This is a genomic window from Candidatus Accumulibacter aalborgensis (genome assembly GCF_900089955.1).
GTDB lineage: Bacteria > Pseudomonadota > Gammaproteobacteria > Burkholderiales > Rhodocyclaceae > Accumulibacter > Accumulibacter aalborgensis.
The window spans coordinates 1-46,759 of the sequence record NZ_FLQX01000152.1; the positions used below are offsets into that span (position 1 = coordinate 1).

Here is a 46,759-nt window from a genome sequence, read left to right on the forward strand (position 1 = left end):
CGTGACCACGTCGCTCCAACACCCGTCCCTCCGCATACACGCCCGCACTTTTTGAGAAGTTACTTTTCGGGGGCCAATGCTCATCGACACAGCAAGCCAAGTGTAAAAAATCCCGATACCTGATAGCGGTTTTCGGCCATCAACGGCGGCATCGACAGCGCCGGAAGACCCGCCACAGGCGGCAATTGCGGCTCAGCCGCGCCCCTTGTTGCCGGTCAGCTTCTCGTACTTGACCCACAGCAGCTCTTCGCTCTCCTGATGTGCGGGGTCCTTGGGAATGCAGTCGACCGGACACACCTCGACACACTGTGGGGTATCGTAATGCCCGACGCATTCGGTGCACTTCTTCGGGTCAATCTCGTAGATCTCGGTGCCCTGCGAAATGGCTTCGTTCGGGCATTCTGGCTCGCACACGTCGCAGTTGATGCACTCGTCGGTAATAATCAGAGACATGCTTGCTGTTCCTTCTGTTGGTTCTGTTGGTTCAATTCGTTGAAATTTCTCGTACACGTTTGGCCAGCCGCTCACCGATCGCCGGCTGGACGAACTTGCTGACATCGCCGCCAAGAAGAGCGATTTCGCGAACCATTGTCGACGAGATAAAGAGATACTGCTCAGCCGGAGTCAGGAAGAGCGTTTCCACTTCAGGGTAGAGGTTCCTGTTCATCCCCGCCATCTGGAATTCATAGTCGAAATCAGACAGCGCGCGCAGGCCCCGAATGATCACCTTGGCTCCTTTGGCATGCAGGAAATCCATCAGCAAGCCGTTGAAACCGCAGATTTCAGCATTCGGGTAGGGAGCCAGAATCTCCTGCGCCATTTCAACTCGCTCAGCGAGCGAGAAGAACGGTCTCTTCGGCTGACTCTCGGCGATGGCCACGATTAGCCGGTCGAAGAGACAGGCCGCGCGCCGAACGAGATCCTCATGACCCTTGGTCATCGGGTCGAAGGTCCCTGCATAGATTGCTACCCGCTTATTCAGCGCCATCCGCCTCGCCTCGCCGCATCAAGTGATAGAAAACCTGCCCAGCCCGGCCATGGCGCACCGTTCGCCAGCTCCCGCAGTGCTCCAGCGCATGTTCGGCCTCGGCATAGACGACGCCATCCGCAGCCAGAACGTTTGGCACCAATGGCGCCAGCCGGTCGATCCAGCCGTGGTGAAACGGCGGATCGAGAAACAGGACATCGAAACGCAAGCCGATGGAACTGGCGAATCTTACCGCATCGGCGCGCACAATCTCCAGGCGCTTCTCCGCGCCGAGAACGCTGGCGTTATGCTCGAGCGCTGCCAGCACCGGCGGCGAATTGTCCACCATCACGACCCTCGCCGCGCCGCGCGAAGCGGCCTCGAAACCCAGAGCACCACTGCCGGCAAACAGATCCAGACACGACAGACCGCTCAAGTCCTGGCCGAGCCAGTTGAACAGGGTCTCGCGTACACGGTCCGGCGTCGGCCGCAATCCCGGCACCGCGGGAAAACGCAGGACGCGTCGCCGCCAGTCGCCGCCGATGATCCGAACCGCGTTCAAGGTGTCGTGCAGGATCTTATTCCCCGGCGACTACGACGGTCACCAGATGCTCGGCCTGAACATGGCGCGCAAACGCCGCCTTGATGTCGGCCACCGTCACCTTGTCGATGTTGTTCGGGTAGTGGTCGAGATAATCGAGCGGCAGCCCATAGAAGCCGATCATCGCGACATTCTCCAGCAGCTTGCGATTGCTGTCGAGGCGCAAGGGAAAGCTGCCGATCAGATTTTGCTTCGCCGCCTGCAACTCGGCCTCGCTCGGCCCCTGCGCCAGGAAGGTGGCGAGCACTTCGCGGGCCACCTTCAGGGCATCGTTGGCCTGCGCCTTCTTGGTTTGCATGCCGATCTGGAAGGGCCCCAACTGGGCCAGCGGCTGGAAGTAGCTGTGCACGCTGTACGCCAGGCCACGCTTGTCACGCACCTCTTTCATCAGGCGAGAGACAAAGCCGCCACCGCCCAGCGAATAGTTGCCGACGACCAGGGGAAAGAAATCAGGATCGCCACGTTTGAGCGCCGGCAGACCCAGCAGGAGGTGCGCCTGCACCGCCGGATGGGCAATCCGCTGCTCGCCGGCAGGCGGCAATTCCGGCACACCGATGCCGGTCATTAGCGGACCGGACGGCAGACCGGTAGTCAGGTATTCGGCCGCCCGTTCGGCCTGAAGACGCGACAGATCGCCGACAATCGTCACGGTAGCTCTCTGCGCCGTGTAATTCGCGCCATGAAAAACGAGCACATCCGCTCGCCCCAGCGCGCTCACCGACTCTGGGGTCGCCTGCCTGCCGTAGGGATGCGACGGGTACATCGCCGACCAGAAGGCCCGGCTGGCAATCGCATCGGGACGCGTCAGCGACTCTTTGAGAGCAGCCAGCGAGCGCGCCTGCTCGCGGTCGAAAACCTCGGACGGGAACTGAGGACTGGCCAGTATGGCGCGCAGCAGGTCGAGCGCCGGGACACGCTTGTCAGCCATCGACAGCGTACGCAGCGAGACCGAGGCCCGATCGAGATCGACGCCACCTGACAGTTGGGCGCCGAGATCCGCCATCCGGCTGGCAATCTGCGTCTCGTCCATTCCCGCGACACCAAGGTCGAGGAGCGCTCGGGTCAACTGAGCAACCCCCTCTTTCCCCTCGGCTTCATGCGACGCACCGGCAGCAAAATCGACCTGAACGTCGACAATCGGCAGCGTATGGTTCTCGACAAAAAGGACGCGCGCCCCCGAGGATGTTTGCCAGAGATCGATTTTCGGGCCCGCCTGGGCCAGTTGCGCGACCAGGGCGAGGCACAAGAGGGTGAGCAGCTGGCAAGGATTCATCAACCGGATCTCAATGGCGGGGGGCGAAAGGCGAGCGAGCGCGTGGCGCGGCAGGCAAGGGCTGCGGGTCGAGTTCGGCGACCGTCAACTGCTCATCGCGAAAGTACTTCCTGGCCACTGCCTGGATCTGCTCGGCAGTCACCGCCTGAAGCTTCTCGATGATGCGCGGGTGCTGCGTGTAGGGAATCCCGACCGACTCCAGTTGCCCAATCTCCATGGCCTGGGCGAACATCGAATCAAGCTTGTAGATCTGCCCGGCAATCAGTTGCGCCTTGGCGCGCGCGAGTTCATCAGCAGCCACCCCGTTTTGCTGTACGTCGGCCACTTCGGCACGCAAACCTGCCTCGAGTTCGGCGCGCGTTCTCCCCTCACTGGGCGAGCCGTGCAAGTAGAACACGCCCGGACCACGCGCAGTGGAACGGTAGCTGGCCGTCGCCTCGACCGCCAGACGCTGCTGGCGAACCAGATTTTTCGAAAAACGCGCCGCTTCGTGACCGGAGAGAACCGCCGACAGCATTTCAAGCGCATAGGGATCGACGTCCCGGTCGACATCGCGGATCACCGGCACCTTGTAAGCCATCGTCACCACCGGCAGGTCTGCCGGCGCCTTGACGGTCAACCGGCGAATGCCGACCTGCGCGGGCTCGTCCTGTGGTTTCCTGACCGGCAAGGGGCGCGCCGCCAGAGAACCGTAATGCTGCTCGGCAAGCTGAAAAACTGACTCGTGCTCGACGTCACCGACCACAACGACATACGCATTGTTTGGCGCGTACCATTGGTCGTACCAGGCGCGTGCGTCCTCGGCGGTCATGTTCTCGAGGTCGTTCATCCAGCCAATGACCGGTACGCGATACGGATGCGCCTGAAAGGCAACGGCGGTGAGTTGCTCGAAAAGCAAGCCTTGCGGTTGATCTTCGGTGCGCAACCGGCGCTCTTCCATGACCACCCTGATCTCCTGCGCGAACTCCTGGGCATCAAGGGTCAAATGGCGCATGCGATCCGCTTCGAGCTGCATCATCTCGGGCAGCTTCTCCTTCGGCACCTGCTGGAAGTAAGCGGTGTAATCGCGGCCGGTGAATGCGTTGTCCCGCCCACCGGCGGCGGCCACGCGGCGGCTGAACTCGCCGGCACCGGCGGCGGGCGTGCCCTTGAACATCATGTGTTCGAGGACATGCGCCACGCCTGTGGTGCCGTTTTTCTCATCCATGCTGCCCGCCCGGTACCAGACCATGTGCGCTGCCGTCGGCGCGCGCCGATCCTCCTTGACGATGATCCGCAAACCGTTCGTCAGTTGGCGTTCGTAGGTCTCGGCGGGCAGCGCCACCGGCGCTAGCAGCGCCAGCAAAAGAGGAATCAGTCTCGCGTGACGCATGGGCATGAATAGCTTCTGGCAAAGCTTCTGATAGAATTTGAGGTTGTCGGGCAAATGTGCCGGCATCTTACCACTGCCAGCCCACCTGAGCGCCTTTCAGACACGGAAGCACCATGTTTGGTTTCCTGAAGAAATCCCCTGCCCCAAACCCCACGGCCACCGACCCGGCCGTTGCCGAAACCGTGGCGACCTCGGCTGCCGCTTCATGGCGGCAGCGGCTCAAGTCCGGTCTGGCCCGCACGCGCGCCCAGTTCGGCGGCAAACTGAAAACTCTGTTCTCGCGCGGCAAGGTCGACGACGAACTGCTCGAAGAGTTGGAGGCCCTGCTGCTGACCAGCGACGTCGGCCTCGATGCGACCGAGCACCTGCTCTATCAACTCAAGATGCGCGCCAAACGCGACAAGATCGACACCCCGGAAGCGATACAGAGAGCGCTGTCGGAAACAATGTACGACCTCCTGCTGCCGCTGGAGGAAGCGCTCGACCTTTCCTCGCACCGCCCGTTCATCATCATGATCGCCGGCGTCAACGGCGCCGGCAAAACCACCTCGATCGGCAAGCTGGCAAAGCATTTTCAGGCGCAGGGACGATCGGTTCTGCTGGCGGCCGGTGACACCTTCCGGGCCGCGGCGCGCGAGCAACTGCAGACCTGGGGCGAACGCAACAATGTGAGCGTCATTGCCCAGCAATCCGGCGACCCGGCGGCGGTCATTTTCGACGCCATCGCCGCCGCCAGAGCACGAGGCATCGACATCGTGCTCGCCGATACTGCCGGCCGCCTGCCGACCCAGTTGCACCTGATGGACGAAATCGCCAAGGTGCGGCGGGTCATCCAGAAAGCCGATCCGACCGGCCCGCATGAAACGCTGCTGGTACTCGACGCGACGCTCGGCCAGAACACGCTGCAACAGGTGATGGCCTTCGACAAGGCGATCCAGGTCACCGGGCTGGTACTCACCAAGCTCGACGGCACGGCCAAGGGCGGCATGGTCGCCGCGATCGCTCGCCAGTGCCCGAAGCCGGTTCGCTTCATCGGCGTCGGAGAAGGCATTGACGACTTGCGGCCTTTCAAGGCCCGCGATTTCGTAGACGCGCTGTTCGAGTGATTTCCGCCAACGCCGTCACCAAGCGTTACCCGGAAGGACGCGAAGCGCTCAGGAATGTGAGCTTCGAAATCACTGCCGGCGAACTGGTTTTTCTCACCGGCCACTCCGGCGCCGGAAAATCGACCTTGTTCAAATTGCTGGCGGCCATCGAACGGCCGACCTCGGGCAGCATCGTGATCAATGGCCAGAACCTCGCTGCGCTACGCAGGAATGCCCTTCCCTACCTGCGCCGCAAGCTCGGACTGATTTTTCAGGATCGCAAGCTGTTGTTCGATCGCAACGTGCTCGATAACGTGCTCTTGCCGCTGGCCATCGTCGGCCACCCAGCCAAGGACGCTCTGCGCCGGGCGCAGGCAGCGCTCGCCAAGGTAGGCCTGCCCGATCGCCAACAGGCCTTCCCGATTACCCTCTCGGGCGGCGAGCAGCAGCGGCTGGCGATTGCGCGTGCGGTGGTCAATCGCCCGGCCATCATTCTCGCCGACGAACCCACCGCCAACCTCGATACGGCGTCGGCAAACGATATATTCGACATCTTTCACTCCTTTCAGCGGGTCGGGGTGACCGTGCTGATCGTCACCCACGACGCGTTCCGCGTGCACGATCTGAGGCCAAGGATTCTGCGCCTTGACCAGGGCGAAATGACCGAGCAGAACGAGAATCAGTCCCCACAGGGTGCCGCGCAGTGAGGGCTAGGCTCGCCCAGCACCTGGCCGCCCTGCGCGACGCGTGCCGTCGCCTGGCCGTGGCACCACTCAACACACTCCTGTCGCTGCTGGTTATTGGTGTCGCGCTGACGCTGCCGACAGCAGGCTGGCTGGCGGTCGACAACCTTCGCGAACTGGCCGGCGATACCCCCGGGGTGCAGCAGATCAGCGTCTTCCTGGCCATCGAGGCCGGCAAGCGTGAAGTGGGCGACATCGAGTCACGGCTCGAGGAAGCTCGGGCAGGAAACTGGCACTTTGTCCCACGCGAAGAGGCGCTCAAGCGCCTGCAGGCCTCTGAGGGGATGGCCGAGATCGTTGCCAGCCTGCCGAAAAACCCGCTGCCCGACGCCTTCGTGGTCACCCCGGCCGATACGCAACCGGAGTCGCTCGAGCGCCTGGCGACGACATTCGCCGCCTGGCCAAAAGTGGCGCACGTACAGCTCGACTCGGCGTGGGTCAAGCGTTTCGACGCCCTTCTCCGCCTCGGCAGACTGGTCGTCATGCTGCTCGCCGCGCTCTTTGCCGGCGCGCTGGTGACCATCACTTTCAACACCATCCGCCTGCAGATCCTCGCCCAGGCGGCCGAAATCGAGGTCACCAAACTGATCGGCGCCACCGATGCCTACATCCAGCGACCACTGCACTACTTCGGCATGCTGCAAGGCGCTCTCGGCGGGCTATGTGCCGCCGCGCTGGTCAGCGCCGGTTTGCACCTGCTGACACCGTTGGTAGGCGAACTGGCGAGGCTCTATGGCGGTCACTTCGTGCTGCACAGCCTGTCAGTCAACGACATCGTCGTGCTGGCAGCGATCGGTGGCTCCCTGGGCTGGCTAGGGGCCAAAATATCCGTGCTCATTCATCTGCGCCGCTTCGCCTGACGGGGTTGCGCATCAAGTCCGCTTGGCGAGTCTCGACTGTGATCGCAGCTCGCTGTTCGCTACAATGGCAGCTATCCATCCCCAGCAGAGACTACCGATGACTCAGGACGAACAGAAGCAGGAGGTGGCGCGCGCGGCGCTCGCCCACGTGGTTGAAGGAGAAATCGTCGGTGTCGGAACCGGCTCGACGGCCAACCATTTCATCACCTGCCTGGCCGAAATCAAACATCGCATTCGCGGCGCGGTAGCCAGCTCAGAGGCCACCCGAAAGCGGCTTGAAGCCCATGGCATCACGGTTTTCGATCTCAACGCGGTGGATGAACTGCGGGTGTATGTGGACGGCGCCGACGAGATCAACGCAGCCATGCAGATGATCAAAGGGGGGGGTGGCGCACTGACGCGCGAGAAGATCGTTTCGGCCGTCGCCCGGAAATTCGTCTGCATTGCCGATGCGGCCAAACTGGTGCCCGTCCTCGGCCATTTCCCGCTGCCCATCGAGGTCATTCCGATGGCCCTTGGCCACGTCAAACGCGAACTGGCAAGGTTCGGCGGCACTCCGGTCGTTCGTCCGGGGTTCGTGACCGACAACGGCAACCTGATCGTTGACCTCGGCGGACTGATGATCGCCGATCCGGTCCAACTGGAAACAGCGTTGAACCAGATCGTCGGAGTGGTAAGCAACGGCCTGTTCGCCTGCCGTCCGGCGGATGTCTGCCTGCTTGGGACGGCCAGTGGCGTACGCACGCTGACCGCCGCTGAGCAGCCGCCAGCCAGTCAGGCGCCGGGCGGCACGTAGCCCTGCACCTTGTCGGCGCCACTACCGAAGAAGTGTCTTTCCAACTGCTCGGCCAGATACTTGCGGTGCGCGGCATCGGCCAGGTTGAGGCGATTCTCGTTGATGATCATGGTCTGCATGCGCACCCATTGCTGCCAGGCTTCCTTGGAGACCGATTCGTAAATCCGCTTGCCCAAGTCGCCCGGATAGGGCGGGAAGTCCAGCCCTTCAGCCTCGCGACCCAGCTTTACACAATTCACCATTCTTGCCATGCAATCCACTCCTTAATGACTTCTTGACCAATCTGGATTTCTTGCGACGGTCGATCAGCGATTGCCGTTCGCTTCCCGCGATCGACCATGATCTGCAGCCGTACCGCCAGAAAACTACATCTCTTTCATCAACACGCTTGAACGACGTTGCAGGTTGTACACCAGTCGCTTCTCGGTCGGTAGCTCATCGACCTGACGCACGGCGAAACCACGCTCCCTGAACCACTGCGAAGTGGCCGTCGTGAGTACGAACAGGCGCTTGACGCCCGATGCACGGGCGTTGGCCTCGACACGTTTCATCAACAGCGCGCCGTATCCCCAGCGGCGATAGTGCGGATGTACGGCCAAACACGCCAGTTCGGCCTGCTCCTCACCGTAAGGGTAGAGGGCGGCACAGCCGACAATGACGCCGTCGTGCTCAACCACCGAGAAGCGTGTGATCTCACGCTCGAGCAATTCGCGCGATCGTCGGACCAGGGTGCCGTCTTCCTCGAGAGGCTCGATCAGCGCCACCAGGCCACCGATGTCGTCGGGTCGCGCATCGCGCAACTGCTCAAGCGACTCGCGGGTGATCACCGTGCCGACTCCGTCACGCGTAAAGAGTTCGCGCAGCAGTGTGCCGTCCTCATCGTAGCCGATCAGGTGCACGCGGCCGACACCGGCGCGGCTGGCGCGCGCAGCACACGGAAGATAGCGCCTGAGGTCGGTCGATAGCCAGTCGCCCAGACTGATCAACCGCTCGGCAGCCTCCACCGTCAACTCGTCCAGCAGTGCGCCGTCGATATCGGTAGCCCCTTGGCTGTCAGTCAGGAAAATGAGCTTGTCGGCCAGTAGCGAGGTAGACACCGCTTCGGCGACCTCCTCCATGGCCAGATTGAAGATCTCGCCGGTCGGGCTCGATCCGATACACGACAGCAGAACGATGTTGCCGAGGCCGAGCTGCGCGCGGATGCCTTCGCCGTCGATCTTGCGCACCTGACCGGAGTACTGCAGATCAACCCCATCGACCACACCGACCGGCTTGGCGGTAATGAAGTTGCCGCCGACGACACGAATCGTGCTGTTGGCCATGGGCGTATCGGCGAGCCCCTGCGAAAGCAGGGCCTCGATTTCAACGTAGATGCGGCCCACCGCATCGATCACGCAGTCGAGTGCCGGCGCATCGGTCACCCGATAGTTGCCGTGATAGACCGACGGAACTCCCCTGGCGCGTTGCAACTCATCGATCTGCGGTCTCGCTCCGTGTACCAGCACCAGGCGCACACCGAGCGCGGCGAGCAGGTTGACGTCGTACGCCAGCGTACGCGCCAACTGCCCGGCGATCGCCTTGCCACCAAAGGCGATGAGAAAGGTCTTGCCACGAAACAGATTGACGTACGGTGCAACCGATCGGAACCAGGCAACGAAGTGGGCAGAACGAAAGTCGTCGGACATGTTACGCGGCGGGTCTGGCCTTCTCTCTGGTCTTGCCGGCTTTCGCTACCTTGGTTTCTTTAGCTGCCGCGGCTTTTGCTTCCTTCGCTTCCTTAGCGGTCTCGGCTCTTGCCTCCTTCGCTTCTTTCGCCTGGTCGGCCGTGGCCTCGGTGGGGGCCCCACCAGACTTCGCGTCCTTGAGATCACCGTCCTTCGACTCGTTCGCTGCCTCTGCCTTCACGCCGCGTACCGGGATGGCTTTCACGTCTTTCATTGGACTGAGCTTGAGTTCCTTTTCGATGCGTTCGCAGATCGTCCGCAAGACCTTGATGCGCGCAAAGTACTTGTCGTTGGCCTCGACGAGCGTCCATGGCGCGGTTCCGGAACTGGTCCGGTCAACCATGTCGCAGACGGCATTATGATAGGCACCAGCCTTCTCGCGGTTGCGCCAGTCTTCCTCGGTAATCTTGTAGCGCTTGTGCTCGATCTGGCCGCGCTCGTCGAAACGCTTGAGTTGCTCCTCATCGCTGATCTGCAGCCAGAACTTGATGACAATGCCGCCTGCCCGCCAAAGGTCATGCTCGAAATCGTTGAGCTCGGCGTAGGCGCGCAACCAGTCGGCATCGCTGCAGAATCCCTCGACCCGCTCGACCAGCACGCGGCCGTACCACGTGCGGTCGAAAATGACCGCTCGGCCAAGGCGCGGCATGTGCCGCCAGAAACGCCACAGATAGGGTTGCGCGCGCTCCTCTTCGGTCGGCGCGGCGATCGGCACGATCTGGTACTGCCGGGCGTCCATCGCCGAAGTGATCCGCCGAATGGCACCGCCCTTGCCAGCCGCATCCGAACCTTCAAATGCGAGAATCAAGGCCCGCTTGCGGAAATCCGGATGACGCATCAGCTCCGACAGGCGTCCCTGCCAGGTGGCAAGCTCCGTCTCGTAGACCTTTTTGGCCAGACTTTGCGCCATGTCCAGAGAACTCAGCACGTCGAGACGGTCGATTCGGGGTGACAAGGGGGGGGCCACCGGCGAATTCTGGTCGCGCGTGTCGGCCAAGCGCTTCTGTAGAGAATCGAGGATGGTCTTGCCGATGGTCAGCGACCGGTAGCGGTCATCGGTCCCTTCGACGATGATCCACGGTGCCCAGGGCGTATTCGACGTGCGCAGCAGGTGACCGGCAACTTCCTGTAACTTGTCGTAGGTCTTCAGGCGATCCCAACTCGCCTTGGTGACCCGCCACCTGGTCAGCGGGTTCGCTTCGATTCCCTTTAGCCGCTCGCGCTGCGCATCCTTGGAAAGGTGGATCCAGAACTTGAGCACCAGCGCGCCTTCGTTCACCAGCATCGCCTCGAAGCGATTGAGCTCGCCCATGCGCTGGTCGAAATCGGATCGCGAAAGGTCGTTGCTGATCCGTTCGGCGATCGGCTGCGAATACCAGGAACCGGAAAAAATCCCGGTTCGTCCTTTCGGCGGCAGCGCTCGCCAGTAGCGCCACATCGAGGGACGCGCGCGCTCTTCGGCGGTCGGCGTATAAAAAGCGTGTGTGGACATGTAGCGCGGATCCATCCACTCGTAGAGAGTGTTGATGGTTTCGCCCTTTCCCGACCCGTCGACACCGCTGATCAGAATGACCACCGGAAAGCTGCCATTCTCGCGCAACTGGTCCTGCGCTTCGAGCAGTGCGGCGCGCAACTTGGGCTCCTCCGCACGGAACGTTTCCTTGTCGATCTTGTGTCCCAGCTCTGCTGATTCAAACATCAGTAGTTCCCTCCTTCAAGTCACCCCACAAAAACTGGATAGCTGCCAGGGCAGCCAGGCCAGCCGTCTCGGTACGCAGAACACGTGGCCCGAGACGCACGGACAGAAAACCGGCCAACGCCGCCATCTGCATTTCCTCAGGCGCCAGCCCACCCTCGGCGCCGATCAAGAGTTCGACGCGCCCGTCCGCAATGGGTCCAGGCAGCATCGACAAAGAGTGCCCTGCTGCCGGCACCAGCATCAGGCGCAGCGCACCCCGCTCCGCCGCCCGCGCCAGCCAGTGTTCAAGGCTCTCCGGAATGGCCACTTCCGGCAGTCGGTTGCGCCCACACTGTTCGCAGGAAGCAGCGACAACACCGCGCCAGTGCTCGACCCGGCGCAAGGCGCGCTGATCTTCAAGACGCACCACACCGCGCCGCGAGATCACGGGAACGATGCGATCGACGCCGAGCTCGACGGCCTTCTGCACCGTCAGATCCATTCTATCGCCGGCCTGCAGCGCCTGCACCAGGGTGATCGAAAGCGCCGATTCCCGCTCCGTGGCCAGCCAGGCCAGAACCTCCACGCTGACCCGCGCAGGCTCGATGCCGGCTATCCGGGCCGAGTATTCTCCACCGGCGCCAGTGAACAGTGTCAGCCCGTCGCCGTGACGCAGGCGCAGAACCTTGACCGCATGGTGCGCGACCCGTTGCGGCAAATCGACACGTGCACCGACCGCCAGCGGCATCGGGCAATGGAAGCGGGGACCATTCACCGTGGTATTATAGGAGCTTACCCGATTGATGTGTTTGGAGACAAGGCTTGGCATGGCACTGACCCCCCCCGTTTGTGACTTTGGCTGGCGGGCCGTCGACTTCGAACTCGAAGATACCCAGGGCGCGCGGCATTCGCTCTCCTCGCTGTGCGGTCCGAACGGGCTGCTGCTGATGTTCATCTGTAACCACTGCCCCTACGTGAAGGCGATCATCGACCGCATCTGTCGCGACGCGCGCGACGTGCAAGCGATGGGTATCGGCGTCGCGGCCATCATGAGCAACGATCCGGCCGACTACCCCGAGGATTCCTTGGCCAACATGCAGCGCCTGGCAAGACAACTGGACTTCTCCTTCCCCTACCTGTACGACTCCACGCAGGACGTCGCACGCCGCTACGGGGCCGTTTGCACGCCCGATTTCTTCGGTTTCAACGGCAAGCTGGAACTGCAATACCGCGGCCGTCTCGATGCCAGTGGGCGCATGCCGGCAGCACCTGATGCGCGACGCGAACTGGTCGCCGCGATGCAACTGGTTGCCGAAACCGATCGCGGGCCGGACGAGCAGGTGGCCAGCATGGGCTGCTCGATCAAGTGGCGCGTCTGATTGGCGATGAGCGATCCCCAGCGCACGACCCAACCGGCGATTGCCGACAGCGAACTTAAACGCATGCTCGACGCCACCGTCGCGCTGGTCCGCGAGGTCGCGCAGCGCGAGATCATGCCGCGCTTCCTGCGCGTCAGTCACAGTCAGCGCAAGGACGACGGCTCCGTCTGTTCGGAGGCCGACGTGGCGGCGCAGCATTTCCTGGTTGATCGACTGAAGAGGATTCGCCCCTGCCCGCTGATCGGGGAAGAAATGACTCAAGCGGTACAGGAGGCCAGTTGGCAGGAGGGCCGGAGCGACGACCTGGGGCTGTGGTGCATCGATCCGATTGACGGAACGACCAATTTCATCAACGGACTTCCCTTCTTTGCCGTCTCCATCGCCTGGATGCAGGCACGACGAGCGCGACTGGCGGTCACCTATAACCCGATCACCGACGAAATGTTCTATGCCCGCGAAGACCACGGCGCCTACCTCAATGGCCGCCGCCTGCCGCTGCGACAGGTTAACGCAGACATCCAGCGCGCCGTGGGTGGCGTCGACTTCAAACGAATTCCCAAGCACCTGGCTGACCAGATCGCCGTCAACCCGCCTTTCTACTCGCAGCGCAATTTCGGCAGCTCGACTCTCGACTGGTGCAACCTCGCCGCCGGCCGACTGGACCTCTACCTGCACGGCGGCCAGATGCTCTGGGATTACGCCGCCGGCAGCCTGATCCTGCGCGAGGCCGGCGGCCATATGTGCACGCTGGAGAACGACGATTATGAAGCAGACGATGTGTGGCGCCGCCCGGTCATCGCCGCACTGCACCCGGCAGTTTTCGCAGCATGGCGAAACTGGGTGCGTCAGAACAACACTCCGCCCGCCAGCATCTGACCATCGCCAGCGGATTCCGCGTCAGGTATTTACCATAGGAGCTGTGACAGATGGCCGTAACGATTGAAGCCGTGCAGGCGGCACTCAAGGAGTTGATCGATCCCAACACCCGCAAGGATTACCTGTCGACCCGCTCGGCAAGAAACATCAGGGTCGAGGGCGCCGATGTCGCGCTCGATATCGAGCTGGGTTATCCGGCGAAAAGCCAGATCGACGAAATCCGGCGCGCGGTGATCGCGAAACTCCGTACGATCCCGGGCATCGGCAACGTCAGCGCCAATGTTACGGTCAAGATCCTGGCGCACACCGTGCAGCGTGGTCTGAAGCCGCTGCCGGGGGTCAAGAACATCATCGCCGTCGCCTCAGGCAAGGGCGGTGTGGGAAAGAGCACGACTGCGGTGAATCTGGCGCTGGCGCTGGCCCAGGAAGGCGCTACGGTGGGTCTGCTGGATGCCGACATCTACGGCCCTTCGCAGCCGCAGATGCTAGGCCTGGTCGGCCAGAGGCCTGACTCACAGGACGGCGTGTCGATGGATCCCCTGATGGCCCACGGCCTGCAGGCGATGTCGATCGGCTTCATGATCGACATCGATTCACCGATGGTCTGGCGCGGACCGATGGTCACCCAGGCGCTCGAGCAGCTGCTCAAGCAGACCAACTGGCAGGATGTCGACTACCTGGTAGTTGACATGCCACCGGGAACCGGCGACACGCAACTGACGCTGGCGCAGAAAGTACCGGTTACCGGCGCGATCATCGTCACCACGCCGCAGGACATCGCACTGATCGACGCGCGCAAGGGCCTCAAGATGTTCGAGAAGGTCGGCATCCCGATCATCGGGGTCGTCGAAAACATGAGTATCCACGTCTGCTCGAACTGTGGTCATGAAGAACACATCTTCGGCGAGGGCGGCGGCAAGGAGATGTGCCAGGATTACGACACCGAGTTCCTCGGCGCGCTGCCTCTGGAACTGTCGATTCGCGAACTGACCGACTCGGGCAAACCGACGGTAGTCGGCGCGCCGGACTCGCGCGCCGCCGATATTTACCGGACCATCGCCCGCCGTATTGCCGTCAAGGTGGCCGAGCGCGCCAGAGACATGAGCGCCAAGTTTCCCAACATTGTCGTGCAGAATACCTGAGAGGGCAGCCGGAAACCCGCTCTCACAGCAGTTCCTTCCGTTGCCCGGACACCGTAGAATGGGGACCTTTCCTCCCTCAGCGGAATTCGGGTGACCAGCGATGTCGATCAAATCGGATAAATGGATCCGCCGCATGGCGGAACAGCACGGCATGATCGACCCCTTCGAGCCGCATCAGGTGCGCGAGGTCGATGGTCGGCGAATCGTCTCCTACGGCACGTCGAGCTATGGCTACGACATCCGCTGTTCGAACGAATTCAAGTTGTTCACCAATCTCAACTCGACGATCGTCGACCCGAAGAACTTCGATCCGAACTCATTCGTCGAGGTCACCAACGACTTCTGCATCATTCCACCGAACTCCTTTGCCCTGGCGCGCACCGTCGAGTATTTCCGTATTCCGCGCAGCGTGCTGACCGTCTGTCTCGGCAAGAGCACCTATGCGCGTTGCGGCATCATCGTCAACGTGACGCCGTTCGAACCAGAGTGGGAAGGGCACGTGACTCTGGAGTTTTCGAACACGACGCCGCTGCCGGCAAAGATCTACGCCAACGAGGGCATCGCGCAGGTGCTGTTCTTCGAATCCGATGAGGAATGCGAAACCTCGTACAAGGATCGTGGCGGCAAGTACCAGGGTCAGCAGGGCGTCACGCTGCCGAAGATGTGACCCATGCGCAACCGCAGCGCGCGGATGCCGACTGGCCCATCGCCACCGACGGTCACTTCATGGCGCGGCGCTTGCTTCTGTCCTCTCACTCTTGATCTGGTACTGGATTCCCCATGCATTTCGATTTCCCGATAATCATCATCGACAAGGACTATCGTTCGGAAAACAGCGGCGGGCTGGGTGTTCGGGCGCTGGCCAAAGCGATCGAAAAAAAGGGCTTTGACGTCTTCGGCGTGACCAGCTACGGCGACATGACTTCGTTTGCGCAGCAGCAGAGCCGCGCCTCGGCCTTCATCCTGTCGATCGACGACGAAGACTTCAGGCACGGCCGAGCCGAGGAAACCATCGCCGGACTGCGCGCCTTCGTCAACGAGATTCGCCGCCGCAACGAGGATATCCCGATCTTCCTGTACGGCGAGACGCGCACCTCGCGCCATATCCCGAACGACGTGCTGCGCGAGTTGCACGGCTTCATCCACATGTTCGAGGACACCGCCGAATTCATCGGCCGCCATGTGGTACGCGAGGCCAAGGCCTACCTGGAAAGTCTGGCGCCGCCGTTCTTTCGCGCCCTGACGCACTACGCCGAGGATGGCTCGTATTCCTGGCACTGTCCAGGGCACTCGGGTGGGGTCGCTTTCCTGAAGAGTCCGGTCGGGCGGATGTTCCACCAGTTCTTTGGCGAGAACATGCTGCGCGCGGACGTCTGCAATGCGGTCGAGGAACTCGGCCAGTTGCTCGACCACACCGGCCCGGTGGCGGCCTCCGAGCGCAACGCGGCGCGCATCTTCAACGCCGACCATCTCTTTTTCGTCACCAACGGCACGTCGACCTCGAACAAGATTGTTTGGCATTCGACCGTCGCACCCGGTGACGTGGTGATCGTCGACCGCAACTGCCACAAGTCGGTGCTTCACTCGATCATCATGACCGGCGCCATACCGGTGTTCCTGATGCCGACCAGGAACCACTACGGGATCATCGGGCCGATTCCGAAAGAAGAGTTTCGCTGGGAGAGTATCCGCAAGAAGATCGAAGCGCATCCGTTTGCCCGCGCGGTCAAAGCCAAGCCACGCGTTCTGACGATTACCCAGAGCACGTATGACGGGATCCTCTACAACGTCGAAGAGATCAAGGAAATGCTCGATGGCGCGATCGACACGCTGCACTTCGACGAGGCCTGGTTGCCGCATGCCGCCTTCCATGACTTCTACGGCGATTACCATGCCATCGGCGCTGATCGGCCGCGCTGCAAGGATGCGATGATCTTTTCGACGCAATCGACGCACAAACTGCTCGCCGGCCTCTCGCAGGCGTCACAGATCCTGGTCCAGGATTCAGAAGGGCGAAAACTCGACCGCGACGTCTTCAACGAGGCCTATCTGATGCATACCTCCACTTCACCGCAATACGCGATCATCGCTTCCTGCGACGTCGCAGCGGCGATGATGGAAGCGCCGGGCGGCACGGCGCTGGTCGAGGAATCGATTGCCGAAGCGCTCAATTTCCGCAGCACCATGCGCAAGGTCGATCAGGAGTGGGGGACCGACTGGTGGTTCAAGGTCTGGGGCCCGGACGATCTGTCCGGAGAGTCGATTGACGATCGTGCCGCGTGGATCCTCAAACCCGGCGAGCGCTGGCATGGCTTCGGCATGCTGGCGGAAGGCTTCAACATGCTCGACCCGATCAAGGCGACGATCATCACGCCGGGGCTCAATGTGGACGGAGAGTTCGCCGACTGGGGAATTCCGGCGGCGATCGTCACCAAGTATCTCGCCGAGCATGGCATCATCGTCGAAAAATGCGGCCTCTATTCGTTTTTCATCATGTTCACCATCGGTATCACCAAGGGTCGCTGGAACACGATGGTCACCGAGTTGCAGCAGTTCAAGGATGGTTACGACCAGAATCTGCCGCTGTGGAAGGTGATGCCGGAGTTCCTGGCCAAGAACCCCCGCTACGAGCGCCTCGGGCTGAAAGACCTGTGCAAGCAGATTCACGGCATCTATGCGGCCAACGATGTGGCGCATTTGACCACCCAGATGTACCTCTCCGACATGGAACCGGCCATGAAGCCTACCGACGCTTTTGCCCAGATGGCGCACCGCGAGATTGACCGCGTGCCGATCAATGCGCTTGAAGGACGGATCACGAGTACGCTGCTGACGCCCTACCCGCCGGGAATCCCGCTCCTGATCCCCGGCGAGCGCTTCAATGCGACGATCGTTCGTTACCTCCAGTTCGCGCGTGATTTCAATGAACGCTTCCCGGGCTTCGAAACCGACGTCCATGGCCTGGTCAAGGCGATCGTCGACGGCAAGCCGGTCTATTCGGTGGACTGCGTTCGCTGAGTAGCAGGAACCCGGGTTACCACTCCGTGATCATGCTTCAAGCATATCACCTCCTGGTTTTCGGCAGTTGGCAAAGGGCGCGACTGCCTTTCTTTGGCAAGCGACAGACGAACGATTCATGATCGACGAGCCCAAGTGGCTGACCACCAGTGTGATCACCATCGGTACCAGGGAAACGTACATCAGCACTTCGACCTCGGCCGGACGGACTTCGGGAAAATGCAGTGCCAGCAGCGCAGCCAGCGTGTTGGCTGGCGAGAACATCGACAGGCTGATCTGGTTGGAGTTGCCGACCAGCATGGCAAGCGCCATCGTCTCGCCGAGAGCGCGACCAACGCCGAGGGCCAACGCGCCGAAGAGGCCGTTAGCTGCAGTTGGCAGCGTGACCCTGAGAATGGCCTCCCAATGTGTGGCCCCCATGCCGTGGGCGGCCTGCCTGGTCTGCAGCGGCACCGCGCGTAGCGCGTCCTGCGATAGCGCCGCAGTTGTCGGCAAGACCATGATGGCCAGGACGATTACCGCAGGCAGAAGACCCGGGCCACTCAGAGTCGAGTTGAAAAGAGGCAGCCAGGCCAGCGCCTGATGCACGCAGTCGGCCACCGGGCGGATCGCCGGAATGACAAGGATGATTCCCCAGAGCCCGTACACGACGCTGGGAATGGCGGCCAGCAGTTCGCTGATGGTGCGGAACACCGCGGCCAGGCGCGGCGGCAGAAAGTCCTGGGTGAGGAAGATGGCCATCATGACAGCGAAAAAGCCGCCGATCAGCAAAGCGAGCAGCGAACTGTACAGCGTACCCCAGATCGCTGGCAGGATGCCGTATTGCAGCTGGTTGGGGTCCCATACCGTGCCGATGATGAAGCTCGCACCATGCTTGTGGATGCCAGGCACAGCCTCGCCTCCGACCTGCATGGTCAGGGCGACAACCAGCAGGAGCATCAGGAAAAGCCAAAGTGAAAAAGTCCGTGAAAGCCGCGGTCAACCATCAACTGGGTAGAACTCGGCGGTGGGTAAACGGAATCGTCCTGCGGCAGAACGGCACAGGGCTTGTTCATGAGATATGGGTCGGTGCCGGAAAAATGGCGCAGGAGCCCGTCAGATGAAACCTTTCCTGCGCAACGACAGAAGCAGAGGAACCAAGGGCGAGTGCTGCAGTGAAGGTCAGAGCGAACATGAACCGCTTCATCGATCAGACTCCGGTGGTGGTGACGAAGCCATCAGCTTAGTGCCGCATCATTGCAGATTCATGTCGGATTCCTCCGCCGAGACCAGGCGGCTCGAGTTGCCAGGCCGGCACCGTTCTTTCCGCTGCCCTACGGCAGGTTGCGAGCCAAGTCTCGGGAGACTATTCCCGGTAGGCACAACCAGCGCCAGTCGCTGATTCCCGCGTGACCGCCATCGTTCCGTTACCGCGGGGTCATTGATTCGTCACACAGGGTGGCGAGAATGAGGTCTCCCCAGGGCACGATTGGAGACAGTCATGGAACAACAGATCCTCCCGCGCAGCGGCCGGAAGAGCGACAAGGCGGGCTGTCGCCTGGTCTCTGCTCGCAGGGAGGAGGAAATCCGCGAAACAGGGCGCTTGCGCTATCAGGTGTCTGCCGAAGCAGGCTACATGCGCCACTCCGTGGAGGACCAGTCATGACGAAAATCGGATCCGCTCCGCCGGCAACATGTTCGCCGACCACGTCTGGCCTGCGCGTGCTGATGCTCAGTGATGTCTATTTCCCGCGCGTCAACGGCGTCTCGACGTCGATCCAGACGTTTCGCGGCGCCTTGGCCAAACTCGACATCGAGGTCACGCTGGTCGTCCCGGACTACCCCGGCCGGGAGATCGGCGGCGACGAGTGGCGGGTCGTCCGGGTGCCATCGCGAGCGGTGCCGCGTGATCCGGAAGATCGCCTGATGTCACCGGGAATGCTCTATCACCTCGATCGCCTCCTCTCCGGCGCCGCCTTCGACCTAGTGCATGTCCAGACGCCGTTTGCCGCTCACTACGCGTCGCTCCGTTTCGCGCGACAGCGCGGGTTGCCGTGCCTGGCCACCTACCACACACACTTCGAGGAATATTTTTTTCATTACATCCCTCTCTTGCCACGCGCCTGGCTAAAAACCGCTGCGCGCACCCTGGCGCGCCGGCAATGTAACTCGCTCGATGCCGTGGTCGTGCCCTCGGCGCCGATGGTCGACATGCTTCGCGACTATGGCGTCAGCGTACCGCTACAGGTCATTCCCACCGGGCTGCCCGACTCGCAATTTGCGCGCGGCGATGGCATGCGTTTCTGTGTTCGGCATGGCATTGCCCCGCGGCGCCGCGTCGTCCTGTTCGTCGGTCGCGCCGCCCATGAGAAGAACATCGAATTCCTGCTGACCGTCGTTGCCCGTGCGCGGGCCACCAACGCCGAGTTGCTCCTGGTCATCGCTGCCGACGGGCCGGCCCTTCCCGATCTGCGGTCGCGCGCGACAGCACTTGGCCTGGAGGGACACGTGCTGTTCGTCGGCTACCTTGATCGAAACACCGAGTTGCGCGACTGCTACGCCGCGGCCGAGGTCTTCGTCTTCGCTTCGCAAACCGAGACCCAGGGTCTCGTGCTGCTCGAAGCGCTGGCCAGCAGCCTGCCGATACTCGCCATCGCGGCCCTTGGCACGCGCTCGATCGTCGAACCGGGACGCGCCGCCGTGGCCGCAGCGACAACGCCCGATGGCTTCGCGCGGCAATTGGTCGATCTGCTCGCCAACCCGCAGCGGCTCGCTGAACTTGCTGCCGAGGGCGTGCGTTTTGCCCACGAATGGGGTGCCGATCGGCCGGCGCAAGAGTTGGCTGGCCTGTATCGGACGCTGGTCGCTCGCCGGGCCTTGCTTGGCCCACAGTGCAGATCGACCGCGCCGCCTGGCGAAACGCGGGCACCCAACGCGGAAAGCACACCGTGATGCAATGCCCGGATTGTTACCTGCTCCCTCGACAGCCGCCCTTCCTCGTCACCTGGGCACCATGGCAAAGTGGAAAACGCGCCAGCGGCGCAGCCGACAACAGCGTCGGGATGCCGAGCGGCAAGCTGCGAGGGCGCATGGTGCGAGCCACCGTCGCCGACCTGCGAGGCCTGCGTCGATGAGAGTCCGCTCCATCTTCGTTTCCGACGTTCATCTCGGCACCCGCGGCTGTCAGGCCGAGCGTCTACTGGAGTTTCTCCGCGGGCACGACGCGCAATTTCTCTACCTCGTCGGCGACATCATCGACTTCTGGGCGATGAACCGGAGCATCCACTGGACCCCGGCGCAAAACACCGTGGTGCAGAAGATTCTGCGTCGCGCGCGACATGGCGAGCACGTCATGGGGATTCCGGGCAACCACGACGAAGCGCTGCGCGAGTACGACGGCGTCTCCTTCGGCGAGATCCTCGTGCGTCGGGAGCATGTCCACGCCACCGCCGACGGCCGTCGCTTCCTGCTTCTGCATGGCGACGAGTTCGATCAGGTGACACGCCATCACCGCTGGCTGGCGATTCTCGGCGACATCGGCTACAACGTTCTGGTGCGCGCCAATGCGCTGCTCGCGCGCCTGCGCCGGTTCCTGCGGCGCCCGGGCTACTGGTCGCTGGCCGGCTACGCCAAGAATCGGGTCAAGCGTGCCGTCTCGTTCATCTTCGACTTCGAGGACTCGGTGATTCACGCCGTCAAGGCGCGCGGTCTCGACGGCGTGATCTGCGGTCATATTCACTGCGCGACGATCAAGGTCACGGACGGACTGACCTACGCCAACTGCGGCGACTGGGTCGATAGCTGCACCGCCATCGTCGAACACCTCGACGGACACCTGGAACTCATCCACGCCTGGCCGGCAGCGCCTTTGACGGGCCCTCTCGAAGCCGCCGCGAGGCGACCACCTGTGCAGCCGGTCCCCAGCGCAGCATCGGCAAGGATCCTGGAGATGTCGAGCAAGGTTTCGGCTACGCAGAGCTCGGGCCTGGCCTGAGGCCTTCATCGTCATGTCACAAGCGCCGGCTATGCTCGACCCTTTATGGCAAAGGACTCAACGGGAATGGACCTGATCTTGTGGCGGCACGCGGAAGCTGCAGAGGGGACGAACGGAATCGCTGACAGCAAGTGCAAACTCACTGCGCGCGGCAAGAAGCAGGCGCAGCAGATGGCCGAGTGGCTGAAGGCGCAGCGGCTGAGCAAGGTGAGAGTGCTCTCAAGCCCCGCCGAGCGCGCGAAGCAGACCGCACACGCGCTCGACTGGCCCTACAAGGTAAGGGCTCAACTGGCCGTCGACGCCGATACCGCCGACCTGCTCGCTGTCGCCGAATGGCCGGATTACCACGGTGCGGTGATTCTGGTCAGCCATCAACCCGCCCTTGGGCGTCTCGCCGCACTCCTTCTGTCCGGACAGGAAGCGGACTGGACGATCAAGCGCGCTGGCATCTGGTGGTTCAGCAACCGCGTCCGCCGCGACGAAACACAGATCGTCCTGCGCGCCGTTGTCAATCCATAAGCGCCGGCATCGCCACAGCCGGAAGAGCCCGGCGCTGGACTGCTCGTTCCTGCGCACTGCCTAGCGCGAGCGCGGCCAGCGAAGACAAGGCCTCGTGCCGCGCGCCTTCAACGTTCAGACGTAGAGCGGCACCATCCTGCGCCAATGGGATGCGCTGTGGGCGCGGCCCTCCCAGATATGCAGCGCGTGCCAAACGCCCTTGGCCCATAGGGCCGTGCTGATCTGGTGGTTGTTGGCCCGAAACGGGTCGGACTCGCCAACCGCCATCACCACCTCCAACCGCCGTAGGTGCTCCAGAGCGTGCACGTCGTTCAGGTTGGGAATGAAATGGCTGGGGGTGTTGAAATAGACGGCGTCCTCGTAGTGGCCGTCGAGCAGATCACGGAAATGCTCGACGGCTGCGGTCAGATCGTAGCGCCCGCTCAAGGCGACCACTTTGCGGAAGAGATGCGGATGGCGAAACGCCATGTTGGCCGCATGGTAGGCGCCGAAGCTGCAACCATGCGCAATGGTGCAGGGATGGGTATTCTTCTGCGCCATCAGCGGCAGGACTTCGTGGAGGACATACCTTTCGTATTGCAGGTGACGGCGCACCCGGTCGCCTGGATGGCACCAGGAGCAATAGAAGGTCTCGGCGTCAACGCTGTCGAGGCAGAAGAGCTGAAGGTGGCCGTGCTCGAGCTTGTCGCGCAATTCGCTTACCAGTCCCAGATCCTCGTATTCGTGAAAGCGTGCGCAGCGGGTCGGGAAGACCAGCACCTTCGCACCGCCGTGGCCGAAGATCAGCAGTTCCATATCTCGCTCGAGATGCGGGCTGTACCACCTGCAATATTCTCTGTTCATCTGGCCGCTCCGTCAGTAACTGCAAAGGCTTGACACAGGGACTGACGATACAACCCGGCCTTTGCGGCGAGATGAAAGAACGGTGAAGCTTCCGTGACGGTGACTGCCCCGCTGGACTACTGGAAGAAAGCGATCAACGATACCAGCAGGCGCTGGTCCTCGTCCGCCTTGCCCGCGTGCTCGTAGTGGCCGGCTTGCAGGACGAACAGTTGTCGGGGTCCGGCAGTGGCATTGCAGATCGCAAATTGGCCGGGGGGCGGTACGGCCGGATCGAACAGCGCCGGGGCCAGGTGCATCGGGATATGGAGATGACGCGCAGCACTAGCAGCGTCGAAGTAGCGCAGAACGCCAAGCACGTCACCGCAGTGGCGGTGGTAGTGGCGGATCGCTTCGCCACTGCCGACACAGGGCAGGGTCAGGCGCAGCGGATGGTTTCCAAAGGTCGGGACGTTGAGGTGGCCGCTGGCAAAGCGCTCATCCCAGGGCAGCGCCAGCGCGCCGATGCCGCCGCCGAAGCTGATCCCCATGTAATCTAGCCGTGCCATCGTTTCCGGCACCAGTTCATGGAGTGCCGAAGCCGCGCACCAGACGGTGTCGGCGGCACAGCCACCGAGCACATAGCTGCGGCGATCATGGATCCCGCACACGACGTGACGGTTGGCGTCAGCCGGCACCCGCGGATGGGCGCTGCGCGACATGCCGCGGGCGCAGGGGAAAATGGCGGCGGCGTCGCGCATCGGCAGCTTGAGGTCCGGCCCATCGCGCCCACCATAGCCGTGACCGACGACTACGCCACGCCTCACCGGTCCGCTGCGTGGCAGGGTAAGCCAGCCACCAATGCGGCAGGAATCTCGAGACGTGAACTCGATCTCGAACAGGCGCAGGTCGGCCACGGGACTGTGGATCTCGCGACTGACCGGCAGCGGCTGGACGGCCCGCGCATCGCGGCAAAGAGCCTGCCAGAAGGCGACGAAATCGTCCGGCGGCAGCGGCGCCTCAACTTTGTGCAAAGCCTCCAGGTCGTAGCCGTAACGCGGATCGAAATCGAAGTCGTGGGGAAGGTCGGCAGGTTCCATTCGCTGGCCGCCCACAGCGATCATGCCTCCTTGAGTTGGGCGACCGAGAGCTTGCGCAGCGTGGGCTGCTGTTTGACGAAGTGCTGGTCCATGCGCCCAATGATGCCATTCAGGAAGCGGACGGTGTCGACGATGTTGGGGCCCTTGTTGAGCATGGCGCACTCAGCCAGGATGCTCATCGCGGCATCCGAGACCTCAGCCCGCGAGGGTGACCCCTTCTTGGCCATGCCTTCCAGGATCTGTGTCGCCCAGATGACCGGGACGTGCGCCGCTTCGCACAGCCAGAGGATCTCCTGCTGCACTTCCGAGAGCCGCTCGAAGCCCACTTCGACCGCCAGGTCGCCACGCGCGATCATCACGCCGACCGGCGTCGAATGCAGGCCCGCCAGCAGGATGCGCGGCAGGTTCTCGAACGCCTGGCGGTTCTCGATCTTGAGCACCACGCCCAGGTGGCTTGCTCCCAGCCGGTAGAGCTCGTCGTGCAAACGCTCGACGTCCGCTGGCCCGCGCACGAAAGAGAGGGCGACCATGTCGACCAGCTTGACAACTTCCGGCAGGTCTTTGAGGTCCTTGTCGGTCAGCGCCGACATACTGAGCGCCGTGTCGGGGAAGTTGATTCCCTTTTCGGCGCGCAGCTTGGCGCCCTCCGGCCCCGTTTGGGTGATCCTGACCGTGATCCGCTCGCCGTCATTCTCCTTGACGACGCCACCGATCTTGCCATCGTCGAACCAGACGCTCTGCCCAGGCTCAGCCTGCTCGAATGCCGCCTCGAGAGTGCAATGGATGTGCGCCGGTCTGAGCACGCGGCCGTCGGCATCACGCTCGGCCTCAGCCCCCGGCTCGTCGGCACGGGTCAGAATCAGGAGGTCTCCCGGCAGCAGAGCGATGGGATTGATGACCTCGGGAACGCCGACGATGCGACCCTCTCCGAGCGGTTTACCCGCGCGGGTTGCGCTGATCACCGTTCCGTCTTCGACATAGGCCGTTCGCTCAATCTCGGCCAACCAGCACGCGCCAGCAGCCTCGGTGACCTTCAGTTGATGCTCCTGACCACGGGCATCGCTAAAGCCGACCAGGTCACCTGGCGCAAGTTGCGCCAGCAGACCACCCTCGATCCTGAGGGTGAAACGAACATCCTTGGGCGCCGGCACGGTAGCTTCCGCCGGCGTCAGCCAGACCCTCCCGGCGACCACCGGCCGACCGAAAACATCCCGCCTGGGGGCCAGCCTGATCACTCTGCCGCTGGCACGGATCGAACCTGTCCGCAGTTTTGGCCCCGCCAGGTCGGCCTGGATACGGCAGCTTCGCCCGACCTCCCGCTCGGCTCGGCGCAGCTTGTCGACCATCGCGGCCCAGACTTCGGGGCCATCATGGGCACAGTTGATGCGCATCACGTCCATTCCGGCGACCAGCAGATCGTGCACCAGCCGGGCGTCCGACGCCGCCTCGCTGGGCATGGTGACCATGATGCGCACGAAGCGGTCGCGGGGCTCCGGTCCGAGCAATGCGCGGGCGTGATCCCGCAATAGCAAGGGGCCAGTGTGGAAATCGACCGGCGGCTCGGGCGCGGGGCCGAAGCCGCTGTCGGTGAGTTGCTCCAGGATCGCCATGACCGAGTTGAGGCTCGACATGGCATGCGGCTCGAGCACTCCGAGCGACGACAAGCCCAGAGAACCGAGATCCTCCTGGAGACTGCGGATGTCGTGCTGGCGGATACTGAGGTAATGGAGGAAGTTGCGCGCGCTGTTGCGACGGCTGGGCTCGATTCTTCCCAGCTCTGCGGCGTACGACTTCTCCAGCTTGATGGCACCGTCGCGCAGAGCACCGAGTTGGGCTACCAGTCGCTCCAACTGGCGAGGCGCGAGCTGCGTGGTTTGCGTGGTCATTGCGGGGATACCTGGAAGTCTGGTGGTGGGGTGCCAGGACCCCGGTCCAGAGACTATACAAGTCGAATATTGCAGTCATGTGACCGTTCCCGGAGCGAGATCCAGGTCCTTCAACCCGTGCTTGGCTGTCTCGCTGCTCTTCTGCTGTCCGGACAGGAAGCGGGAGGAACAATCGAGGCTCCGCGATCCGTATGCGCCGCAGGATACGGCCGTCCGATTCCATGCCCTTGGCAAGTTGCTGTGGGTTTCGACGCTTTTGCATCGCCCCATGGCACCGAGTTTGGGTTTATCACGCGGTCAGGTCTTTCGCGATTCGCTTGGCGTATGTTTATAATGCGCCTTTCCCTGGAAGAGCTTGCTTCCCCCGGACCAGATACGGAGGGTAGTTCCAGGCATTTTATGGAGACTGGCTATGCATATAGATGTCGACGTGAATCCTGCCAAGCCGGAAGGTGACGAGCATACGAAGGACAGGTTACTCGTTGAGACGATCAGTCGCCTGTATGACTACAGCGCGCATCGCTCGCTGAAGAGAATGCTCGCCAAGATGGCGCCCGAGGACTTGGTCGGAATTCTCGAAGCCCTGTCGCTTAGCCATGTCGCCGGGGTTTTCGCCGACATCCAGGAAAAGGAGATGGCCGCCGAGGTGCTGAGGCAGATTTCACCCGACCTACGCGAACACCTGCTGAAGGAGTTGCCGCCGCAAATCCTCTCCGAACTGGTGCTGTACCTGACTCCCGAAGCCTTGACCGACCTGCTCGGGTCGCTGAACGAAGATCAACGCGACAGACTGCTGAAGATCCTGCCCAAGGACGATCTGGAAGACGTCGAGAACCTGCTGCGCCATGCGCCGGATACCGCCGGCGGCATCATGACCAGCGATATTTTCTCGCTGCCCCTGGACACCCCGGTGGAAGACGCCATCATGGCCATCCGCCAGCGCGAGGAAGAGGATACTGTTTTCTACCTTTACGTCACCGGGCTGGCCGGGCGCCTTGAAGGGGTCATCTCACTCCGGCAGTTGCTCCTGGCCCCGGTGAAGACGAAGTTGCTGGATCTGATGAATCCTCGCCCGATCAAGGTGACGACGGACACCTCACAGGAAGCTGTCGCACGCCTGGTCGACAAGCACAATCTGCTCGCCCTGCCGGTGACGGACCAGGACGGCAAACTGGTCGGCGCCGTCACCGTAGACAATGTCCTCGATGTCATTCACAGCGAGACGACCAAAGAAATGCTGCGCATGGCCGGTACCAGCGAATCGGAGATTCTCACCCAGTCGCCGTTCCGGATCGCCCGTATTCGCCTGCCGTGGCTGTTGGCAGCATTCGGCGGCGGACTGGCCGCGACCGGCGTCATCGAGCATTACGAAGGCATCCTGGCCAAGGTGGTGACACTGAGCGCATTCCTGCCGGTGATCATGGGCATGGCCGGCAACGTCGGCGTCCAGTCAGCGACCGTGGCAGTGCGCGGCCTGGCCACGGGACAGATCGATCTGAGTCATACCGGACGTTTCCTGTACAAGGAGCTACGCGTCGGCCTGATCCTCGGCCTTCTCTATGGGCTGGCTCTGGCTCTGTTCGGGTATTTTGTCCACCACAGCTTCGCCCTCGCGCAGGTGGTGGGTTTCACCATCGTCGGCAACATGACCGGTGCGGCGCTGCTGGCCGTGATGCTGCCGATGATCTTCCACCGGCTCAAGGTCGACCCGGCGATTGCCACGGGCCCGTTCGTGACCACTGCGGTCGACGTGCTCGGGGTGCTCAATTACTTCGCCATCGCGACGATGGTCTATCACTTCGAGTAGAGCGAGTCATCAACGCCGCTGGACGCGCGACGACTCTTCGCTGCTCACGTGCGTTCGGTGCCGGCAACAATCTGGAGACGGTAATGAAACGATCTTTACTGCTGGCGCTGTGTCTGACATCCTATGCAGGTTGGAGTCTGGCGCAGGGGACGCCGACTGGGCAGGACATCGTCGTGAAGTTGATCGCGGCGGATTTCGTGCCGGAGGACGGCAAATCGTATGATCTGAAATGGCCAGGGCCACCGCGGCGGGCATGGACCGAAGCGGACCGAAAAATGTTCGTCGTCACGGCAACGCTCTCGGCGCCCGCGCCGGAAGATTTCTCCTTCGCTTTCGTGACCAAGGAGAACAAAACCTGGGACGTCGACCCCGTCCTCGGCTCGGTGATCGTCAATTTCGGCCGTGGGGACATCTCGGCACAAGGCAAATTCTGGCTGACCTGCAACCGGAAAGGCCGGATTCAGGGTGCCTTAGGCAGGGACTTCGATGGTTACGGGAACATTTACCTATACCCAGGCTCTCTGGTCACCGACCCAAATCTGGATACCTGGCAATTCGAGGTCACGGCGAGGCGAATGCAGCACGCGGTTCAGTGCAAATAACGCGTCGCGTTTGTGCCGCCCGCCCTGTGCTGCATTCCTGTCCAGGAAAGGCGTAGCGAAAGGCATAGCGGGGTTCTTCCTGCAGCATCCCTTCCTTCAGGATGCTGAATTTTCCTCGGGCGGCGCGTTGAGATCCGCCGCCGACGAGTTTTCGACCAGGCGAACGACCCCGTCCTCTCCCATCGCCGTGTCTTCAAACCTAAGCAGGGTGATCCGGTGGTTATCCATCTCGAGCACCGTCAGTCGCCCTCCTTCCAGTTCGACGGTATCGCCGACCATCGGCACGCTACCGTGCTTCTTGTAGAACAGTCCGGCCAGCGTGACGTAGTCATCGTCGATCGGGAACGGGAAGCCCATCAAGGCTTCAAGGTCGGAGACCCGCATCGACGCGTCAACCTCGTACTGACTGCCAATCAGCTTCTTCACTCGCCTTGCCTGGCGCGTGAACTCGTCCTCGTAGTCGCCGACGATTTCCTCGAGGATGTCTTCGAGCGTGATGATTCCTTCGGTGCCGCCATACTCGTCTATGACGATCGCCATCTGCTGACGAGTGCGCTTGAATTCCTTGAGCAGGTCGCTCAGTAACTTGCTGTTCGGAACGATAAATGGCGCTTGCGCGAACTCGCGCACCGGTCGCCGACTGACCTCTTCGAGCGTCTCGCCACTGCTTTCCGCCATCACGGTCAGCAACTCCTTGATCGCCACCACGCCAGTGATCCGGTCCAGACTCACGTCGCAGACCGGAAAACGCGCGTGCGGCACGTCGCGGAAGACGCGTAGGGCATCGGCAAGCGTGCTTTCCTCCGTCAGTGCGCGAATCCGCGTGCGCGGGATCATTGCCTCGCGGACCGTGTGTTCGTCGAGTTTGAACACCCCGCGGATCATCTGTGTTTCGTCGGGGTCGATCGTTCCGTCCTTCTCGCTGGCCGAGAGAATCATGCGGATTTCCTCGACCGACATCGTGAAGTGGCTTTTCCCATGGCCGCGCAGATCCTTTTGCCCGAAAATCCAGAGCAGGCCGTTCGACGAGAGCTTCATGACGTAGATCAGTGGTCGGAAGGTGAGGTACAGGACGTTGATCGTCCCGCCAACGGCCAGGCTCAATTGCTCGGCCTTGTGGAAGGCCAGCACCTTCGGCGCCAGTTCGCCGGCGACCACATGCAGGAAGGAAATGGCGATAAAAGCGAAGACATAGGATACGGTATGCGCTGCCTTGTGCACCGCTTCGGTGTCGCCGAACAAGGTAAAGAGGCGCACAAAGCTCGAATCCGTCAGGTTACTGATCGTCTCCATGCCGACGGCACCGAGACCGAGGGAGACCAGCGTGATGCCCACCTGGGTCACCGAGTAGAAGCGCTCTGGCTCGTTGTGCAGCATCTCGACCCTTGCCGCCCGCTTGTCACCCTCCTCTGCCAACTGCTTGATCCGGCTACGACGGGCCGAGGAAATGGCAATTTCCGAACCGACAAAAAAAGCGTTGCCGGCGACGAACAACAGAATCAACAAGAGGTTGAGATAAGGGGTGGTGTGATCCATAAAGGCTCCTCCATTGTCTGCGGTAGCTGAAAATCCAAATGGCCCCTGGTGCCGCCGAAGGCCACGACCCTACCCTGCCGGTAGGTGACCGTTTGCGCTGCATACTTCTTGCTTTTCCATCAGCCTTTTGGCCCGTTGGGCTGCCGCGCGCGAATAATACGCGATTTGAGGACGAACGCTAAATGCTGTGCGCTAAGCCGCCTGGGGAAGATCGTACGGTAGAATACGACCTTTTGCCACGCTGGAAGCTCGCCGTGAACGGCATCACCATCGCTCTCTCGAAGGGCCGGATTTTTGAAGAAACGATGCCTCTGCTGGCGGCAGCCGGCATTGAGCCGCTCGAGGATCCCGAGACCTCGCGCCGGCTGATCATCCCGACCAGCCGTGACGATGTGCGCGTCGTCATCGTCCGCGCCACCGACGCGCCGACCTACGTCCAGTATGGCGCCGCCGATCTCGGCGTCGCCGGCAAGGATATTCTGCTCGAACACGGCAGTGACGGTCTCTACCAGCCGATCGACCTGGACATCGCCCGGTGCCGGATGATGGTCGCCGTTCCCGCCGGTTTCGACTACGCGAATGCGGTGCGCCAGGGCGCTCGCCTGAAGGTGGCGAGCAAGTACGTCAATATTGCCCGCGAACACTTTGCCGCCAAGGGCGTGCATGTCGACCTGATCAAGCTCTACGGCTCGATGGAACTGGCGCCGCTGGCCGGACTCGCCGACGCCATCGTCGACCTGGTGTCCACCGGCAGCACGCTGAAAGCCAACAATCTGATCGCCGTCGAACACATCATGGACATTTCGTCGCGCCTGATCGTCAATCAGGCGGCGCTCAAGTTGAAGCGCGAGCTTCTGGTGCCGATTCTCGATGCCATTGCCGACGTCGTGCGCCAATGATCAGGATCAAGCGCTTATCGACCGCCGACGCTGATTTCACCGCGCGTCTGAATTCCCTGCTGGCTTTCGAGGCGGCGCAGGACGAGTCGGTCGAGCGAACCGTCGCCGCCATCCTGTCGGACGTGAAGGCGCGCGGCGACGCGGCGGTGATCGAGTACACGCGGCGTTTCGATGGCCTGAGCGTCGACTCGATGGCCGAGCTGGAAGTCTCGCAGAACGAGCTGCAGGCAGCGCTGGCCGGTCTACTGTCAGACCAGCGGCAGGCCCTGGAAGCCGCTGCCGGCCGCGTGCGCAACTACCACCAGCGGCAGACACTACAAAGCTGGCACTATGAGGACGACGGCGAAGACGCGTGCGGCACGATGCTCGGCCAGAAGGTGACGGCGATCGATCGCGTCGGCCTCTACGTTCCCGGCGGCAAGGCGTCGTACCCGTCATCGGTGCTGATGAACGCGATTCCGGCGCGTGTGGCCGGGGTCGGCGAGTTGATCATGGTCGTACCGACGCCCGCTGGCGAGCACAACCCGCTGGTCCTCGCCGCAGCCGCACTGGTTGGCGTCGATCGCGTGTTCACCATCGGCGGCGCACAGGCAGTTGCCGCGCTGGCCTATGGCACGCAGAGCGTGCCGCAGGTGGACAAGATCGTCGGCCCCGGCAACGCCTACGTGGCCGCCGCCAAACGCCGCGTCTTCGGCGTCGTCGGTATCGACATGGTCGCCGGACCTTCGGAGATCCTCGTCATTTGCGATGGTCATACCGACCCCGACTGGGTGGCGATGGATCTGTTCTCGCAGGCCGAGCACGACGAACTCGCGCAGTCGATCCTGATCTGTCCTGATTCCGCCTATATCGAGCGCGTCGCTGCTGCCATGGAAAAGCTCCTGCCAACAATGCCGCGCCGCCAGGTCATCCGTGCCGCGCTGGAAGACCGCGGCGCTCTGATCGAGGTGCGCGATCTGGATGAGGCTTGCTGCATCGCCAACCGCATCGCGCCGGAACACCTCGAGTTGTCACTGCTCGATGCCGAAGACTGGGTGGCCAAGATTCAGCACGCCGGCGCGATCTTCATTGGCCGCTACACCTCTGAGTCGCTGGGTGACTACTGCGCCGGGCCGAACCACGTTCTGCCGACTTCCGGCAGCGCGCGCTTCTCGTCACCGCTCGGGGTGTACGACTTCCAGAAGCGGACCAGCCTGATTCGCGTGTCGCAGGCTGGATCAAGGGTCCTCGGCCGGATCGCCGCAACCCTGGCCTACGGCGAGGGCCTGCCGGCGCACGCCCGCTCGGCCGAATATCGCGTCGACAGCTGAAGGCCCGTCGGTTGGTGTGACGCCGGAACCCCAACGTGATTCCCGCCCTGTGAAATGTTGGGGTTCGTTCTTCACCCCAACGACCACTAATGGCATTATCATTCAAAGGAGAAATTTTTTGTCATACCTCAGGCTTGTTTTGCTGTTGGTTGGGCTACTTGTCTTCGTTAGAGTTGAGGCGGGTCCGATATTCGGAGCACGCGCCGGGTACATCTTGAGCTTTGACGTCACCACCGGCCAGCTAGCCGGTATCTTCCCCTCCGGGATTAGCGACCAAGGTAGAATAGCATTTGAGTCGTACCGAATTCCAGTACCCGAACCTAACATACTCGCCCTCTTAGGCCTAGCTTTTGCCGGTATCTGCTGCCATCAGCGTAAGCGTATTGGCTCTGTATGCGTTTCGGACGGTTGAGGATCTGCGCGCGGGCAAGCGAACATTCCGATAGGATTTTGGGTTGTTATGTCTTGAGGATGTGGCCCGATGTTCCACCTTCAGAACTTGCTGGACGATGCCAAGTGTTACGACGAAGTGCGCGAACGGTGCTGGCCGGAGGGAGTGCGCTGCCCGCATTGTGCGTCGTCCGAAGTGACCAGGCAAGGTTATGACACGGCCCAGCCGTCGCGCCGAAAATATCGCTGCTACTTTGACCTGATGGGCCTGAACCTCTCCAACGAGCAGATCAGACGGGCTGTCCGTGTTGATGCGGCATGTTAGACGCCCGTTTCAATCTTTGCATGGATCAAACCACCAGATGACACCTTCTGACCGAAGAATCTATGGAGATAGAAATCGGCGTTGAGAATTGCGCAGGCGCGGACAAACGCGCGCCGTGGGTCAGCAATTGACTCGTGAGCAACGCACTTCAGTGCGAGACACTTGTCAGCGATGTGAGGAGAGTTGAAGGTTAAGCCGCTGTGGTCTCTGGCAGCAACGATGTGGGCAAATTCATTGCGAACGTCTCTGAGAATAGGCAGATCGGAGGCAATAGTCTTGCTGCACATGCCGAGCAAACGAGTGAGGCCAATCTTCGCAGACAAGGTGCCAAGTGCCCCACTACGCCCAAACAGCCGGTCCCATGCCTTTTTGTCCTGCTCAAGGAATGACTCTATCGCTGACTGTAACTCCTCCTCGACCCACGCTACGCCAATGATGGCCGCGCCTCGATCCGTCTGGCTGTTCAATTCGACAACCAAGGTCTCAGTCCTTCGTAGAGCATTTTCGTCAAGAGTCATGGTACGTTCTGGCGTCTAACGTGGGATAAGCAATCGGGGCATCCGACAAGCAATTCGGCATTTGCCACTGGCCTAGATGGACGACGCTGGCTTTGCGCAGGCACAATCGGAGCGCATGGGCCGAAATATGCGTTTATCATGAACGCTACAATGCCAGTTCCCGCAGCACTTCCGGGTGCTTTTCCGCCACTCGCAGCAGCGTTTGCGCTGCACCGGAAGGAGTTCTCCGTCCTTGCTCCCAATCCTGCAGGGTGCGCGGCGACACCCCCATGAGGGCTGCAAATTGAGATTGCGACAGGCCCGCACGGTAGCGCGCCTCGGCAACGGGAGATATGTCCACATGGGTTTCGCGGGCCGCTTTTCCTCCCTTCATTTGGCGTACTGATTCCAGCAGATCGTTCTGGAACTGCTCCATTTCCTTATCCATGTTCCACCTCAGCTTTGAGTTTGGCGATGAAATCGGACGGCAGGTTGTCAAACTTCGCCTTTGCGTAAGCGATGATCAACCAGATTCTGCCATCAGTCGCATTGAAGTAAATCACCCTTGCTCCGCCTTGCTTTCCCATTCCGGCGCGGCTCCATCGCACCTTGCGGCAGCCGCCCGATCCTGCGATGACATCCCCGGACAGAGGATTGGCGGCAATCCAGTTGATGAACTCCACACGCTCTGCATCGCCCCATATTTGGTCGGCGTAGCGCTGGAAGATTTCTGTTTCGGCTACCGTATGCATGTCTTGGATTGTACGGCACAGCCGTATGCATGGCAAGCGACTGGGCTTCCACTATCGAATAGACGATAGGAACCCCAACACAATCTCCACGCTGGGGTGTTGGGGTTCGTTCGTCACCCCAACCTTGGCGACTGGCCCGCAAGGAGCTGCGCGTCACCGTCAGGCCAGGATCTCGCGCAGCGCCTCGACCAGAAGCGCACATTGCTCATCGGTGCCGATGGTGATGCGCAGATGCTGGTCGATGCGTGGCAGCCGGAAATGGCGAACGATGATGCCGCGGCTCCGTAGCGCGGCGGCGAGATCACCGGCGTCACGCTGCGGATGACGAACAAAAATGAAGTTGGCGGCCGACGGCAGGACCTCGAAAGCAAGCGCCAGCAGCGCGCTGCGCAGTGCCTCGCGGCTCTTGATGATCGCTTGCCGGGTCGTTTCAAAATGCTCTTCGTCGGCCATCGCGGCGACGGCGCCGGCAATCGCCAGCCGGTCGAGCGGATACGAGTTGAAGCTGTTCTTGACTCGTTCGAGCGCCTCGATCAGGTCGCTGTCGCCGACCGCGTAGCCAACCCGCAGCCCGGCCAGCGAACGCGACTTGGAAAGGGTGTGCACGACGAGCAGGTTCGGATGGCGATTGACCAGCGCAATCGCCGAGTGGTTGCCAGACTCGTTGCCACCCTCGGCGCCACACTCATCACCAGCTTCGCCGCCGAAGTCCACGTAAGCTTCGTCGACAACCACGACTGACTGGCCATGCGCCATGAGCAGGCGCTCGATAGCCTCCAACGGCAGCCGGCAACCGGTTGGCGCATTGGGATTCGGGAAGATGATGCCGCCATTCGGGCGGGCGTAGTCGTCAATCCGGATCTGGAAATGTTCGTCCAGCGGAACGGTCTCCCAGGCCACGTCGTGCAGGCCGCAATAGACCGGGTAGAAGCTGTAGGTGATATCCGGAAAGAGGATCGGCCGTTCATGCTTGAGCAGGGCCATGAAAACGTGCGCCAGCACCTCGTCGGACCCGTTACCGACAAAAACCTGCTGCGCCGTAATGCCGAAGCCGGCGTAGCGGGCGGCGATCGCCTCCTTGAGGCGGTCCGCGTTCGGGTCCGGGTAAAGGCGCAGCAACTGGCCGCCGTCGGCAAGTTCGTCAGCGATCGCGGCGACGACATGCGGTGACGGCGGATAGGGATTTTCGTTGGTGTTCAGCTTGACCAACTTCGGCAGCTTCGGCTGTTCGCCGGGAACGTAGGGCGTCAGACGGTTAACGAGGAAACTCCAGTATTGGCTCATGAAAGGGCTTCTGGCGGGTGCACGGGAAGCTTGAGATGGTATCATGCGTGTCTGTCGGTCCATGGGCTGATGATCTTCAGCCGTTCGCAGCATCAGGCCGAAGCGTTGCCCCTGGCCAACAGGTTTTTTCCTCACCCTGCGATGGACTCGCGATGCGGCAAGCAGAAGTTTCCAGGAATACGCTCGAAACCCGGATCACGGTTCGTCTCGACCTCGATGGCAGCGGCCAGGGCAGCTTCGCCACGGGCGTCCCCTTCCTCGATCACATGCTTGAGCAGATTTCCCGCCACGGACTGATCGACCTCGCGGTTGAAGCGAGCGGTGACCTGCATATCGATGCGCACCATACGGTCGAGGATATCGGTATCACCTTCGGCCAGGCGCTGGCCAGTGCGCTTGGCGACAAAAAGGGCCTGCGTCGTTACGGGCACGCCTACGTACCTCTTGACGAGGCACTGTCAAGGGTCGTCGTCGATCTCTCGGGGCGGCCGGGGCTCGAGTTTCATGTCGACTTCCGGCGCGCGATGATTGGCGCTTTCGATGTCGATCTGGTGCACGAGTTCTTCCAGGGCCTGGCCAATCACGCGCTGCTGTCGCTGCACATCGATAACCTGCGCGGCGACAACGCACACCATCAGGCGGAAACGGTGTTCAAGGCTTTCGGCCGCGCGCTGCGCATGGCAGTGGAGGTCGACGCACGCGCTGCCGGCAGCATTCCGTCGACCAAGGGATCGCTCTGATGGCGCCGGATGAGGTGTCCAACGGTCATGACCCTCAAGACACCCCCGATAGTGAAGTCATGACCGTTTCCCTCACCCCCGACCCCTCTCCCGCGCGCGCGGGAGAGGGGAGATTCGTGAGTCGCTCGCGCGACTTTCATGGTCAGGGAGCCATCGTCGTCGTCGATTACGGCATGGGCAACCTGCGTTCGGTCTGGCAGGCGCTGGTGCACGTGGCCGATGGTCGTCAGGTGATCGTCTCGGCTGATCCGGCGGTACTTGCTGCTGCCGAACGTGTGGTCTTCCCCGGCCAGGGTGCGATGCCCGACTGCATGCGCGAGATCGAGGTGCGCGGCCTGCGCGCTGCGGTCCTCGATGCGGCCAGAAACAAGCCCTTTCTCGGCATTTGCATCGGCCAGCAGATGCTCTTCGAACATAGTGAGGAAGGCAATGTTCCGGGACTTGGCGTGATCGATGGGGATGTCCGCCGCTTTCCGGCGCAGCGCATGTTCGACGCTGCAGGCAACCGGCTCAAGGTGCCGCACATGGGCTGGAACGAAGTGTGGCACAACCGGGAACATTTTCTGTGGAGGGGCATTGCTGACGGTGCGCGCTTCTATTTCGTCCATAGTTATTTCGTCGTCCCGGCCGATGCTGCCTGCGTGGTCGGCACGACCGATCATGGGATCCCCTTTACCAGCGCGGTCGCGCGGGATAATATCTTCGCCATTCAGTGCCACCCGGAAAAAAGCGCCCTGGCCGGGCTCGCCATGCTGGCCAATTTTGTCGCCTGGAAGCCCTGAACCAGGGCCAGTCTTTTCATCGTTTCGACTTCTCTCATTGATACTTTCGATATGCTGATCATTCCCGCGATTGACCTGAAAGAGGGACAGTGCGTCCGTCTCAAACAGGGCCTCATGGACCAGGTGACTGTCTTCTCCAGTTCGCCAGGCGACCAGGCTCGCCATTGGCTCGCCCAGGGAGCGCGCCGCCTGCACGTGGTCGATCTCGACGGCGCTTTTGCCGGTAAGCCAAAAAACGAGCGGGCGATCAAGGAAATCGTGCAAGCCGTTGGCGATGACATTCCCGTGCAACTCGGCGGCGGTATCCGCGATCTCGATACCATCGAGCGCTGCCTCGACGACGGCGTCAGTTACGTGATCATCGGTACCGCCGCGGTCAAGAATCCCGGTTTCCTGCACGATGCCTGCGGCGCTTTCCCCGGCCATATCATCGTCGGCCTCGATGCCCGGGACGGCAAGGTGGCCGTTGATGGCTGGTCAAAAATGACCGGGCACGATGTCGTAGACCTGGCCAAGAAGTACGAGGACTACGGCGTCGAAGCCATCGTCTACACCGACATTGGCCGTGATGGCATGCTCTCGGGGATCAACATCGAGGCTACGGTGAAGCTCGCTCAGGCGCTGCTGATTCCAGTCATCGCCAGTGGCGGGCTATCGAGCCTCGACGATATCCGGCAGCTTTGCGCCGTCGAACAGGAGGGCATCAGCGCCGCCATTGCCGGCCGAGCGATCTACGATGGCTCGCTCGATTTTTCTCGGGCACAGAACGAGGCCGACCGTGCAAGCAAATCATGATCGCGTGACCGCCTCCGACGGGCGGGACCTGGGTACTGACTGACTTTGGGCCTGGCCAAGCGGATCATTCCCTGTCTTGACGTGACCGCCGGTCGCGTCGTCAAGGGCACCAACTTCATTGACCTGCGCGATGCCGGCGACCCCGTGGAAATTGCCCGCCGCTATGACGAACAGGGGGCTGACGAAGTCACTTTCCTGGACATCACGGCGTCATCGGATCAGCGGGAGATCATCCTGCACATCGTCGAGGCCTGTGCGGCGCAGGTCTTCATCCCGCTGACCGTCGGCGGCGGCGTGCGCTCGGTCGCCGATGTGCGGCGCCTACTCAATGCCGGCGCCGACAAGGTGAGCATGAACACCGCGGCCGTCGAGAATCCGGACCTCGTTGCCGACGCGTCGGCCAAAGTCGGCAACCAGTGCATTGTCGTGGCCATCGACGCCAAGCAGGTAGCGCCGGGTGCGTGGCAGGTGTTCACCCACGGCGGACGCAGGAATACCGGCATCGACGCCATCGCCTGGGCTCGCCGCGTTCAACAACTCGGCGCCGGTGAGATCCTGCTCACCAGCATGGATCGCGACGGCACTCGCAACGGCTTCGATCTGCCGTTGACGCGAGCGGTGTCCGATGCCGTCGACATTCCGGTGATTGCCAGCGGTGGTGTCGGCAATCTGCAACATCTTGCCGAGGGCGTCTGCGAAGGGCATGCCGACGCTGTTCTGGCGGCAAGCATCTTCCATTTTTCGGAATATACGGTACGCGAAGCCAAGGAATACCTGCGTGAGCGTGGCATCGAGGTCCGCCTGTGAGCGATCTGGACCCGGCTCGGCCGTGGCTAAACGCCCTGAAGTGGGACCAGCACGGTATGATTCCAGCCATAGCGCAGGACGCCAGCAGCGGCCGGGTGCTGATGTTCGCCTTCATGAACCGGCAATCACTCCAGGCGACGGTTGACGGTGGGACCGCGGTATACTGGTCGCGATCACGCCAGCGGCTGTGGCGGAAGGGCGAAGAATCGGGCCACGAGCAACGGGTGCTTGCTATCCGCGCCGATTGCGACGGCGATGCGCTCCTGCTGTCGATCGACCAGGTGGGCGGTATCGCCTGCCACACCGGCCGCGAGAGCTGTTTTTTCCATCAACTGAAGGGGGACTCCTGGGTTGTGGTCGACCCGGTGCTCAAGGACCCCAAGGACATCTACGGCAAATGAACATGGATATGCTGCACCGGATCTCGGAAACATTGCTTGAGCGCCGCAAGGCTGACCCGGAGACTTCCTACACGGCACGCTTGATGGCCAACGGGCCAGACGCGATCCTGAAGAAGATCGGCGAGGAGTCGGCCGAACTGATCATGGCTGGCAAGGAAGGCAATCGCCTGCACGTGGTCTGGGAATCGGCTGACGTCCTCTATCACACCATGGTCCTGCTTGCCTTCTATGACATGACCATCGAGGACGTGCTGCAGGAGATGCGCCGGCGAGAAGGCGTCTCGGGCATCGACGAGAAGAGATCACGGAAGAAGCCCTGAGCATGGAAAGCTGCCTGTTCTGCAAGGTCGCCCGCGGCGAGATTCCGGCGCGCAAGGTTCATGAAGACGACGAAATCCTGGTCTTTCACGACATCAACCCGGCTCGTCCGGTCCATCTGCTGGTCATTCCGAAGCGTCACATCACGTCGCTGGCGACGGTGACCGAGACCGATATCCCCGTTCTCGGCAGGATGCTCGCCATCGCCAACCGTCTGGCGGCCGAACAGGGTAGCCCGGACGGCTTCCGGGTGATCATCAACACCGGACGTATCGGCCATCAGGAAGTACAGCACCTGCACGCGCACATCGTCGGCGGACCGGAACCGGTCGGGCCGATGCTCAAGCGCATCTGACGGGAACGGCCGGCCACAGTCGGCGCGCGGCACGTGGTACAGCCGGCGCAAGCATGCTGCCGGATTTCACCTTAACGGAGGCCTGACATGGGTTCTTTCAGCATCTGGCACTGGTTGATCGTTCTGATCATCGTCCTGTTGCTTTTCGGCACCAAGAAGCTGACTAATCTGGGCCGCGATCTCGGTGGTGCGGTCAAGGGATTCAAAGACGGCATCCATGATGCAACCGCCGAGGATAAACCCGCTGAAGGTGCGGCTCCCCCTTCCTCCCCTCCACCGCAAGTGAACGCTGGGCAGACGATTGAGGGCGAGGTCAGAGAAAAGACCAGGAGCTAAGCGAGGTGCGGGTAGCCTGGGCACGGCAAGCAGCCACCCATGTTTGATATCGGCTTTTCCGAGATGATCGTCATCGCCATCGTGGCACTGGTGGTGATTGGCCCTGAGCGGCTGCCCAAGGTGGCGCGTACTGCGGGGCTCCTGCTTGGGCGCCTGCAGCGTTACGTCAGCGACGTGAAGTCCGACATCAACCGCGAAATCCAGCTCGATGAACTGAAGAAACTGCAGGCCGAGATCGAGCAGTCGGCCCGCAGCGCCGAGCACAGCCTGGCGAGCGAAATCCAGGCGGTCAGACAGACCGCACAAGCGGCCACGGACGAGCTGCAAGCAACAGTGGCGGGTGGTGGTGTCCCGCCGCCGCAACCAGCCGCAGGCACCGCGGGCAATCCTCCTCTGCCAGCCGCCGGTGCGGCGGCGACGGTCGCTGGACCCGACCACCCGACGCGGACGGTCTGAGCCAATGGGCAAGCAATGAACCTGCCCGAGGACTCCTTTCTCTCACACCTCGTCGAGTTGCGTAACCGTCTGATCCGGGCGCTGGTGGCCATCGGCATCGTCTTCGTCTGCCTTTTCCCCTGGGCCAAGGAACTCTATGCGCTGCTGGCGCAACCTTTGCTGGCGACGCTGCCGCAAGGCGGCCAGATGATCGCCACCGATGTGGTCGGCGTTTTCCTGGTGCCGATGAAAGTGGCGCTGATGGTCGCTTTCCTGATCGCTCTGCCGTACGTGCTCTATCAGGCCTGGGCCTTTGTCGCGCCGGGTCTCTATGCGCACGAGAAGCGACTGGCGCTGCCCCTGGTCGCAGCCAGCGTCCTGCTGTTCTTTGTCGGCATGGCCTTCGCCTATTTCCTGGTCTTTCCGACCGTGTTCGGCTTCATGTCCAAAGTGGCGCCCGAGGGCGTCGCCTGGATGACCGACATCGAAAAGTACCTCTCCTTCGTGATCACCAGCTTCATGGCCTTTGGCATCACCTTCGAGGTGCCGGTCGTGGTGGTGGTGCTGGTCTACGTTGGCGTCGTCGATCTGGCCAAACTCAGGGAATGGCGCCCCTACGTGATTGTCGGTGCGTTCGTCGTCGGAGCCATCTTTACACCGCCAGACGTGATTTCGCAACTGATGATGGCCATTCCCCTATGCCTCCTGTTTGAGGCGGGGCTGTTTCTGGCGCGTTTCGTCCACCGACGCTCAGCAACTCCTGTCGCACCCGGCGATCAGCTTGCTGCCGCTGCCGCCCCGACGCCGGCGGCCGACTGGACGCCGATGTCTAGCGAAGAAATGGACCAGGCGATTACCGATCTCGCCGACAGACAGAGCGACGACAGGAAACCCGGCGCCTGACCCGCTGATCTGCACATCGGGCATCACGGCAGGGTGCCGGTAGATGAATGGCATTCTGGCCGTGTTGATCAACTGCTTGCGGGCTTCGTCCTCAAGCGGAACACCTTGCGTCCACATCTTGATCGGCTTGCCGTTTTCGACTTCGATGCCTTGATAGCCCATTGGCACCGGTAGCGTGGCAATCCGGTCAGGCAAGCGTCTTCTGCGGCCCGGCAACGGTCATCTCATGGCCAACCGGCGCTCCCTCTTCGAATAGCCACAGGCTGCCGTTGGGCATCGTCGTCCAGCGCTCGTTGTCGGTCAGCGGAACTGTGGCAATCACGGCGACACGATCTTCCAGCGTCGTCACGGCGCTGAAGTCGATGCTCAGATCCTGATCGCGCAAGTGTGCCATGGCGAACGGGGCCTGGCGAACGATGTACGTGAGCTGGGTCGAACAGTGAGCGAAAAGACAATCGCCGTTCGACAGCAGATAGTTGCAAGCGCCGCGCGCGCCGAGATCGGTGGTCAGTTCATGCAGCGCCTGAAACAGCAGCGTCCGGGCGGGCGCCTGACTGCCGAAGCGCTGCCGCAGGTTCTGCAGCAGCCAGCAGAAGGCGTGTTCGCTGTCGGTTTGGCCGACAGGCGTGAAGCTGCCGTCGAGCTCGGGAGAGAAGTCGGGCAGATTGCCGTTGTGCGCGAAGATCCAGTAGCGTCCCCACAGCTCACGCATGAAAGGGTGGGTGTTCTCGAGCGCGACAACGCCCTGGGTGGCCTTGCGAATGTGCGCGACGACGTTCTTCGAATGGATCGGATAGCTGCGCACCAGTTCGGCGACCGGCGACACGCACGATGGTCTCGGGTCGAGGAACAGCCGCGTACCACGACCTTCAAAAAAAGCAATTCCCCAGCCGTCGGCATGAACGTCGGTTGCGCCACCGCGCGCCTGAAAACCGGCGAATGAAAAGCAGATGTCGGTCGGCACATTGCAGTTCATGCCCAGCAGTTGGCACATGCCTGGCCTCCCCCGACTACTCGCGCTCGCGGCGCGGCGGCGCTCGCTTGCCGATTCTGACCGCGGTGTCGATGACCTTGTTCTGGCGGCGCAACCTGAAACTTGCCGTATCGCCAGGCTTCTGGTTGGCAATCAGATCGAGCATGCCCTGCGGATCCTTGACCGCCCTGCCGTCGACCGCCAGCAGGATGTCTCCCGGCTTGATCCCGCCCGCATCGGCGGGACTGCCGCGCAGCACGCCGGCGATCAGGGCCCCGTTGGTATCCGGCAGGCCGAAAGACTCGGCCAGGTCTACCGAAATTTCCTGCGCCTCGACACCGATCCAGCCACGCGTCACGCCACCGGTCTGGATGATCTGTTCCATGACGTTCTTGGCAATCGAGATCGGAATGGCGAAACCGATCCCGAGCGACCCACCCGAGCCGCTCGAACCGCCCGGACCGCCCGGGCGCGAGTAGATGGCCGTATTGATGCCGATCAGGTTACCCTGGCCATCGACCAGTGCGCCTCCCGAATTGCCGGGGTTGATCGCCGCATCGGTCTGGATGAAGTTCTCGAAGGCATTGAGCCCCAGATGCGAGCGACCGAGCGCGGAGATGATGCCCATGGTAACCGTCTGACCGAAACCGAAAGGATTGCCGATGGCCAGAGTGACGTCACCGACGGCGACGTCGTCCATTTTGCCCAGCGTAATCGCCTGAAGGCTCAACTCCTTGCCGTTCTGCTCGCTGATCTGCAGCACGGCAAGGTCGGACTCTGGATCGCTGCCAACCACGCGGGCATTCAGGTTGCGGCCGTCGGCAAGGGCGATCTCGATCTGGTCAGCCCCTTCAACGACGTGAAAGTTCGTGAGAATATAGCCGTTGGGGCTGACAATGACTCCCGAACCGAGCCCGGAGGTCCGCGGACCGTCGCTGTCGGCGCCGTCACCAAAGAAATGACGGAAGACCGGGTCGTCAAGCAGAGGATGACGGCGCGTCTTGCTTTTCTGCGAGGTGAAGATATGCACTACCGAAGGGAGGGCCTTCTTCGCCGCCGCGCGAAAGGAAGTGGCGGCGACTGTCGGGGTGGCCGGCTGTGCCGACTGCTGCACGGCGACAACGCTGGCGCCAAACAGCGGCTGCTTGCCCAGCCACTCGGGTTTGAGCGTGCTGACGACGAAAAGAACGGCGAGACCAATCGTCACCGTTTGTGCAAAAATCAGCCAGAGCCTGCGCATGGGCAAAACCGGAGCAAGTGAATGAAACGCGAAGAACTGATCGGCTACCTGGACAATCTGCTGGAAGCAGGGCGTTTGCGGGATTATTGCCCAAACGGCCTGCAAGTGGAAGGACGGACTGATGTCCAGCGCCTGGTCGCTGGCGTCACAGCCTGTCAGGCACTGCTCGATGCCGCCGTCGAACGGGGCGCCGATGCCATCCTCGTCCACCACGGGTGGTTCTGGCGCGGCGAAGACGGTCGCGTCACCGGGCTGCGCAAGGCGCGTTTGCAGACCCTGCTCAAGCAGGACATCAACCTCATCGCCTATCATCTGCCGCTCGACAACCATCCGGAATTCGGCAACAACGCGCAGCTCGCCGGGAAACTCGGCTGGCTGGCCGATGGTCGCTTTGGCGAGCAGGACCTTGGCTGGCTAGGGCGACTGGAGAGCCCGACCACCCTCTCCGATGTCGCCGGGAAAGTCGCCGGCGAACTGCAGCGCGTGCCGCTGACCATCGGCGACCGAGAGCGCGTCGTCAGTCGCGTCGCCTGGTGTTCCGGTGCGGCACAGGGGCTGTTCGAACAGGCCATCACACTCGGCGTCGACCTCTACCTGAGCGGCGAAATCTCCGAACAGACGGTCCATCTGGCGCGCGAGTCGGGCGTCGCCTACATCGCCGCTGGCCACCACGCCAGCGAACGCTACGGCGTTCAAGCGCTCGCCGAACACCTGGCCCTGCGTTTCGGCATCGACTGTCAATTCGTCGACATCGACAACCCGATCTGAATCACCGCCCAGCCGACATTCACAGCCAATCGGCCCGCGCCGCCGGCAATCTCTCAGTGCACACCGTCGACCAAGGTTCCGTCTGGCCAGCTTACTTGCTAGCTGGCCAAGAATACGATGCAATCGCATTGACTTGCATGCGATCGGCTGAGCGCCCCCACGAGCTGTCGCCGGCGGCGACGTTCAGAAGACCGCTGACCCATATCGCGTCCATGGTCTGCACGTCCTTGAGCGGCTTGTCGGAGACCACGTAAATGATCTGGTTGGCCGGCGGCGGCGGAACGTGAATGCAGGCGCCGAAGTAGGGCACGAGCAGAAACTCGCGCACTTCGCCCTTGACGCGTTCGAGGGGAATGGCAAAACCGGCGATGCGGATGGCTGCGCCGTTGAGCGACGCCGGACAGAATTCCACCGACGGTGACCGCAACGCCTTCAAGGGCAAGCAACACCAGCAGTTCTCGCGGACGAGCTCCAACCGAGCGCAGGATCGCCAATTCGCGCCGGCGAGCATCGAGGCTGGCGAGGATCACGGCCACCAGACCACCCAGCCCAACCAGGGCAACCAGCCACGAAACCAGCAGCAGCGCCTGCTCACCCTGCCCCACGACTTCCCAGAGCTGATCCAGCGCCACGCCGGGCATCACGCCCATCAGCGGTTCATCGACATCATCCGCGATGGCCCGCTGCATGGCAAAGACATCACCACGCTGTTTCAGGCCGACGAGTTGGACGGTAATGCTTTTGGCAGCGAGATCGAACTTCCTGACCAGTTCGGGCGGGATCGAAAAGCCCGGCACCGGGGCGCCGCCCTGCCAATCGAGATGAACAGCCTCCATGCCGGCCAGGCTGATGTGCACGGTGCGATCGACGGGCGTGCCGGTGGGCGCCAGGATACCGACGACAAAGAAAGGCTTGTCGCCATGGGCGGCACCTTCGAGCGCGCCGCTGCCATGCGTCAGGACGATCTTTTGTCCGAGGCGATAGCCCAGCCGCCTGGCCACCTCGGCGCCAAGAACCGCGTCGAAGACGCCTTCGAAGGGCTTCCCGGCCTGCAGGCGCAAGAGCTGCCGATCGCCGTAGCGAAAGTGCGTGAAGTAGTCAAGGGAGGTGCCGAGGACCGGAAAGCCATGATGGGAGTCGCCCAGCGAGAGCGGGATGGTCCACGCCACGGCTGGATGACGGGAGATTTTTTGCGCCGACGTCCAACGCATATTCTGGCTGGCTTCGCCGATCCGGAAGACCGCATAGAGCATCAACTGGACTGGAGCGCGCACCGACCACCAGATCCGTTCCGGAAACCGATTGCGAGAAGCTCTCGCGGACGTCGTGGCGGAGGCGCTCGACGCCGACCAGCAAGGTCGTGGCGAGGGCGATGGAGAGCAGCGTAAAGCTCAGTGTGTAGCGCCGATTCCAGGCACTGCGCAAGGCGAGCGCGATCAGATAGCGCATCTAACACCTCCGGCGGCGGTCGTGACTGACGAAAAGTACTGTCGAACCGGCAGCGTTCGCCTCATGCAGGAGCAGATCGAGAAATGCTTCCTGTCGCTCGGCATCGAGCGCGGAAGTGGGTTCGTCGGCAGTCAGCAGTTCGGGATGCCCGATCAGGGCGCGTGCTGCTGCCACGCGCTGCTGCTGACCCACCGACAGATCAGTGGCCGGACGCAGCCACAAGTCGCGGGCCAGATCGAGATGGCCCAGGAGATCAATGCTTCCGCTGGCGGGCACCAGCACGCCACCGATCAGGCTCAGCAGGGTGCTCTTGCCGCAGCCGCTCGGTCCATGCAGGAAGGCATGCTCGCCACGCTGCAGACGCAGCTCGGGCAGATCCAGGCAAGCTGCGCTCTGACGAGGCCAGCGAAAGACCAGTCCCTTGATATCGACGACCGTTTCGCTTTTCACGGCTGCCAGATCAATGTGTTGGCCTTGGCTGAGAGCTTGGCCGCAGATTGCCGTTTGGCGGTCACCACTTGCGCCCGGATTTGCTGGTAGGCGGGGAAGGCGGTAAAGAGTCTCTCTTCCAGGCCCTGCAGCGCCGCAGGTTGGGCGCAGTGGAAGATGAATTCGCCATCCAGGTCGGCGTGCTCACGGCCAGTTCCCGCTTGATCGTCGCCCAGTGCGGCCTTCGCTGCAGTCATGACGACAGGGGCTTCGCCGAGCAGCACGGGGTCAATGACCGCTGACCCCAGTTTCACGCTGGCCAGCTTGCAGCCAGCGCCTGGAGTGGGTACGAACAGCTTGTCGGCCTGACGTAACGGGCTTGCCGCGCGGCGTACCTTGTCCAGTTCCTTGTCGCCCTTGGGCGCGCGCTCGAAACCCAGCAGATTATCGTCATGGCTGCGAATTTAGGCACACGCCGGCACCAGATGCAACATAGTTGCAAACGCATTGAGTGCATCACGTCTGCACGGGTTGCCGAACCGAACAGTTCTTGGCGCTCATGTTTCCGCTGGTGTTGGAATACAAGACCAAATTCAGCTTGCGCATGAAGCGCAAGAGGGCCGCCTGGGATTGACGCCATCCGGGCAAAAATCCTGGGCCTAACGCTGCTATGACAAACGAGTGGCGAGGCTCTGATGATGACAGCCCCCCCCATCGTGAAGTAAGGCCTTGATCATCATTCCGGCCACCCTCGCTACGCCGCCATCGGCATCAGATAGGGCTGCTTGGGCGGTCGGGGTCGTCGGCGCGCCGGT

52 protein-coding genes and 3 pseudogenes are annotated in these 46,759 nt (G+C 62.2%); 30 read left to right on the plus strand and 25 right to left on the minus strand.

The window, feature by feature from the left end; genetic code table 11:
* Positions 1 to 192: 192 nt before the first annotated feature.
* From ACCAA_RS19175 to ACCAA_RS19195, 5 genes are read right to left on the minus strand one after another with little or no spacing between them, the layout of a single operon-like run.
* Positions 193 to 453: a YfhL family 4Fe-4S dicluster ferredoxin gene (locus ACCAA_RS19175; protein WP_186408857.1), complete on the minus strand. Its 261-nt coding sequence runs from the start codon at positions 451 to 453 to the stop codon at positions 193 to 195.
* A gap of 31 nt (positions 454 to 484) precedes the next feature.
* Complete coding sequence (coaD, locus tag ACCAA_RS19180) at positions 485 to 988, minus strand: pantetheine-phosphate adenylyltransferase (RefSeq protein ID WP_425394504.1); 504 nt, start codon at positions 986 to 988, stop codon at positions 485 to 487.
* Positions 975 to 1,541, minus strand: a complete 567-nt coding sequence (rsmD, locus tag ACCAA_RS19185) for a 16S rRNA (guanine(966)-N(2))-methyltransferase RsmD (RefSeq protein ID WP_186408904.1) — start codon at positions 1,539 to 1,541, stop codon at positions 975 to 977. The genes coaD and rsmD overlap by 14 nt, the downstream gene beginning before the upstream one ends.
* Before the next feature lie 4 nt (positions 1,542 to 1,545).
* On the minus strand, positions 1,546 to 2,841 hold the full coding sequence (locus tag ACCAA_RS19190) for a M16 family metallopeptidase (protein ID WP_186408858.1): 1,296 nt from the start codon (positions 2,839 to 2,841) through the stop codon (positions 1,546 to 1,548).
* Between the two features lie 10 nt (positions 2,842 to 2,851).
* Entirely contained in the window at positions 2,852 to 4,219 is a 1,368-nt protein-coding gene (locus tag ACCAA_RS19195; RefSeq protein WP_245754688.1) for a M16 family metallopeptidase, read from the minus strand.
* 107 nt (positions 4,220 to 4,326) lie between these two features.
* Here ACCAA_RS19195 and ftsY point away from each other — a divergent pair, with 107 nt between their 5' ends.
* The 4 genes from ftsY to rpiA all read left to right on the plus strand — a co-directional run bounded on the left by ftsY (position 4,327) and on the right by rpiA (position 7,697).
* On the plus strand, positions 4,327 to 5,319 hold the full coding sequence (ftsY, locus tag ACCAA_RS19200) for a signal recognition particle-docking protein FtsY (RefSeq protein WP_186408860.1): 993 nt from the start codon (positions 4,327 to 4,329) through the stop codon (positions 5,317 to 5,319).
* Positions 5,316 to 6,005: a cell division ATP-binding protein FtsE gene (locus ACCAA_RS19205; RefSeq protein ID WP_186408861.1), complete on the plus strand. Its 690-nt coding sequence runs from the start codon at positions 5,316 to 5,318 to the stop codon at positions 6,003 to 6,005. Before ftsY ends, ACCAA_RS19205 begins: the two co-directional genes overlap by 4 nt.
* Positions 6,002 to 6,901, plus strand: coding sequence for a permease-like cell division protein FtsX (ftsX, locus tag ACCAA_RS19210; RefSeq protein WP_186408862.1), 900 nt, complete (start codon positions 6,002 to 6,004; stop codon positions 6,899 to 6,901). The genes ACCAA_RS19205 and ftsX overlap by 4 nt, the downstream gene beginning before the upstream one ends.
* A gap of 97 nt (positions 6,902 to 6,998) precedes the next feature.
* Complete coding sequence (gene rpiA / locus ACCAA_RS19215; RefSeq protein ID WP_186408863.1) at positions 6,999 to 7,697, plus strand: ribose-5-phosphate isomerase RpiA; 699 nt, start codon at positions 6,999 to 7,001, stop codon at positions 7,695 to 7,697.
* Here rpiA and ACCAA_RS19220 read toward each other — a convergent pair.
* The 4 genes from ACCAA_RS19220 to ACCAA_RS19235 all read right to left on the minus strand — a co-directional run bounded on the left by ACCAA_RS19220 (position 7,676) and on the right by ACCAA_RS19235 (position 11,928).
* On the minus strand, positions 7,676 to 7,948 hold the full coding sequence (locus ACCAA_RS19220; RefSeq protein WP_186408864.1) for an oxidative damage protection protein: 273 nt from the start codon (positions 7,946 to 7,948) through the stop codon (positions 7,676 to 7,678). The two genes, rpiA and ACCAA_RS19220, sit on opposite strands and share 22 nt — an antisense overlap.
* Positions 7,949 to 8,062: 114 nt before the next feature.
* Positions 8,063 to 9,382, minus strand: a complete 1,320-nt coding sequence (gene argA, locus ACCAA_RS19225) for an amino-acid N-acetyltransferase (RefSeq protein ID WP_186408865.1) — start codon at positions 9,380 to 9,382, stop codon at positions 8,063 to 8,065.
* A gap of 1 nt (position 9,383) precedes the next feature.
* Positions 9,384 to 11,120, minus strand: coding sequence for a polyphosphate:AMP phosphotransferase (pap, locus tag ACCAA_RS19230; RefSeq protein ID WP_186408866.1), 1,737 nt, complete (start codon positions 11,118 to 11,120; stop codon positions 9,384 to 9,386).
* The gene (locus ACCAA_RS19235; RefSeq protein ID WP_186408867.1) at positions 11,113 to 11,928 is read right to left on the minus strand and encodes a 16S rRNA (uracil(1498)-N(3))-methyltransferase; all 816 of its coding nucleotides are present in this window, start codon (positions 11,926 to 11,928) and stop codon (positions 11,113 to 11,115) included. Before ACCAA_RS19235 ends, pap begins: the two co-directional genes overlap by 8 nt.
* Between ACCAA_RS19235 and ACCAA_RS19240 the strand changes: the two genes are divergently transcribed.
* The 5 genes from ACCAA_RS19240 to ACCAA_RS19260 all read left to right on the plus strand — a co-directional run bounded on the left by ACCAA_RS19240 (position 11,927) and on the right by ACCAA_RS19260 (position 17,514).
* The gene (locus ACCAA_RS19240; RefSeq protein ID WP_186408868.1) at positions 11,927 to 12,478 is read left to right on the plus strand and encodes a thioredoxin family protein; all 552 of its coding nucleotides are present in this window, start codon (positions 11,927 to 11,929) and stop codon (positions 12,476 to 12,478) included. The genes ACCAA_RS19235 and ACCAA_RS19240 overlap by 2 nt on opposite strands.
* Before the next feature lie 63 nt (positions 12,479 to 12,541).
* The gene (locus ACCAA_RS19245; RefSeq protein WP_186408906.1) at positions 12,542 to 13,354 is read left to right on the plus strand and encodes an inositol monophosphatase family protein; all 813 of its coding nucleotides are present in this window, start codon (positions 12,542 to 12,544) and stop codon (positions 13,352 to 13,354) included.
* Positions 13,355 to 13,404: 50 nt separating this feature from the next.
* Positions 13,405 to 14,496, plus strand: a complete 1,092-nt coding sequence (gene apbC / locus ACCAA_RS19250; RefSeq protein WP_186408869.1) for an iron-sulfur cluster carrier protein ApbC — start codon at positions 13,405 to 13,407, stop codon at positions 14,494 to 14,496.
* 100 nt (positions 14,497 to 14,596) lie between these two features.
* Positions 14,597 to 15,163 (plus strand): dCTP deaminase, encoded by a 567-nt coding sequence (dcd, locus tag ACCAA_RS19255; protein WP_186408870.1) that lies wholly within the window; start codon positions 14,597 to 14,599, stop codon positions 15,161 to 15,163.
* A 113-nt stretch (positions 15,164 to 15,276) separates the two neighbouring features.
* Complete coding sequence (locus tag ACCAA_RS19260) at positions 15,277 to 17,514, plus strand: arginine/lysine/ornithine decarboxylase (RefSeq protein ID WP_186408871.1); 2,238 nt, start codon at positions 15,277 to 15,279, stop codon at positions 17,512 to 17,514.
* Between the two features lie 117 nt (positions 17,515 to 17,631).
* On the opposite strand, the pseudogene pstC reads toward ACCAA_RS19260, so the two are convergent.
* Positions 17,632 to 18,569 (minus strand): annotated as a pseudogene (gene pstC, locus ACCAA_RS19265) (phosphate ABC transporter permease subunit PstC); the annotation flags it as partial.
* Between the two features lie 425 nt (positions 18,570 to 18,994).
* Here pstC and ACCAA_RS19270 point away from each other — a divergent pair.
* From ACCAA_RS19270 to ACCAA_RS19285, 4 genes are all read left to right on the plus strand, one after another.
* Positions 18,995 to 19,159, plus strand: a complete 165-nt coding sequence (locus tag ACCAA_RS19270; RefSeq protein ID WP_186408872.1) for a hypothetical protein — start codon at positions 18,995 to 18,997, stop codon at positions 19,157 to 19,159.
* Positions 19,156 to 20,445, plus strand: coding sequence for a glycosyltransferase (locus ACCAA_RS19275; protein WP_245754689.1), 1,290 nt, complete (start codon positions 19,156 to 19,158; stop codon positions 20,443 to 20,445). The genes ACCAA_RS19270 and ACCAA_RS19275 overlap by 4 nt, the downstream gene beginning before the upstream one ends.
* Before the next feature lie 178 nt (positions 20,446 to 20,623).
* Positions 20,624 to 21,487: a UDP-2,3-diacylglucosamine diphosphatase gene (locus ACCAA_RS19280; RefSeq protein ID WP_186408873.1), complete on the plus strand. Its 864-nt coding sequence runs from the start codon at positions 20,624 to 20,626 to the stop codon at positions 21,485 to 21,487.
* Positions 21,488 to 21,553: 66 nt separating this feature from the next.
* Positions 21,554 to 22,006 carry a SixA phosphatase family protein gene (locus tag ACCAA_RS19285; protein WP_186408874.1) on the plus strand — a complete coding sequence of 151 codons (453 nt, stop codon included), beginning with the start codon at positions 21,554 to 21,556 and terminating at the stop codon, positions 22,004 to 22,006.
* 114 nt (positions 22,007 to 22,120) lie between these two features.
* On the opposite strand, the gene ACCAA_RS19290 is transcribed toward ACCAA_RS19285, so the two are convergent.
* The 3 genes from ACCAA_RS19290 to ACCAA_RS19300 form a co-directional block, all read right to left on the minus strand.
* A complete protein-coding gene (locus tag ACCAA_RS19290) occupies positions 22,121 to 22,849 on the minus strand; it encodes an esterase family protein (protein ID WP_186408875.1) in 729 nt (242 codons plus the stop codon).
* Positions 22,850 to 22,965: 116 nt separating this feature from the next.
* Positions 22,966 to 23,925 carry an acetylxylan esterase gene (locus tag ACCAA_RS19295; RefSeq protein ID WP_245754690.1) on the minus strand — a complete coding sequence of 320 codons (960 nt, stop codon included), beginning with the start codon at positions 23,923 to 23,925 and terminating at the stop codon, positions 22,966 to 22,968.
* 20 nt (positions 23,926 to 23,945) lie between these two features.
* Positions 23,946 to 25,811, minus strand: a complete 1,866-nt coding sequence (locus ACCAA_RS19300) for a pyruvate kinase (protein ID WP_186408877.1) — start codon at positions 25,809 to 25,811, stop codon at positions 23,946 to 23,948.
* 412 nt (positions 25,812 to 26,223) lie between these two features.
* Here ACCAA_RS19300 and mgtE point away from each other — a divergent pair, with 412 nt between their 5' ends.
* Both mgtE and ACCAA_RS19310 read left to right on the plus strand, forming a co-directional pair.
* Positions 26,224 to 27,618, plus strand: a complete 1,395-nt coding sequence (gene mgtE / locus ACCAA_RS19305) for a magnesium transporter (protein ID WP_186408878.1) — start codon at positions 26,224 to 26,226, stop codon at positions 27,616 to 27,618.
* An 83-nt stretch (positions 27,619 to 27,701) separates the two neighbouring features.
* Positions 27,702 to 28,220 carry a hypothetical protein gene (locus tag ACCAA_RS19310; RefSeq protein ID WP_186408879.1) on the plus strand — a complete coding sequence of 173 codons (519 nt, stop codon included), beginning with the start codon at positions 27,702 to 27,704 and terminating at the stop codon, positions 28,218 to 28,220.
* 96 nt (positions 28,221 to 28,316) lie between these two features.
* Here ACCAA_RS19310 and ACCAA_RS19315 read toward each other — a convergent pair whose 3' ends face one another.
* Positions 28,317 to 29,756: a hemolysin family protein gene (locus tag ACCAA_RS19315; protein WP_186408880.1), complete on the minus strand. Its 1,440-nt coding sequence runs from the start codon at positions 29,754 to 29,756 to the stop codon at positions 28,317 to 28,319.
* Between the two features lie 254 nt (positions 29,757 to 30,010).
* Here ACCAA_RS19315 and hisG point away from each other — a divergent pair, with 254 nt between their 5' ends.
* The 4 genes from hisG (at position 30,011) to ACCAA_RS19335 (ending at position 32,680) form a co-directional block, all read left to right on the plus strand.
* Entirely contained in the window at positions 30,011 to 30,655 is a 645-nt protein-coding gene (gene hisG, locus ACCAA_RS19320) for an ATP phosphoribosyltransferase (protein ID WP_186408881.1), read from the plus strand.
* Positions 30,652 to 31,965, plus strand: coding sequence for a histidinol dehydrogenase (hisD, locus tag ACCAA_RS19325; protein WP_186408882.1), 1,314 nt, complete (start codon positions 30,652 to 30,654; stop codon positions 31,963 to 31,965). Before hisG ends, hisD begins: the two co-directional genes overlap by 4 nt.
* A gap of 49 nt (positions 31,966 to 32,014) precedes the next feature.
* Positions 32,015 to 32,377 carry a PEP-CTERM sorting domain-containing protein gene (locus tag ACCAA_RS22795; protein WP_425394505.1) on the plus strand — a complete coding sequence of 121 codons (363 nt, stop codon included), beginning with the start codon at positions 32,015 to 32,017 and terminating at the stop codon, positions 32,375 to 32,377.
* A gap of 69 nt (positions 32,378 to 32,446) precedes the next feature.
* Entirely contained in the window at positions 32,447 to 32,680 is a 234-nt protein-coding gene (locus ACCAA_RS19335) for a transposase (protein ID WP_186408884.1), read from the plus strand.
* Here the strand turns inward: ACCAA_RS19335 and ACCAA_RS19340 are convergent.
* The 4 genes from ACCAA_RS19340 to hisC form a co-directional block, all read right to left on the minus strand.
* Complete coding sequence (locus ACCAA_RS19340; RefSeq protein WP_245754691.1) at positions 32,677 to 33,159, minus strand: MltR family transcriptional regulator; 483 nt, start codon at positions 33,157 to 33,159, stop codon at positions 32,677 to 32,679. The genes ACCAA_RS19335 and ACCAA_RS19340 overlap by 4 nt on opposite strands.
* 184 nt (positions 33,160 to 33,343) lie before the next feature.
* Positions 33,344 to 33,625, minus strand: a complete 282-nt coding sequence (locus ACCAA_RS19345) for a helix-turn-helix domain-containing protein (RefSeq protein ID WP_186408886.1) — start codon at positions 33,623 to 33,625, stop codon at positions 33,344 to 33,346.
* Positions 33,618 to 33,929: a type II toxin-antitoxin system RelE/ParE family toxin gene (locus tag ACCAA_RS19350; protein WP_186408887.1), complete on the minus strand. Its 312-nt coding sequence runs from the start codon at positions 33,927 to 33,929 to the stop codon at positions 33,618 to 33,620. The genes ACCAA_RS19345 and ACCAA_RS19350 overlap by 8 nt, the downstream gene beginning before the upstream one ends.
* A gap of 159 nt (positions 33,930 to 34,088) precedes the next feature.
* Positions 34,089 to 35,213, minus strand: coding sequence for a histidinol-phosphate transaminase (gene hisC, locus ACCAA_RS19355; protein WP_186408888.1), 1,125 nt, complete (start codon positions 35,211 to 35,213; stop codon positions 34,089 to 34,091).
* A gap of 152 nt (positions 35,214 to 35,365) precedes the next feature.
* On the opposite strand from hisC, the gene hisB reads away from it, so the two are divergent.
* From hisB to tatC, 10 genes are all read left to right on the plus strand, one after another.
* Positions 35,366 to 35,953, plus strand: coding sequence for an imidazoleglycerol-phosphate dehydratase HisB (gene hisB / locus ACCAA_RS19360; RefSeq protein ID WP_186408889.1), 588 nt, complete (start codon positions 35,366 to 35,368; stop codon positions 35,951 to 35,953).
* A gap of 116 nt (positions 35,954 to 36,069) precedes the next feature.
* Entirely contained in the window at positions 36,070 to 36,735 is a 666-nt protein-coding gene (gene hisH / locus ACCAA_RS19365; protein ID WP_281193216.1) for an imidazole glycerol phosphate synthase subunit HisH, read from the plus strand.
* Positions 36,736 to 36,786: 51 nt separating this feature from the next.
* Positions 36,787 to 37,530 carry a 1-(5-phosphoribosyl)-5-[(5-phosphoribosylamino)methylideneamino]imidazole-4-carboxamide isomerase gene (gene hisA / locus ACCAA_RS19370; RefSeq protein WP_186408890.1) on the plus strand — a complete coding sequence of 248 codons (744 nt, stop codon included), beginning with the start codon at positions 36,787 to 36,789 and terminating at the stop codon, positions 37,528 to 37,530.
* A gap of 45 nt (positions 37,531 to 37,575) precedes the next feature.
* On the plus strand, positions 37,576 to 38,337 hold the full coding sequence (gene hisF, locus ACCAA_RS19375; RefSeq protein WP_186408891.1) for an imidazole glycerol phosphate synthase subunit HisF: 762 nt from the start codon (positions 37,576 to 37,578) through the stop codon (positions 38,335 to 38,337).
* Positions 38,334 to 38,738 (plus strand): phosphoribosyl-AMP cyclohydrolase, encoded by a 405-nt coding sequence (hisI, locus tag ACCAA_RS19380; protein WP_186408892.1) that lies wholly within the window; start codon positions 38,334 to 38,336, stop codon positions 38,736 to 38,738. The genes hisF and hisI overlap by 4 nt, the downstream gene beginning before the upstream one ends.
* Positions 38,735 to 39,058: a phosphoribosyl-ATP diphosphatase gene (locus tag ACCAA_RS19385; RefSeq protein ID WP_186408893.1), complete on the plus strand. Its 324-nt coding sequence runs from the start codon at positions 38,735 to 38,737 to the stop codon at positions 39,056 to 39,058. The genes hisI and ACCAA_RS19385 overlap by 4 nt, the downstream gene beginning before the upstream one ends.
* A gap of 2 nt (positions 39,059 to 39,060) precedes the next feature.
* A complete protein-coding gene (locus ACCAA_RS19390) occupies positions 39,061 to 39,411 on the plus strand; it encodes a histidine triad nucleotide-binding protein (protein ID WP_186408894.1) in 351 nt (116 codons plus the stop codon).
* Between the two features lie 87 nt (positions 39,412 to 39,498).
* Positions 39,499 to 39,747 carry a Sec-independent protein translocase subunit TatA gene (gene tatA, locus ACCAA_RS19395; protein ID WP_186408895.1) on the plus strand — a complete coding sequence of 83 codons (249 nt, stop codon included), beginning with the start codon at positions 39,499 to 39,501 and terminating at the stop codon, positions 39,745 to 39,747.
* Between the two features lie 39 nt (positions 39,748 to 39,786).
* Positions 39,787 to 40,203 (plus strand): Sec-independent protein translocase protein TatB, encoded by a 417-nt coding sequence (gene tatB / locus ACCAA_RS19400; protein WP_186408896.1) that lies wholly within the window; start codon positions 39,787 to 39,789, stop codon positions 40,201 to 40,203.
* A gap of 15 nt (positions 40,204 to 40,218) precedes the next feature.
* On the plus strand, positions 40,219 to 41,085 hold the full coding sequence (gene tatC, locus ACCAA_RS19405; RefSeq protein ID WP_186408897.1) for a twin-arginine translocase subunit TatC: 867 nt from the start codon (positions 40,219 to 40,221) through the stop codon (positions 41,083 to 41,085).
* Here tatC and ACCAA_RS22295 read toward each other — a convergent pair.
* From ACCAA_RS22295 to ACCAA_RS19415, 3 genes and pseudogenes are all read right to left on the minus strand, one after another.
* Positions 41,041 to 41,247 (minus strand): annotated as a pseudogene (locus tag ACCAA_RS22295) (RtcB family protein); the annotation flags it as partial. The gene tatC and the pseudogene ACCAA_RS22295 overlap by 45 nt on opposite strands.
* A gap of 25 nt (positions 41,248 to 41,272) precedes the next feature.
* Positions 41,273 to 42,079 (minus strand): class II glutamine amidotransferase, encoded by an 807-nt coding sequence (locus ACCAA_RS19410; protein WP_186408898.1) that lies wholly within the window; start codon positions 42,077 to 42,079, stop codon positions 41,273 to 41,275.
* A gap of 16 nt (positions 42,080 to 42,095) precedes the next feature.
* Positions 42,096 to 43,298, minus strand: coding sequence for a trypsin-like peptidase domain-containing protein (locus ACCAA_RS19415; RefSeq protein ID WP_186408899.1), 1,203 nt, complete (start codon positions 43,296 to 43,298; stop codon positions 42,096 to 42,098).
* 21 nt (positions 43,299 to 43,319) lie between these two features.
* On the opposite strand from ACCAA_RS19415, the gene ACCAA_RS19420 reads away from it, so the two are divergent.
* Positions 43,320 to 44,066, plus strand: coding sequence for a Nif3-like dinuclear metal center hexameric protein (locus ACCAA_RS19420; protein WP_186408900.1), 747 nt, complete (start codon positions 43,320 to 43,322; stop codon positions 44,064 to 44,066).
* A gap of 91 nt (positions 44,067 to 44,157) precedes the next feature.
* Here ACCAA_RS19420 and ACCAA_RS19425 read toward each other — a convergent pair whose 3' ends face one another.
* The 4 genes and pseudogenes from ACCAA_RS19425 to ACCAA_RS19440 all read right to left on the minus strand — a co-directional run bounded on the left by ACCAA_RS19425 (position 44,158) and on the right by ACCAA_RS19440 (position 46,408).
* The gene (locus ACCAA_RS19425; RefSeq protein WP_186408901.1) at positions 44,158 to 44,577 is read right to left on the minus strand and encodes a DUF3299 domain-containing protein; all 420 of its coding nucleotides are present in this window, start codon (positions 44,575 to 44,577) and stop codon (positions 44,158 to 44,160) included.
* A pseudogene (locus ACCAA_RS22300) lies at positions 44,459 to 45,515 on the minus strand (ABC transporter permease); the annotation flags it as partial. The gene ACCAA_RS19425 and the pseudogene ACCAA_RS22300, both read right to left, overlap by 119 nt.
* Positions 45,516 to 45,965: an ATP-binding cassette domain-containing protein gene (locus ACCAA_RS19435; RefSeq protein WP_186408903.1), complete on the minus strand. Its 450-nt coding sequence runs from the start codon at positions 45,963 to 45,965 to the stop codon at positions 45,516 to 45,518.
* Positions 45,962 to 46,408 carry a ZrgA family zinc uptake protein gene (locus tag ACCAA_RS19440; RefSeq protein ID WP_186408909.1) on the minus strand — a complete coding sequence of 149 codons (447 nt, stop codon included), beginning with the start codon at positions 46,406 to 46,408 and terminating at the stop codon, positions 45,962 to 45,964. The genes ACCAA_RS19435 and ACCAA_RS19440 overlap by 4 nt, the downstream gene beginning before the upstream one ends.
* Positions 46,409 to 46,759 lie beyond the last annotated feature (351 nt).

What these genes read in the sequence shown, in the direction of transcription:
- ACCAA_RS19175 (WP_186408857.1), bottom strand. Translation starts at nt 453, where the DNA reads ATGTCTCTGATTATTACCGACGAGTGCATCAACTGCGACGTGTGCGAG.
- coaD (WP_425394504.1), bottom strand. Translation starts at nt 988, where the DNA reads ATGGCGCTGAATAAGCGGGTAGCAATCTATGCAGGGACCTTCGACCCG.
- ACCAA_RS19190 (WP_186408858.1), bottom strand. Translation starts at nt 2,841, where the DNA reads ATGAATCCTTGCCAGCTGCTCACCCTCTTGTGCCTCGCCCTGGTCGCG.
- ACCAA_RS19195 (WP_245754688.1), bottom strand. Translation starts at nt 4,219, where the DNA reads ATGCCCATGCGTCACGCGAGACTGATTCCTCTTTTGCTGGCGCTGCTA.
- ftsY (WP_186408860.1), top strand. Translation starts at nt 4,327, where the DNA reads ATGTTTGGTTTCCTGAAGAAATCCCCTGCCCCAAACCCCACGGCCACC.
- rpiA (WP_186408863.1), top strand. Translation starts at nt 6,999, where the DNA reads ATGACTCAGGACGAACAGAAGCAGGAGGTGGCGCGCGCGGCGCTCGCC.
- ACCAA_RS19220 (WP_186408864.1), bottom strand. Translation starts at nt 7,948, where the DNA reads ATGGCAAGAATGGTGAATTGTGTAAAGCTGGGTCGCGAGGCTGAAGGG.
- argA (WP_186408865.1), bottom strand. Translation starts at nt 9,382, where the DNA reads ATGTCCGACGACTTTCGTTCTGCCCACTTCGTTGCCTGGTTCCGATCG.
- pap (WP_186408866.1), bottom strand. Translation starts at nt 11,120, where the DNA reads ATGTTTGAATCAGCAGAGCTGGGACACAAGATCGACAAGGAAACGTTC.
- ACCAA_RS19240 (WP_186408868.1), top strand. Translation starts at nt 11,927, where the DNA reads ATGGCACTGACCCCCCCCGTTTGTGACTTTGGCTGGCGGGCCGTCGAC.
- ACCAA_RS19235 (WP_186408867.1), bottom strand. Translation starts at nt 11,928, where the DNA reads ATGCCAAGCCTTGTCTCCAAACACATCAATCGGGTAAGCTCCTATAAT.
- ACCAA_RS19245 (WP_186408906.1), top strand. Translation starts at nt 12,542, where the DNA reads ATGCTCGACGCCACCGTCGCGCTGGTCCGCGAGGTCGCGCAGCGCGAG.
- apbC (WP_186408869.1), top strand. Translation starts at nt 13,405, where the DNA reads ATGGCCGTAACGATTGAAGCCGTGCAGGCGGCACTCAAGGAGTTGATC.
- dcd (WP_186408870.1), top strand. Translation starts at nt 14,597, where the DNA reads ATGTCGATCAAATCGGATAAATGGATCCGCCGCATGGCGGAACAGCAC.
- ACCAA_RS19260 (WP_186408871.1), top strand. Translation starts at nt 15,277, where the DNA reads ATGCATTTCGATTTCCCGATAATCATCATCGACAAGGACTATCGTTCG.
- ACCAA_RS19270 (WP_186408872.1), top strand. Translation starts at nt 18,995, where the DNA reads ATGGAACAACAGATCCTCCCGCGCAGCGGCCGGAAGAGCGACAAGGCG.
- ACCAA_RS19275 (WP_245754689.1), top strand. Translation starts at nt 19,156, where the DNA reads ATGACGAAAATCGGATCCGCTCCGCCGGCAACATGTTCGCCGACCACG.
- ACCAA_RS19280 (WP_186408873.1), top strand. Translation starts at nt 20,624, where the DNA reads ATGAGAGTCCGCTCCATCTTCGTTTCCGACGTTCATCTCGGCACCCGC.
- ACCAA_RS19285 (WP_186408874.1), top strand. Translation starts at nt 21,554, where the DNA reads ATGGACCTGATCTTGTGGCGGCACGCGGAAGCTGCAGAGGGGACGAAC.
- ACCAA_RS19290 (WP_186408875.1), bottom strand. Translation starts at nt 22,849, where the DNA reads ATGAACAGAGAATATTGCAGGTGGTACAGCCCGCATCTCGAGCGAGAT.
- ACCAA_RS19295 (WP_245754690.1), bottom strand. Translation starts at nt 23,925, where the DNA reads ATGGAACCTGCCGACCTTCCCCACGACTTCGATTTCGATCCGCGTTAC.
- ACCAA_RS19300 (WP_186408877.1), bottom strand. Translation starts at nt 25,811, where the DNA reads ATGACCACGCAAACCACGCAGCTCGCGCCTCGCCAGTTGGAGCGACTG.
- mgtE (WP_186408878.1), top strand. Translation starts at nt 26,224, where the DNA reads ATGCATATAGATGTCGACGTGAATCCTGCCAAGCCGGAAGGTGACGAG.
- ACCAA_RS19310 (WP_186408879.1), top strand. Translation starts at nt 27,702, where the DNA reads ATGAAACGATCTTTACTGCTGGCGCTGTGTCTGACATCCTATGCAGGT.
- ACCAA_RS19315 (WP_186408880.1), bottom strand. Translation starts at nt 29,756, where the DNA reads ATGGATCACACCACCCCTTATCTCAACCTCTTGTTGATTCTGTTGTTC.
- hisD (WP_186408882.1), top strand. Translation starts at nt 30,652, where the DNA reads ATGATCAGGATCAAGCGCTTATCGACCGCCGACGCTGATTTCACCGCG.
- ACCAA_RS19335 (WP_186408884.1), top strand. Translation starts at nt 32,447, where the DNA reads ATGTTCCACCTTCAGAACTTGCTGGACGATGCCAAGTGTTACGACGAA.
- ACCAA_RS19345 (WP_186408886.1), bottom strand. Translation starts at nt 33,625, where the DNA reads ATGGATAAGGAAATGGAGCAGTTCCAGAACGATCTGCTGGAATCAGTA.
- ACCAA_RS19350 (WP_186408887.1), bottom strand. Translation starts at nt 33,929, where the DNA reads ATGCATACGGTAGCCGAAACAGAAATCTTCCAGCGCTACGCCGACCAA.
- hisC (WP_186408888.1), bottom strand. Translation starts at nt 35,213, where the DNA reads ATGAGCCAATACTGGAGTTTCCTCGTTAACCGTCTGACGCCCTACGTT.
- hisB (WP_186408889.1), top strand. Translation starts at nt 35,366, where the DNA reads ATGCGGCAAGCAGAAGTTTCCAGGAATACGCTCGAAACCCGGATCACG.
- hisA (WP_186408890.1), top strand. Translation starts at nt 36,787, where the DNA reads ATGCTGATCATTCCCGCGATTGACCTGAAAGAGGGACAGTGCGTCCGT.
- ACCAA_RS19385 (WP_186408893.1), top strand. Translation starts at nt 38,735, where the DNA reads ATGAACATGGATATGCTGCACCGGATCTCGGAAACATTGCTTGAGCGC.
- ACCAA_RS19390 (WP_186408894.1), top strand. Translation starts at nt 39,061, where the DNA reads ATGGAAAGCTGCCTGTTCTGCAAGGTCGCCCGCGGCGAGATTCCGGCG.
- tatA (WP_186408895.1), top strand. Translation starts at nt 39,499, where the DNA reads ATGGGTTCTTTCAGCATCTGGCACTGGTTGATCGTTCTGATCATCGTC.
- tatB (WP_186408896.1), top strand. Translation starts at nt 39,787, where the DNA reads ATGTTTGATATCGGCTTTTCCGAGATGATCGTCATCGCCATCGTGGCA.
- tatC (WP_186408897.1), top strand. Translation starts at nt 40,219, where the DNA reads ATGAACCTGCCCGAGGACTCCTTTCTCTCACACCTCGTCGAGTTGCGT.
- ACCAA_RS19410 (WP_186408898.1), bottom strand. Translation starts at nt 42,079, where the DNA reads ATGTGCCAACTGCTGGGCATGAACTGCAATGTGCCGACCGACATCTGC.
- ACCAA_RS19415 (WP_186408899.1), bottom strand. Translation starts at nt 43,298, where the DNA reads ATGCGCAGGCTCTGGCTGATTTTTGCACAAACGGTGACGATTGGTCTC.
- ACCAA_RS19420 (WP_186408900.1), top strand. Translation starts at nt 43,320, where the DNA reads ATGAAACGCGAAGAACTGATCGGCTACCTGGACAATCTGCTGGAAGCA.
- ACCAA_RS19425 (WP_186408901.1), bottom strand. Translation starts at nt 44,577, where the DNA reads ATGCTCGCCGGCGCGAATTGGCGATCCTGCGCTCGGTTGGAGCTCGTC.